At 63.1% G+C, this 54,919-nt stretch carries 55 protein-coding genes (2 of these 55 cut by a window edge); 23 read left to right on the top strand and 32 right to left on the bottom strand.

The genetic code is table 11. The features are described 5' to 3' along the window. From AB5Y94_RS19200 to AB5Y94_RS19190, 3 genes are all read right to left on the bottom strand, one after another. A protein-coding gene (locus AB5Y94_RS19200; protein ID WP_368206337.1) for an exotoxin A binding domain-containing protein crosses the window boundary here: on the bottom strand, positions 1 to 441 show its 5' end (the start). It extends 1,440 nt beyond the left edge of the window; the window shows 441 of its 1,881 coding nt (coding positions 1-441); the start codon lies at positions 439 to 441; the stop codon falls past the left edge of the window. A 344-nt stretch (positions 442 to 785) separates the two neighbouring features. Continuing rightward, the gene (locus AB5Y94_RS19195) at positions 786 to 2,006 is read right to left on the bottom strand and encodes a cyanate transporter (protein WP_368206327.1); all 1,221 of its coding nucleotides are present in this window, start codon (positions 2,004 to 2,006) and stop codon (positions 786 to 788) included. Further along, entirely contained in the window at positions 1,999 to 2,502 is a 504-nt protein-coding gene (locus tag AB5Y94_RS19190; protein WP_368206326.1) for a nucleoside deaminase, read from the bottom strand. Before AB5Y94_RS19190 ends, AB5Y94_RS19195 begins: the two co-directional genes overlap by 8 nt. 105 nt (positions 2,503 to 2,607) lie before the next feature. On the opposite strand from AB5Y94_RS19190, the gene AB5Y94_RS19185 reads away from it, so the two are divergent. After that, on the top strand, positions 2,608 to 3,456 hold the full coding sequence (locus AB5Y94_RS19185; RefSeq protein ID WP_368206325.1) for a LysR family transcriptional regulator: 849 nt from the start codon (positions 2,608 to 2,610) through the stop codon (positions 3,454 to 3,456). Positions 3,457 to 3,478: 22 nt separating this feature from the next. Here the strand turns inward: AB5Y94_RS19185 and AB5Y94_RS19180 are convergent, their stop codons facing one another. From AB5Y94_RS19180 to AB5Y94_RS19155, 6 genes are all read right to left on the bottom strand, one after another. Continuing rightward, entirely contained in the window at positions 3,479 to 4,621 is a 1,143-nt protein-coding gene (locus tag AB5Y94_RS19180) for an MFS transporter (protein WP_368206324.1), read from the bottom strand. A 166-nt stretch (positions 4,622 to 4,787) separates the two neighbouring features. Then, positions 4,788 to 5,255, bottom strand: a complete 468-nt coding sequence (locus AB5Y94_RS19175) for a GyrI-like domain-containing protein (RefSeq protein WP_323991870.1) — start codon at positions 5,253 to 5,255, stop codon at positions 4,788 to 4,790. A gap of 40 nt (positions 5,256 to 5,295) precedes the next feature. Beyond that, positions 5,296 to 5,451, bottom strand: a complete 156-nt coding sequence (gene rsmS / locus AB5Y94_RS19170; protein ID WP_005299504.1) for a pleiotropic regulatory protein RsmS — start codon at positions 5,449 to 5,451, stop codon at positions 5,296 to 5,298. A gap of 79 nt (positions 5,452 to 5,530) precedes the next feature. Next, complete coding sequence (locus tag AB5Y94_RS19165) at positions 5,531 to 6,001, bottom strand: acyl-CoA thioesterase (protein WP_017784440.1); 471 nt, start codon at positions 5,999 to 6,001, stop codon at positions 5,531 to 5,533. A 20-nt stretch (positions 6,002 to 6,021) separates the two neighbouring features. Then, positions 6,022 to 6,321 (bottom strand): hypothetical protein, encoded by a 300-nt coding sequence (locus AB5Y94_RS19160; RefSeq protein ID WP_017766007.1) that lies wholly within the window; start codon positions 6,319 to 6,321, stop codon positions 6,022 to 6,024. Next, positions 6,318 to 7,169: a DMT family transporter gene (locus AB5Y94_RS19155; protein ID WP_368206323.1), complete on the bottom strand. Its 852-nt coding sequence runs from the start codon at positions 7,167 to 7,169 to the stop codon at positions 6,318 to 6,320. Before AB5Y94_RS19155 ends, AB5Y94_RS19160 begins: the two co-directional genes overlap by 4 nt. 62 nt (positions 7,170 to 7,231) lie before the next feature. Between AB5Y94_RS19155 and AB5Y94_RS19150 the strand changes: the two genes are divergently transcribed. Then, positions 7,232 to 7,882 (top strand): tellurite resistance TerB family protein, encoded by a 651-nt coding sequence (locus tag AB5Y94_RS19150; RefSeq protein ID WP_279974400.1) that lies wholly within the window; start codon positions 7,232 to 7,234, stop codon positions 7,880 to 7,882. Positions 7,883 to 8,038: 156 nt separating this feature from the next. Next, on the top strand, positions 8,039 to 8,557 hold the full coding sequence (locus AB5Y94_RS19145; protein WP_368206322.1) for an N-acetyltransferase family protein: 519 nt from the start codon (positions 8,039 to 8,041) through the stop codon (positions 8,555 to 8,557). Between the two features lie 40 nt (positions 8,558 to 8,597). On the opposite strand, the gene AB5Y94_RS19140 is transcribed toward AB5Y94_RS19145, so the two are convergent. After that, positions 8,598 to 10,037: a PLP-dependent aminotransferase family protein gene (locus AB5Y94_RS19140; RefSeq protein WP_368206321.1), complete on the bottom strand. Its 1,440-nt coding sequence runs from the start codon at positions 10,035 to 10,037 to the stop codon at positions 8,598 to 8,600. A gap of 122 nt (positions 10,038 to 10,159) precedes the next feature. Here AB5Y94_RS19140 and AB5Y94_RS19135 point away from each other — a divergent pair, with 122 nt between their 5' ends. From AB5Y94_RS19135 to AB5Y94_RS19100, 8 genes are all read left to right on the top strand, one after another. Beyond that, complete coding sequence (locus AB5Y94_RS19135; RefSeq protein ID WP_368206320.1) at positions 10,160 to 11,731, top strand: cytochrome ubiquinol oxidase subunit I; 1,572 nt, start codon at positions 10,160 to 10,162, stop codon at positions 11,729 to 11,731. Next, positions 11,731 to 12,870, top strand: coding sequence for a cytochrome d ubiquinol oxidase subunit II (gene cydB, locus AB5Y94_RS19130; protein WP_252604399.1), 1,140 nt, complete (start codon positions 11,731 to 11,733; stop codon positions 12,868 to 12,870). Before AB5Y94_RS19135 ends, cydB begins: the two co-directional genes overlap by 1 nt. Positions 12,871 to 12,886: 16 nt before the next feature. After that, complete coding sequence (gene cydX / locus AB5Y94_RS19125) at positions 12,887 to 13,009, top strand: cytochrome bd-I oxidase subunit CydX (RefSeq protein WP_017766001.1); 123 nt, start codon at positions 12,887 to 12,889, stop codon at positions 13,007 to 13,009. Between the two features lie 78 nt (positions 13,010 to 13,087). Then, positions 13,088 to 14,047 carry an MBL fold metallo-hydrolase gene (locus AB5Y94_RS19120; protein ID WP_139430398.1) on the top strand — a complete coding sequence of 320 codons (960 nt, stop codon included), beginning with the start codon at positions 13,088 to 13,090 and terminating at the stop codon, positions 14,045 to 14,047. Next, entirely contained in the window at positions 14,040 to 14,369 is a 330-nt protein-coding gene (locus AB5Y94_RS19115) for a hypothetical protein (protein WP_216972648.1), read from the top strand. Before AB5Y94_RS19120 ends, AB5Y94_RS19115 begins: the two co-directional genes overlap by 8 nt. Next, positions 14,357 to 15,217 (top strand): DUF692 domain-containing protein, encoded by an 861-nt coding sequence (locus AB5Y94_RS19110; RefSeq protein WP_026141310.1) that lies wholly within the window; start codon positions 14,357 to 14,359, stop codon positions 15,215 to 15,217. Before AB5Y94_RS19115 ends, AB5Y94_RS19110 begins: the two co-directional genes overlap by 13 nt. Positions 15,218 to 15,260: 43 nt before the next feature. Next, positions 15,261 to 16,004, top strand: a complete 744-nt coding sequence (locus tag AB5Y94_RS19105) for a putative DNA-binding domain-containing protein (RefSeq protein WP_010634391.1) — start codon at positions 15,261 to 15,263, stop codon at positions 16,002 to 16,004. Then, positions 16,001 to 16,606: a DoxX family protein gene (locus AB5Y94_RS19100; RefSeq protein ID WP_010634390.1), complete on the top strand. Its 606-nt coding sequence runs from the start codon at positions 16,001 to 16,003 to the stop codon at positions 16,604 to 16,606. The genes AB5Y94_RS19105 and AB5Y94_RS19100 overlap by 4 nt, the downstream gene beginning before the upstream one ends. A 79-nt stretch (positions 16,607 to 16,685) precedes the next feature. Here the strand turns inward: AB5Y94_RS19100 and AB5Y94_RS19095 are convergent, their stop codons facing one another. The 7 genes from AB5Y94_RS19095 to AB5Y94_RS19065 all read right to left on the bottom strand — a co-directional run bounded on the left by AB5Y94_RS19095 (position 16,686) and on the right by AB5Y94_RS19065 (position 21,338). Continuing rightward, entirely contained in the window at positions 16,686 to 17,867 is a 1,182-nt protein-coding gene (locus AB5Y94_RS19095; RefSeq protein ID WP_368206319.1) for an MFS transporter, read from the bottom strand. 572 nt (positions 17,868 to 18,439) lie between these two features. Beyond that, on the bottom strand, positions 18,440 to 19,243 hold the full coding sequence (dkgB, locus tag AB5Y94_RS19090) for a 2,5-didehydrogluconate reductase DkgB (protein ID WP_368206318.1): 804 nt from the start codon (positions 19,241 to 19,243) through the stop codon (positions 18,440 to 18,442). 47 nt (positions 19,244 to 19,290) lie between these two features. Further along, a complete protein-coding gene (locus AB5Y94_RS19085) occupies positions 19,291 to 19,587 on the bottom strand; it encodes a putative quinol monooxygenase (protein ID WP_368206317.1) in 297 nt (98 codons plus the stop codon). A gap of 175 nt (positions 19,588 to 19,762) precedes the next feature. After that, positions 19,763 to 20,128, bottom strand: coding sequence for a VOC family protein (locus tag AB5Y94_RS19080; protein ID WP_368206316.1), 366 nt, complete (start codon positions 20,126 to 20,128; stop codon positions 19,763 to 19,765). A gap of 20 nt (positions 20,129 to 20,148) precedes the next feature. Next, the gene (locus tag AB5Y94_RS19075) at positions 20,149 to 20,535 is read right to left on the bottom strand and encodes a DUF6404 family protein (protein WP_368206315.1); all 387 of its coding nucleotides are present in this window, start codon (positions 20,533 to 20,535) and stop codon (positions 20,149 to 20,151) included. 137 nt (positions 20,536 to 20,672) lie between these two features. After that, positions 20,673 to 20,894 (bottom strand): hypothetical protein, encoded by a 222-nt coding sequence (locus AB5Y94_RS19070; protein ID WP_156559979.1) that lies wholly within the window; start codon positions 20,892 to 20,894, stop codon positions 20,673 to 20,675. A 57-nt stretch (positions 20,895 to 20,951) separates the two neighbouring features. Continuing rightward, on the bottom strand, positions 20,952 to 21,338 hold the full coding sequence (locus AB5Y94_RS19065; protein WP_368206314.1) for a DUF6404 family protein: 387 nt from the start codon (positions 21,336 to 21,338) through the stop codon (positions 20,952 to 20,954). Between the two features lie 190 nt (positions 21,339 to 21,528). Here AB5Y94_RS19065 and AB5Y94_RS19060 point away from each other — a divergent pair, with 190 nt between their 5' ends. Next, a complete protein-coding gene (locus AB5Y94_RS19060) occupies positions 21,529 to 22,431 on the top strand; it encodes a LysR substrate-binding domain-containing protein (RefSeq protein ID WP_368206313.1) in 903 nt (300 codons plus the stop codon). Positions 22,432 to 22,523: 92 nt separating this feature from the next. Here AB5Y94_RS19060 and AB5Y94_RS19055 read toward each other — a convergent pair whose 3' ends face one another. The 4 genes from AB5Y94_RS19055 to AB5Y94_RS19040 form a co-directional block, all read right to left on the bottom strand. Further along, positions 22,524 to 22,760 carry a hypothetical protein gene (locus tag AB5Y94_RS19055; protein ID WP_368206312.1) on the bottom strand — a complete coding sequence of 79 codons (237 nt, stop codon included), beginning with the start codon at positions 22,758 to 22,760 and terminating at the stop codon, positions 22,524 to 22,526. Between the two features lie 186 nt (positions 22,761 to 22,946). After that, entirely contained in the window at positions 22,947 to 24,923 is a 1,977-nt protein-coding gene (locus AB5Y94_RS19050) for a methyl-accepting chemotaxis protein (protein ID WP_368206311.1), read from the bottom strand. 197 nt (positions 24,924 to 25,120) lie between these two features. After that, positions 25,121 to 26,623, bottom strand: a complete 1,503-nt coding sequence (gene glpK / locus AB5Y94_RS19045) for a glycerol kinase GlpK (RefSeq protein ID WP_005299552.1) — start codon at positions 26,621 to 26,623, stop codon at positions 25,121 to 25,123. A gap of 54 nt (positions 26,624 to 26,677) precedes the next feature. After that, a complete protein-coding gene (locus AB5Y94_RS19040) occupies positions 26,678 to 27,526 on the bottom strand; it encodes an MIP/aquaporin family protein (protein ID WP_005299554.1) in 849 nt (282 codons plus the stop codon). 487 nt (positions 27,527 to 28,013) lie between these two features. Between AB5Y94_RS19040 and glpT the strand changes: the two genes are divergently transcribed. Beyond that, on the top strand, positions 28,014 to 29,369 hold the full coding sequence (glpT, locus tag AB5Y94_RS19035) for a glycerol-3-phosphate transporter (protein WP_005299556.1): 1,356 nt from the start codon (positions 28,014 to 28,016) through the stop codon (positions 29,367 to 29,369). Between the two features lie 101 nt (positions 29,370 to 29,470). Beyond that, positions 29,471 to 30,229 carry a DeoR/GlpR family transcriptional regulator gene (locus AB5Y94_RS19030; protein WP_005299558.1) on the top strand — a complete coding sequence of 253 codons (759 nt, stop codon included), beginning with the start codon at positions 29,471 to 29,473 and terminating at the stop codon, positions 30,227 to 30,229. A gap of 79 nt (positions 30,230 to 30,308) precedes the next feature. Here AB5Y94_RS19030 and AB5Y94_RS19025 read toward each other — a convergent pair whose 3' ends face one another. Next, a complete protein-coding gene (locus tag AB5Y94_RS19025) occupies positions 30,309 to 30,446 on the bottom strand; it encodes a hypothetical protein (protein WP_162852035.1) in 138 nt (45 codons plus the stop codon). A gap of 104 nt (positions 30,447 to 30,550) precedes the next feature. Here AB5Y94_RS19025 and glpD point away from each other — a divergent pair, with 104 nt between their 5' ends. From glpD to tyrA, 4 genes are all read left to right on the top strand, one after another. Further along, positions 30,551 to 32,038 carry a glycerol-3-phosphate dehydrogenase gene (gene glpD / locus AB5Y94_RS19020; RefSeq protein ID WP_024942196.1) on the top strand — a complete coding sequence of 496 codons (1,488 nt, stop codon included), beginning with the start codon at positions 30,551 to 30,553 and terminating at the stop codon, positions 32,036 to 32,038. 99 nt (positions 32,039 to 32,137) lie between these two features. Then, the gene (glpQ, locus tag AB5Y94_RS19015) at positions 32,138 to 33,217 is read left to right on the top strand and encodes a glycerophosphodiester phosphodiesterase (protein ID WP_017781730.1); all 1,080 of its coding nucleotides are present in this window, start codon (positions 32,138 to 32,140) and stop codon (positions 33,215 to 33,217) included. A 319-nt stretch (positions 33,218 to 33,536) separates the two neighbouring features. Next, a complete protein-coding gene (locus AB5Y94_RS19010; RefSeq protein WP_017779394.1) occupies positions 33,537 to 34,610 on the top strand; it encodes a 3-deoxy-7-phosphoheptulonate synthase in 1,074 nt (357 codons plus the stop codon). A 118-nt stretch (positions 34,611 to 34,728) separates the two neighbouring features. Beyond that, entirely contained in the window at positions 34,729 to 35,868 is a 1,140-nt protein-coding gene (gene tyrA / locus AB5Y94_RS19005) for a bifunctional chorismate mutase/prephenate dehydrogenase (RefSeq protein ID WP_206865417.1), read from the top strand. Positions 35,869 to 35,938: 70 nt separating this feature from the next. Here tyrA and hdfR read toward each other — a convergent pair whose 3' ends face one another. The 10 genes from hdfR to AB5Y94_RS18955 all read right to left on the bottom strand — a co-directional run bounded on the left by hdfR (position 35,939) and on the right by AB5Y94_RS18955 (position 49,288). Beyond that, positions 35,939 to 36,814, bottom strand: a complete 876-nt coding sequence (gene hdfR, locus AB5Y94_RS19000; protein ID WP_005299567.1) for an HTH-type transcriptional regulator HdfR — start codon at positions 36,812 to 36,814, stop codon at positions 35,939 to 35,941. Beyond that, entirely contained in the window at positions 36,814 to 37,170 is a 357-nt protein-coding gene (locus AB5Y94_RS18995; protein ID WP_010634377.1) for a DUF413 domain-containing protein, read from the bottom strand. Before AB5Y94_RS18995 ends, hdfR begins: the two co-directional genes overlap by 1 nt. Positions 37,171 to 37,472: 302 nt before the next feature. After that, the gene (eco, locus tag AB5Y94_RS18990; RefSeq protein ID WP_005299572.1) at positions 37,473 to 37,955 is read right to left on the bottom strand and encodes a serine protease inhibitor ecotin; all 483 of its coding nucleotides are present in this window, start codon (positions 37,953 to 37,955) and stop codon (positions 37,473 to 37,475) included. Between the two features lie 230 nt (positions 37,956 to 38,185). After that, positions 38,186 to 38,743 carry a DUF1566 domain-containing protein gene (locus AB5Y94_RS18985; RefSeq protein ID WP_268038444.1) on the bottom strand — a complete coding sequence of 186 codons (558 nt, stop codon included), beginning with the start codon at positions 38,741 to 38,743 and terminating at the stop codon, positions 38,186 to 38,188. Then, positions 38,740 to 40,113 carry a DUF1566 domain-containing protein gene (locus tag AB5Y94_RS18980; protein ID WP_368206310.1) on the bottom strand — a complete coding sequence of 458 codons (1,374 nt, stop codon included), beginning with the start codon at positions 40,111 to 40,113 and terminating at the stop codon, positions 38,740 to 38,742. Before AB5Y94_RS18980 ends, AB5Y94_RS18985 begins: the two co-directional genes overlap by 4 nt. A gap of 58 nt (positions 40,114 to 40,171) precedes the next feature. Further along, complete coding sequence (locus AB5Y94_RS18975) at positions 40,172 to 42,586, bottom strand: proprotein convertase P-domain-containing protein (protein WP_368206309.1); 2,415 nt, start codon at positions 42,584 to 42,586, stop codon at positions 40,172 to 40,174. 32 nt (positions 42,587 to 42,618) lie between these two features. Next, the gene (locus AB5Y94_RS18970) at positions 42,619 to 44,697 is read right to left on the bottom strand and encodes a prolyl oligopeptidase family serine peptidase (protein WP_368206308.1); all 2,079 of its coding nucleotides are present in this window, start codon (positions 44,695 to 44,697) and stop codon (positions 42,619 to 42,621) included. Then, positions 44,697 to 46,859: a TonB-dependent hemoglobin/transferrin/lactoferrin family receptor gene (locus tag AB5Y94_RS18965; protein WP_025201873.1), complete on the bottom strand. Its 2,163-nt coding sequence runs from the start codon at positions 46,857 to 46,859 to the stop codon at positions 44,697 to 44,699. The genes AB5Y94_RS18970 and AB5Y94_RS18965 overlap by 1 nt, the downstream gene beginning before the upstream one ends. Positions 46,860 to 47,166: 307 nt before the next feature. Beyond that, positions 47,167 to 49,017, bottom strand: a complete 1,851-nt coding sequence (locus tag AB5Y94_RS18960) for a DUF3413 domain-containing protein (protein ID WP_368206307.1) — start codon at positions 49,015 to 49,017, stop codon at positions 47,167 to 47,169. A 43-nt stretch (positions 49,018 to 49,060) separates the two neighbouring features. After that, positions 49,061 to 49,288, bottom strand: a complete 228-nt coding sequence (locus tag AB5Y94_RS18955; protein ID WP_005299589.1) for a YejL family protein — start codon at positions 49,286 to 49,288, stop codon at positions 49,061 to 49,063. Between the two features lie 73 nt (positions 49,289 to 49,361). Here AB5Y94_RS18955 and yejK point away from each other — a divergent pair, with 73 nt between their 5' ends. From yejK to AB5Y94_RS18930, 5 genes are all read left to right on the top strand, one after another. Further along, the gene (gene yejK, locus AB5Y94_RS18950) at positions 49,362 to 50,423 is read left to right on the top strand and encodes a nucleoid-associated protein YejK (protein WP_026139243.1); all 1,062 of its coding nucleotides are present in this window, start codon (positions 49,362 to 49,364) and stop codon (positions 50,421 to 50,423) included. A gap of 395 nt (positions 50,424 to 50,818) precedes the next feature. Then, positions 50,819 to 52,000: a maltose/maltodextrin ABC transporter substrate-binding protein MalE gene (malE, locus tag AB5Y94_RS18945; protein WP_005299593.1), complete on the top strand. Its 1,182-nt coding sequence runs from the start codon at positions 50,819 to 50,821 to the stop codon at positions 51,998 to 52,000. Positions 52,001 to 52,075: 75 nt separating this feature from the next. Further along, positions 52,076 to 53,728 carry a maltose ABC transporter permease MalF gene (gene malF / locus AB5Y94_RS18940; protein ID WP_005299595.1) on the top strand — a complete coding sequence of 551 codons (1,653 nt, stop codon included), beginning with the start codon at positions 52,076 to 52,078 and terminating at the stop codon, positions 53,726 to 53,728. Positions 53,729 to 53,740: 12 nt separating this feature from the next. Further along, positions 53,741 to 54,631 (top strand): maltose ABC transporter permease MalG, encoded by an 891-nt coding sequence (malG, locus tag AB5Y94_RS18935; protein WP_005299600.1) that lies wholly within the window; start codon positions 53,741 to 53,743, stop codon positions 54,629 to 54,631. A 70-nt stretch (positions 54,632 to 54,701) separates the two neighbouring features. Continuing rightward, positions 54,702 to 54,919 carry the 5' end (the start) of an ABC transporter ATP-binding protein gene (locus tag AB5Y94_RS18930; protein WP_368206306.1) on the top strand. Its footprint extends 919 nt past the window's final position, so 218 of the gene's 1,137 nt are visible here — the first part of the coding sequence; it begins with the start codon at positions 54,702 to 54,704; the stop codon falls past the right edge of the window.

The raw sequence follows: 54,919 nt of genomic DNA, 5'->3' as shown, positions 1-54,919 counted from the left end.
GATGCTGTAGATGGGGGAGATATGGCTCACCTCGGATCCTGCATCCAGCTCGTGAAAGAAGACCTTGATGCTGGCGGGGGCATCGTCGCCGACGGGAACCAGCCAGTGCAGCGACCAGTTGCCGCGTCCCTGGCGGGTATAGCTGTAGGTGCGTGGGCCCTTGCCCGCGGTGGCGCTGGTCAGGGTGATGGTGGTGCCATCCGTGCGCAAGGTCAGCGCATTGCCGAGGGCCAGCTTGAGGCTGTCTCCCCCTTCCTCCAATACCATGGAGTAGTGCAGTACCCCGGAATCGGCCTGTTCACCCAGCAGGCTGGCGACATCGAGCTGGCTGGCACGCACCCCCTGGGCCAGATCCAGGGTGCAGCGGGTGGCGCACTCCTGCCACAGGTTGAATGACTCGTCGGCCATGACCGGTGAGATGGCACCGCCTAGCATGGCCAAGCCACCGAGTAGAGAAGCCCATTTTGTGTTTGTCTGCATGTGATTTCCTTTGTGTGATAGCAAAGCCACTGGCGCGTGGCGCTCTCCTCCCTGATGAATACAGCCTCTTCCCTGTCAGACGAAACGAGATTAATTCTCGTCTGAGTGCCTTACCTTAATGGGCTCATATGGCAGCACAACCCTCCATATGGGAAGGTTTAATATGTTATAAATCAGATGGATATGCAGTTCTTTGCTGATGATTTGCTCAGCTGGCCCGATACCGGAAAGCGAGCAAAGGATGGGAAGGAATAGCAGGGGGGTGAGCTTGCCTCCTCATTCGGGAAAGAGGAGGCGAGCGCAGATCAGTTGATGGGGGCAGGAGCAGGAGAGGCTGTGGCCAGCTTCATGGCACGCGGGTAGCGGCGCGGATCCAGTCGCAGCACCAGCAGGCTCATCAGCACCAGGCCGGCCAGTTGCCACTGCCAGGCGGCGGCGAAGTCACCGCTCAGGTGATGCAGGCGGGCCGCCACCCAGGGGCCGGTGGCCGCCAGCATGAAGCCGAACCCCTGCATCAGGGCGCTGAGGGTGCCGGCACGGCGCGGATCCGGCAGGTGATCGAGCGCGATGACCATGATGAGGGAGAAGCTGCCGCCAAGCCCGGCGCCGCACAGCATGCACCAGAGGATGGGGGCGGCAGTCGGCGCCAGCCAGAGGCCGCCAAAGCCTACTAGTTGCATGGCGATGGCCAATCCCATCCAGGGTCGGCGGTCGAGCCGGCGGGCGGCCAGCAGCGGCAGGCCGAGGCCGCTCACGGTCTGGGCCAGCGCCAGCCAGGCCACCAGCTCGCCCCCCTGCTGGGGGCTCCAGCCCAGTGCCATGTAGGCCGGCGCCAGCCAGGCCACCACGATGCCGTAACCGCTGTTGATGATGCCAAAGCAGCTTATCAGCAGCCAGCTGCGGGGCAGGCTGATGAGGCGCTGCTCGCCGCTGCCGGATACCGCCACCGGCGCTGCGGGCAGCCGTACCCGCCAGCTGAGCCAACCCATGGCCAGCAGCACCGGCAGACTCCACAGCGCCAGCGCCTGGGACCAGTCGAGCCGGGCGGCGAGCTGCGGGGTGAGGCTGGCACCCAGCGCCCCGCCTCCCATCATGCAGGCCGAGAAGATGCCCATCACCAGCGGTACCTTCTGCGTGAACGCCTGCTTGATGAGACCGGGCAGCACCCCCTGCACCAGGGCCGAGCCCAGCCCGCAGAGGGCGGCGCTGGCGATGAGCAGGGCGCCGCTGCCTGCCTCGAAGCGCATGGCACTGCCCATGCCCAGCAGCAGCAGGGCCGCCCCCAGCAATTGGTGCGGCCCGCTGCGACTGCGCAGGGCCGGGGTGAGCAGTACGCCGCCGCCGATGAGCCAGAGCGGCAGCAGGGTCAGCCAGGCCAGGGTATCCATGCCGAGCCCGAGCGCCTCGGCAATGTCGCGGCTCAGGGGGCCGATGGCGGTGAGAAACGGCCGCAGGTTGAGCCCGATCAGGATCACCAGCACTAGCAGGGCCTGCTGCTGGCGCGTATCGATACGGGCCTCAACCATGGTCTGGTGCACCATAGAGCTCGGCGGCGGCCAGCGGGCTCGGCAGCTTGATAAGCGGCAGGGGGGGCGGCGCGAGGGGCAGGCCCAGCTTCTGGTAGGCGGCCGTGCTGTCAAAGCCGAACGGGGCCGCATCCTCGTTATCGAAGGCGTAATAGACGGCGGCGATGCCGTTCATCACCAGGGCACTCAGGCACATGGGGCAGGGGTGACCGCTGGCGTAGACGATGGCGCCCGCCAGCGGCCCGACCTGGCTGGCCTGGCGCAGGGCTTCCAGCTCGGCGTGGCGGGTGGGGTCGCCATCCTGGTGCATGCCGTTGACGGCGCTGGTCACCAGCTGGTTGCCTTGCACCAGCAGGGCGGCAAAGGGTCTGCCTCCCTGCTGGCGGTTATGGAGGGCCAGTTGCAGCGCCTGCTCCAGCCACTCCTGATGGCTGGGATTGGCGGTCAGCGACGCGATCAGGCGTGAGCCGGCGGGTTCGACAAGGGAGTGGGGCATGACGGATCCTCAAGGCAAGGGGAGGAGACCAGCCTAGCGGGGAAGCCAGTCATGGGGAAATTAAATGATAGAATGGCATGCAGTGGTTTTGTAAATGGAGTCACCATGCTGGATCCCCTCTTGCTGCGCAGCTTTGTCGCCATCGTCGACAGCGGCAGTTTTACCCGCGCCGGTGAACGGGTGCACCTCACCCAGTCCACCATCAGCCAGCAGATGCGGCGGCTCGAGCAGCAGCTCGGCTGCCCGCTGCTGGACCGCTCCGGTCGCCAGGTGGTGACCACGGCAGAGGGGGAGAAGCTGCTGGGGCTGGCCCGCAGCATCCTGGCCCTGCTGGCCCGGGCCGAGGAGCAGGTGGCCGAGGCCAGCCTGCAGCTGAGCCTGGGAGTGCCGGAGGATTTTGCTGCCGGCGCTATCGCCCCTGTGCTGGCGGCCTTTGCCCGCGATTACCCGCAGGTGCGGCTGGAGGTGCACAGCGGCCTCAGCCACGAGATCTGGCAGCGCTTCGAGGCCGGCGAGCTGGACTTGGCGCTGGTCAAACAGGCGCGGGGACAGGGGGCGCCGCGCGCCTGCTGGCGCGAGCCGCTGGCCTGGGTCGACAGCCGAGCCTGGCCCGCCAGTGAGCGGGATCCCTTGCCGCTGGTGGTGTTCCCGAGCGAAGGGCTCTATCGGCGGCAGCTGACCGAGGCACTCGACGCTCTGGGGAGGCGTTGGCGCATCGCCTACGTCAGCGCCAGCCTGGCCAGCCTGCAGGGGGCGGTGAGCGCCGGGATCGGGGTCAGCCTGCTGCCCCGGCGCCTGCTGCAGCCGGATCAGCAGGAGCTGACCCACTGGCCGGCGGTGGCGCCGGTGGAGCTGGCGCTGCACCTGGGGGCGGAGCGCGGCGAGCCACTCACGCGCCTTAGTGAGGCCCTCACCAGCCTGTGTGATCGGGTGATGGGGCCCGCTGAGCGGTGAGGGGACGCAGGCCGGGGCCTGCTTAGCGCACCCTGGTGCGCACGATCAGCAGGGTGATGAGCGCCAGGGTGAAGACGAGCGGGGCCCAGGCACCGTGATGGCTCACCAGGGTGGCGCCGGCGGCGGCTACCCCGGCCACTCCCTGCTGCAGGAAGCCGCACAGGGCCATGGCGTAGGCGCCGTGCTCGCGGCCATCGCTCACCGCCAGCGCCATGCTGTTGGGAAAGAGCACCGCCTGCCCGAAGATGATGAGGCAGTAGCAGGTCATCATGGCCACCAATCCACCGCTGCCCTGCAGGGCGCCCAGTGCCCAGAGCAGCAGCATGCCGCTGGCCGCCAGCAGTATGAGTGCGGCCCCCTGGCGCATCAGCTGGCGGCCTCCCACCCGGGCGACCCGCCGGTTGACCGTCATGGCGCCGGCGAAGTAGGCGATACCGATCAGCAACCCCAGACTGCCGAAGGTGGTGACCTCGAGGGCAAACCCCTGCTGCAGCACGAAGGGGCTCACCTCCTGCAGGGTCACCGTGATGGCAAAGCCGATGCCGCCGGCACAGGCCGGCCAGAAAAAGCCGGGGCGGCGCAGCAGGCTGGCGTAACGGGCCCACATGCCGCTGCCCGTCGCCGCCGGATTGGGCCCCTGCAGCGGCAGGCTGCTCATCAAGAGCAGCGCCAGCACACCGACCCCGGCCATCAGCACGAATCCCAGCTGCCAATGGGCATAACGGCTGATGAGGCCGCCTATCCACTGACCACCGCCGAGGGCGGTGATAAAGGCGATGGAGAGCACCGAGAGGCGGCGCGCCAGCTCATCGCCGTGCCAGTGATCCCGCACCAGGATGCGGGCGATGATGGCCGCCCCGCCGGCCGCCACCCCTTGCAGGGTGCGCAGGATCAAGAGCAGCGGCCCCTGGCTGGTGGTGGCCAGCAGCAGGCTGAGGCCGACAAACAGCAAGAGTGACAGGGCGAGGGGCAGCCGGCGGCCGTAGCGATCGGCGGCGGCGCCCCAGAACAGCACCGGCAGGGCAGCGCCGATGACGAACAACGAGATGGAGAGCTCGACCCCCTGCCTAGTCATGGCGAGATCCGTCATCACCACGGGCAGGGAGGGGAGGTAAACGGTGGTGGCCATCTGGGCCATGAAGACGATGAGGCAGGCCAGCGTCATGATGCGGGCGGAGCGACTCCAAAGACCAGCCTGGTCGAGACATTCCTAGTTATCCATAACAACTCTTGGGCAGTAGGGGAGCCATATCCTTGCACCGCCCGTGCGCCGAGTCAGCCCCTCGTCTGGGTTAAACCTGGCCGGTTTATCAGAGCAGAGCGCGGTATGTTCAGGCGATGGCCTGGCGCGGCAGCACGGCGAGCCAGAGTTCGACTTCGCCGCTGCCGGTGTCCGGGTCAAAGGCGGCGCCATAGCGCTCGAAGTCTGGCTTGTGGGCCGACTGGTAAGCGGACTGTGCCAGCCACTCCAGCGCCTGTTGCCAGGTGTGCGGCATGGTCGAGACATGCCCCCGATGCAGGAAGACGGCATAGGTCTGGGGCTCGATGCGCATCCGCCCCAGCGTCTTGGGCAGTACTTCCAGCGCGGCGACCTCCACCGCACACATGTATTCGCACTCGGTGGCGGTCACGCCGCAGATGACGCCATAGGCATGCTCACCCAGCTGGCCCGGCAGCGGGCCCAGGGCGCTGAAATCGCGCCATTGGCCGCCGAAGTCGGCGTGGGCGAAGGCATGGTGACGGCGCAGGCCGCCGAGCAGCATGGGGCGGCCGGTTTCAAAACGAACGGGATCCGTCATGACACCTCCTGTGCAAGGTGGGGTGGCAAGGCAACCTTGCTCAGCACTCCTTGCCTTCGTTGAGCTTGCGCTGATAGTCCGCGGAGACGATGGCCAGCGCCGCCAGGGCGAGGGCCGGCTCAATCCGGTTGGTCTCCAGCAGTTCGATGAGATCCACCGCGAGCTGGACCTCGGGCGGGGCAGTTTCCAATGACATGACAGACTCCGTAACGGGGAAAACGCCATTATACAGGGCCGCACCCGGATGGGGACCTGTCTGGTTGCGGGCGACCCGGCTAGAGGTGCTGGCGCATCTCCTGGTCGATCTGCTCGCGCAGGGCCATCAATTTGAGGGCGTACTGCTGCAACTGCCGATCGCTCTCGCTCTGCGGTTGCCACTGGGGCACCGGGGTCGGTTTGCCGTGCTCGTCCATGGCCACGAAGATGATGATGCAGTGGGTGGTCTTGTGACGCTCTCGCTGGGTCGGGTGGCGGCTGTAGACATCCACCGCCAGGTGCATGCTGGTGGTGCCGGTGTGGATCACCTGGGCGTGTACCTCTACCAGCTGGCCTATCTGGATGGGGCGCAAAAAGCGGATCCCCCCCACATAGACGGTCACCGCGTAGCCGCCACACCAGCCGGCGGCGCAGGCGTAACCCGCCTGATCGATCCACTTCATCACCATGCCGCCGTGCACCTTGCCGCCGAAATTCACATCGGCGGGCTCGGCCAGAAACTGCAGGGTCAGCTCGCGGGGTGGGGTCATGGGGTCTCCTTGATTGAGGGTCATTGCCGGTAGCTCTTGCGATAGGCATCAGCCTGCTGGCAGGGGGGAAGGTTGTTGAGATCGGGCCGTTTGTTGCCCTCCCGCTGGCCGAAGCTGGCGAACTCCTGCTGGCACTTGGCGGCCTTGCCGCCCGCCTTGATGCAGGCGTCGATCCGCTGTTGCTTGCCCTGTTCGACCAGCTGTTGCTGGGCCTGCTGGCAGGCGGCATCCAGCTTGGCCTGTTTGGCATCTCTGTCCTCCACTGCGGCCAGCAGGGGGAGCGAGAGGGTGCAACCGAGCAGCAATATGAGCATCTTCATGATGACTTTTCTCCTGATGGGGGGCGTCCGGCGATGACCAGGGCGATCCCCCCCAGGATGCCCAGGGTCGACAATACCAAGCGCAGCGACCAGGACTCATCCAACCAGATGAGCCCGGCCAGGGCGGCGAGCAGGGGCACCAGCAGCTGGACGCTGGCGGCCAGGGTACGGCCAAGGTGAGGCAGCACCAGATACCAGAGCGCATAGCCAAGGCCGGAGGCCAGCGCCCCCGAGGCCAGGGCATAGCCGATGGCGGCGGGGCTGGTCTGCAGTTGCCCGAACAGCAGATAGAGCAGGGCGGCCGGCAGGCTGGCGCGTAGAAAATGGCCGGTGTTGGCGGCGACCGGGTCGGCAAAGCGCGAGGCCCGCAGGGTATAGCCGGCCCAGGCGATGCCGGCCACTATCATCAGGGCCGCCCCCAGCGGATCCGGCGCACTGAGGCCGGGCAGCAGCAATACCACCAGGCCCGCCATGGCGAGCAGCAGGCCGAGCCACTGGCGGCGGGGCAGAGCCTCCCCGCGCAGCAGGGGCGGCGCCAGCATGCTGAGCTGGACGGCGGCAAACAGCAGCAGGGCGCCGGTGCCCGCGGTCAGGGTGAGGTAGGAGAACGAGAACGCCGCGCCATAGGTGATGAGGGCCAGGGCACCGCCCCAGTCCCCCTGGCGGGGGGATTTTTGGCGCACGCCGCACAGCAGCACCAGCACCAGGGCGCCGCTGGTCAGGCGCAGCAGGGTGAAGAGGGCGGGATCCATCCGCTCTTCGAACAGGGCGAGCCGGCAGAGCACCGAGTTGGCGGCGAACGCCGTCAGGGTCAGCAGGGTCAGCGACAGCAGGCGGGGCAGCGGCATCCATTCACCTTGAGTTCAGTGGGGCAGGTTCAGCATGGTTCACCATCCAACGAGGAGGTCCCATGAAACAAATGCTGGAGCAATTGATGGGAGCTGGCAAGGGCTGGCTCAACGAAGGTGGCGACAGCCGCAAGGCGCAGATGAAGGGGATGGCGCAAGGGGGCCTCGCCGCCGGTGCCATGGCCCTGCTGCTTGGCAACAAGAAGGTGCGCAAATATGGCGGCAAGGTGGCGGCGGTGGGCGGCGCGGCGGCCCTCGGCGGCCTGGCCTACAAACTCTATCAGGATTGGCAGGCACAGCAGGGCAGCCCGGCGCAGCCGACCCAGCCCCTCGATACCCTGCAGGGCAATGCGCTGGATGCCAGAGCCGCCCTCCTGGTGCGCGCCATGGTGGCGGCGGCCCGGGCCGACGGCCATATCGACAACGACGAGCGTCAGAAGATCCAGCAGTACCTGACCGAGCAGGGCCAGAGCGACGCGGCCCGCTGGATTGATGCCGAGCTGGCTCGCCCCCTGGATCCCCACGCCCTGGCGCGGGAAGTGACCGACATGGAGCTGGCGACCGAAGTCTATCTCGCCTCCCTGCTTGCCATCGACGTGGATCACTTCATGGAGCGCGGTTATCTGGACGAGCTGGCGCGCGCCCTCAAGCTCGATGAAAACCTCAAAGGCAGCATAGAGCGCCAGGTGGCCCAGCTGGATGCCCCCGCCTGACCCCCCGCTCAGTACATGGATTGTCGATAAGGCCCCGTGACGGGGCCTTGTTGTTTTCAGATGCCGGCCAAAGGCTGTTGCGGCACTTCTTGTCTGGCTTGTCTGGCTTGTCTGGCTCGGCAGCCACTATGATGGAGCCCTGATCAAAGGGAGCAGATGAGACCGTCTCATCGCCAGGACACATCATCGTCAGGACACAGAGGCAAGGAGCATTCATTGGAAATACGCAAGGCACGTGAGCAGGATATAGACGCCATCCTCGAGCTGAACCGGCAGATAGGGGAGATCCACTTCGCGCAGGCGCCGCAGGTATTCTGCCCGCCATCCCCCGAGGAGCGGGCCTTTTTGCTGGCAGCCATTGCCGCCGAAGGGCGCCTGTTTTGCGTGGCCGAGCAGGAGGGGACCGTGGCGGGCTTTCTGACCGCCCGCATCGACATCAACGAGACCATCCCGTTTCTGAGCAAGGAGCCCATCTGCCGCATCGGCACCCTGGTGGTCGATGAGGGGCACCGCTCCCGGGGGATCGGCAAGGCGCTGATCGCCCATTGCGATGAGTGGGGCAAGGCGCAGGGCGCCAGCCAGTTGCGGCTGGAGGTGATGGCATTCAACGAGCGCGCCAAGGCGCTCTACGAGAGGTTGGGGTTCAAGATGCTGTCACAGACCATGGTCAGATAAACCCGTTTCAACCGGATAATTTCGCAAGAAAAAGGCCCCGTCATGGGGCCTTTTGGTCTTTGACGGGAGTAGTGTCCAGCTGTTGGTGGATAAGTTCGGCCAACCGGGTGAGGGCCGCCTCCAACTGCTCGCTCCAGGGATGGGAGCTGTTGAGTCGTAGGCAATGGTTGTGCAGCCCCTTGCTGGAGAAGAGAGCGCCTGGCGCCAGCGAGAACCCGCTGGCCAGCGCCTGGGCGTGCAGGGCGCGACTGTCGAGGCGCGGGTCAAACTCGAGCCAGAGAAAATAGCCGCCATCGGGGGAGGAGATGTTCACTTCCCCCGGCAGCAGGCGCAGCAGGGCGGCCCGCATCTGCTGCTGGCGCTGGGCCAGGGTGTGGCGCAGCCGGCGAAAGTGGGCATCTACCCCGCCCTGGCGCAGCATCTCGGCCAGCGCCAGCTGGCTGGGCACATTGGTGGAGAGGGTCGACATCAGCTGCAGCCGCTGCACCCGCTCGGCGTGGCGACCGGCCACCACCCAGCCGACCCGAAAGCCCGGTGCCAGACACTTTGAGAAGGAGCTGCACAGCAGGCTCTCGCCCCGGATATCCCAGTATTTGATGGGCCTTGGCCGCTCACGGCCAAAATAGACCTCGGCATAGACGTCATCCTCCACCAGTGCCACCCCGCGTCGGTTGAGCAGCGCCATCAGCGCCTGCTTGTGCTCATCCGGCATGGTGTGACCGAGCGGGTGCTGAACATTGCCCATCAGCCAGCACGCCTTGATGGGGCGCTGGGCGAGGGCCTCCTCCAGCAGGACGAGGTCGATGCCCACCCCGGGGATCACCGGGATCTCCACCGCATTCAACTTGAGCCGCTCGATGGCCTGCAGGGCGCCATAGAAGGTGGGGGACTCCACCACCACCCAGTCACCGGGCTCGGTCAGCACCTGCAGACTGAGGGAGAGTGCCTCCATGGCGCCGGTGGTGATGATGATCTGCTGGGGGTCCACCGCCAGCCCCTCGCTGGCGTAACGCTGGGCGATGGCCCGGCGCAGCGCCTCGTTGCCGGGGGGCAGGTCTGCCACCGTGCTGAAGGGGTCGAGCCGGCGCATGCAGCTGGCCAGCGCCCGGCCAAGCTGGGGATGAGGGAACAGGGTGGGGTCGGCCACCGACATGCCAAGGGGCACCAGCCCCCGTGACTTGCTCGCCTGCAACACCTCGAACACCAGATCGTTGATGTCCACCGAGCCGCTGTAGTGCGCCTGCTGGGGCAGGCTGGCGGCAGGACGGGAAGGCGCCGCCTTGACGTAGTAGCCGGACTGGGGGCGGGCGAGGATCCGCCCCTGGCTCTCCAGCAGCTGATAGGCCTGCAGCACCGTCATGGGGCTCAGGCCATGGGTCTTGCAGCTCTGGCGGATGGAGGGGATGCGCTCGCCGGGTTGCCACACCCCGGCTTCAATCTGCTGTTGCAGGCGGTCGGCCAGCTGACGGTAAAGGGACATGTGATGCAGTAACTGTTATAGGTGTAATTCAATATAACTGCATCTGTTATAGGTGTCATGCTCCGTGGTGTACTTGTCTCGCACAAAACGTGCGAGGTAAATACAACAAAAGAGAGTGACGCATGATCAATCCGGATGACGTGGTCAGCCTGTCGCGCCTGCAATTTGGCGCCACGGCCATGTTCCACTTCCTGTTTGTGCCCCTCACGCTGGGGCTGTCCTGGATCCTGGTGATCGCAGAGTCGGCCTATGTGATGATCGGCAAGGTGATCTACAAGGACATCACCCGTTTCTGGGGCAAGCTGTTTGGCATCAACTTCGTGATGGGGGTGACCACAGGCATCACCCTGGAGTTCCAGTTTGGCACCAACTGGGCCTACTACTCCCAGTATGTGGGGGACATTTTCGGCACCCCGCTGGCGGTGGAGGGGTTGATGGCCTTCTTCCTCGAGTCGACCCTGGTGGGGCTCTTCTTCTTCGGCTGGGACAAGCTCTCCCGCGGTCAGCATCTGCTGGTGACCATGCTGGTGGCGCTCGGCTCCAACCTCTCCGCGCTCTGGATCCTGATCGGCAACGGCTGGATGCAGAACCCGGTGGGTGCCGAGTTCAACCTGGTGACCCAGCGCATGGAGCTGGTGGACGTGGCCGCGGTGATCTTCAACCCGGTGGCCCAGGTCAAGTTCGTGCACACGGTGGCGGCGGGCTATGTGGCCGCCTCCCTGTTCGTGATGGGGGTGAGCAGCTGGTATCTGCTGCGCCGCATGGAGGTGCGCTTCGCCCTGCGCTCCTTCGCCATCGCCTCGGGCTTTGGGCTGGCCGCCATCCTCTCGGTCATCGTGCTGGGTGACGAGTCGGGCTATCGCACCGGCGAGGTGCAGAAGGTCAAGCTGGCCGCCATCGAGGCGGAGTGGGAGACGGAGCCCGCGCCGGCTGCTTTCACCCTGTTCGGCTTCCCGGATCAGGGGGCCGAGACCACCCACGCTGCGGTCAAAATCCCCTATCTGATGGGCATCATCGCCACCCGCTCCCTCGATGAGGCGGTGACCGGCATCAAGGATCTCAAGGCCCAGCACGAAACCCGCATTCGCAGCGGCATGGTGGCCGCCGGGGCGCTCGAGCAGATCCGCGCCGGCAACGACTCGGCCGAGAACCGTGCGCTGTTCGACAAGCACGGCCAGGATCTCGGCTACGGGCTGCTGCTCACCCCCTATGCCAGCAACATCGCCAAGGCCGGTGAGGCCGAGATAGCCAGGGCAGTGGATGACTCTGTGCCACAGGTGGCGCCGCTGTTCTGGGGCTTTCGGATCATGGTCGGGTTGGGTGTCGTGATGCTCGGACTGTTCGTGGCGGGCTTCGTCCAGCTCTGCCGCAACCGGCTACTCGCTTCGCCCCGCCTGCTCAAGGTGCTGCTGTGGAGCATTCCGCTGCCCTGGATTGCCATCGAGGCGGGCTGGTTCGTAGCCGAGTTCGGTCGCCAGCCCTGGACCATCAGCGACGTGCTGCCGGTGTCGGCCTCGGTGTCGCTGCTGCAGCCGGGCCAGCTCTGGTTCAGTCTGATCTCCATCTGTTTCATTTACTCCTGCCTGCTGGTGGTGGAGCTGTTCCTGCTGCGCCGCGTGATCCGCCAGGGGCCCGCCGTGCTGCATACCGGCCGCTACAGCGGTGAACAACCCGAACTTGCGAGGATCGCCTGATGGATTATGAAACCCTGAAACTCATCTGGTGGGGGCTGGTGCTGTTCATGCTGGTCGGCTTCATCGTGATGGATGGCTTCGATCTGGGCATCGCCATGCTGCTGCCGGTGGTTTCGAAAGAAGATGAAGACCGCCGACTGGTGATCAACAGCGTGGGGCCGGTGTGGGAGGGCAACCAGGTGTGGCTCATCGCCGGCGCCGGCGCCCTGTTCGCCGCCTGGCCGCTGGTCTACGCCGCTGCCTTCTCGGCGCTCTATGTGCCGATGATAGTGCTGCTGCTTGGCCTCTTCCTGCGCCCGGTGGGGTTTGACTATCGCAGCAAGCTGGCCGATCCCCTCTGGCGCCGCTGGTGGGATCGCGCCTTGGTGGCCGGTGGTCTGGTGCCGACCCTGGTGCTCTCTGCCGCCATCGCGCTGGTGATGCAGGGCCTGCCGTTTCGCTTCGACAGCGCACTGCGCCTGCACTACGGGGCCTTCGACTTCCACTGGAGCTGGATTGCCAGCGTGGTGGCGACCGGGGTGAGCCTGTTGCTGCTGCACGGCGCCAGCTTCCTGCAAGCCAAGGTAACGGGCACCCCTGCACTGCGGGCCCGCGGCCTCGCCATCCTGCTGGCGCCGCTGGTGACCCTCTGCTATCTGCTGGCCGGCTGGCATCTGCTGGGGTTGCCGGGTTACCAGCTGACCGGCCTGACGGGCCAGCCCTTTGACCCCAATGCCGCCATCAGCCCGTTGATGAAGGGGGTGATCCCCCACGCCTGCGGCTGGCTTGGCAACTACTTTGACTACCCGCTGCTGTGGCTGGTGCCCCTCATCGGCGCCCTGGCACCGCTGGCCAGCGGCATCGCCGCCTGGCAGGAGAAGGGCCGGCTGGCCCTGCTGGCCAGCGGCCTGGCCTGCGCCGCCATGCTCTGCTCGGTGGCCATCGCCCTGTTCCCCTTCGTGCTGCCCTCGTCGCTGGATCCGGCCAGCAGCCTGACCCTGTGGGACGGCACCTCCAGCTTCAAGACCCTGACCATCATGTTCGGGATCGTGCTGGTGCTGATGCCCATCAACCTCGGCTACACCGGCTGGGTCTACCGGGTGGTGCGCGGCAAGCTGGATCGTGCTGGCATCAAGCGCGACAGCCATCAACTCTACTGACCCCAAGGGAGCCGCTATGTGGTACTTCACCTGGATTTTGGGCCTGGGTTTCGCCCTGTTGCTGGGCCTGTGCAACCTGCTCTGGCTGGAAGCACGCTGGGAAGCCGATGAACGGGATGAGCCCCGCTCTCAACCCTGATCCCCCTCGGTCGGGGAGGGCAGACACTGCCTCGCCCCGACCCCTTTCTCTTGTCATCCAACCGACAGGTAATCCGTTATGAAACAGACAATCAAAGCGGTGACGCTGGCCATCGGCTGCGCGCTCGCCACCGCGCCGGCCTGGGCCGAGCCCGTACAACTGACGCCACTGGACAAGGCATTCACCCTGCAGGTGCTCGGCAGCGGCGGCCCCATCTCCGACGATCTGCGCGCCTCCTCCAGCGAGGTGATCTGGTGGAAGGGCAAATCGCGCATCCTGATCGATGCCGGTGGCGGCGTCTATCTGCGCTTCGGCCAGGCGGGCGCCAAGCTCGAAGAGGTCGACTTCATCGGCATCACCCACTTTCACACCGACCATGTAACCGACCTGCCCGCGCTGCTCAAGGGGGCCTACTTCTTCAAGCGCAGCGATCCCCTCGATCTGGCGGGGCCGCAGGCCGGCTCGGCCTTCCCCAGCATGAGCGGCTACTTTGACGCTCTGTTCAACCCGAGCAAGGGGGCCTATGCCTACCTCGGCGGCTTCAAGGATGGCACCGATGGTCTCTTCCCCATCAATGTGCACGATGTGCCCTACCAGACGCCCCGGCCGCAACAGGTCTATCAGCAGGATGGCCTGACCATCACGGCGCTTGGCATCCCCCACGGGGACGTGCCCTGTCTGGCCTATCGCATCGAGAGCGCCGAGGGGACCATCGTCATCTCGGCGGATCAGAACGGCAGCAACCCGGCCTTTGTGCCGTTTGCCAAGGGGGCCGACATCCTGGTGATGCCGCTCGCCATCCACGAGGGCGCCGATCCCGTCTCCGCCTCGCTCCATGCCAAGCCCTCGGTGGTCGCCAGGATTGCCGCCGAAGTGAACCCCAAGCTGCTGGTGCTCAACCACTGGATGGGGGTCGGCCTCAATCACAAGAAGGAGGCGATGGCCATCGTCAAGCAGCAGTTCCACGGCCAGGTGGTGGCCGCCCGCGATCTCTCCAGTTACCCCGTTTCATCCGTCAAGGAGTCCAGCCATGAGTAACGCAAGCAGCATCAAAACCTCCTGCAAACTGAGCCTCTCCATCGCCATGACCGGCCTGATCGCGCTGACCCCCGGGCTTGCGCTGGCGGCTACCCCGAGCGAGGCGCCGGTGAAGGCGGCGCCGAGCGAACAGCACGGCGGCAAGTGTGCGGCCGGCAAGTGCGGCACCGAGAAGCGCTTCGAGAAGCAGGCCCTCGACAGTGATCCACAGGGCCGGCTGGTGCGCGCCCGCGATGGCAAGTGTGGTCTGACGGAGCAGGGGATCAACGGCGAGACCCAGCGCCAGGAGAGCAAGATAACGGAGGGGGTATGCGGCCAATAAGCGCCAGCAGTCGTGGCGTGGGGCTGCGCCAGGAGCATCTGGCCCAGCTCTGTGGGGCGCCTGCCCGCCCTGGCATCGACTTTCTCGAGCTGGCGCCGGAGAACTGGATGGCCATTGGCGGCGCCAGGCGGGAGCAACTGCAGCAGATCGCCGAGCGCTATCCGCTGGTGGCCCACGGGCTCAGCCTCTCCCTCGGCGATTGCCAGCCGCTCAATATGAGCCTGCTCGGCCAGATCCGCGCCTTTCTCGACGAGTTTGGCATCGACATCTACAGCGAGCACCTGAGCTTTTCCCGCGATGCCCGGGGTTATCTCTACGAGCTGCTGCCGGTGCCGCGCCAGTGGGAGAACCTCCCCTACCTGGCGGATCGGATCCGGCAGGTACAGGATGCGCTGGCCCGCCCGCTGGTGCTGGAGAACATCTCCTACTACCACGGCTATGAGCACGAGATGGCGGAGGAGGCGTTTCTGACCGAGCTGGTGGCGCGCAGCGGCTGCGAGCTGCTGCTCGACATCAACAACGTTTTTGTGAACAGCCGCAACCACGGCTACTGCCCCGAGCGGATGATTGCCGGGCTGCCGAGCCAGGCGATCCGCTACTTCCATATCGCCGGCCATCTGGAAGAGGCGGACGGCACCCTGCTGGATACTCATGGCCGTCCGGTCTGCGAGGAGGTGGTGGCGCTGGCCCGCTATACGGTGCAGACCCACGGCCTGCGCCCCCTGCTGCTGGAGCGGGATCACCATCTGCCCCCCTTGCCCGTGCTGGAGGCCGAGCTGGCCCGGGTCCATCAGGCCTGCTGCGAGGCGACGGCGCATCCTGCGGGACGGGAGGTGTGTCATGACTAGGCGAGAGCAGGGGGCATGGCCTGCCGCAGCGGTCCCGCCCCGGTTGTGGCAGCAGACCGAGTGGCTGGCCGGTTGCATACGAGAGTCGGCAGCCGAACTCGCCCCCCACTATGTGCGCAGTGTGCGGGCCAATGTCGAGGCGGTGCTGGAGAGTACCTTCGCGCTCACCCTGAACCACCTGACGCCGGCTGAGCGCGATGCGCTGGTGAATGGTTTCGTCGCCCACCATGGCGCGATCGAGCCCGCCTTTCACCAGATTGCCACCGAGTTGGTGCGCCATGTGCAGCTTGGCCAGGGTGAGGGTTGGCTCAACTGGCCCGGGCTGCGGCTGGCGCTGCTGGAGTATGAGTGGGCCTGCCTGTGCGTCGAGATTGACGACGCGCAGGTGCCGCGCCCGCTTGCAGGGGAAGCGGTGGAGATGGGCAGCCAGCTCTGGCTCAACCCCACCCTGCAGTTGCTGACGCTGCCCTTTGTGATCCAGCAGGGGCGGGTGGTGGCGGCCGGTCAGACTCCCGAGCTCTGCGCCCTGTTTCGCTGCCCCGCCCATCAGCTGGTCAGCCAGGCGCTGCGCGAATTCGATGTGGCCCTGCTGCAGCTGCTTGGGCAGCAGCAAGGGGTCAGTGTGGCCGGGTTGGCCGCCCAGGTGCACCACTATCGCAGCGGTTTTGATCTGCTGGGGTGGGCCCGCCATTTTCACCGGCTCGGCCTGCTGGCCACTCAACCGCCATCCATAGAACCCATATCCATTGAACGTCAGGTACCCCCTTTCCAAGGAGACATCCCATGAACAATACCCTTATCCATTGGTACGAGCGGGCCGTGGCCCAGTGCAAGCGGCTCGATTTTCTAGCCCTGCTGGCCATTCGCCTCTACCTCATCCCGGTCATCTATGTGGGGGCCCACTCCAAGGTGGTGGGGTTTGCCGGCACGGTCGCCTGGTTTGGCGCGCCAGCCTCGGAAGGGGGGCTCAACCTGCCGTTCCCGACCCTGCTCGCCTTTCTGGCGGCGGGCACCGAGGTGCTGGGCTGCATCTGCATCGCCCTTGGTCTCTTTACCCGGGTCATGGCCATTCCGACCATCTTCCTGATGAGCGTGGCGAGCGCCATGGTGCACTGGAAGCACGGCTGGGATGCCATCGCCACCGGCAGCATGGAGGCGACATTGCGCCTCAACGGCTTTATCGAGTGGCTGGCCGCCAACTTCCCCGGTCGTTACAACTACATCACCGAGCTTGGGGATCCCGTGATGCTCAACAACGGGATGGAGTTTGCCGCCACCTACTTCGTGATGCTGCTGGTACTGCTGGTGTACGGCGGCGGTCGCTACGTCAGCCTCGACTACTGGCTGGCACGCGCCGTGACAGGCAAGGCCGGGCCGCAAGCGGCATAACAAAAATAAACAGAGCGTGAAAGCGAGACGAGCGGCATCAGCCGCTCGTTTTTATTTTGCAGAACAAAGGCCTGCGGTTTCAGTACTGGGGGCAGGCCTGTGCCATCCGGGCGGCTTGCCGCTCGCTGACATGGGTGAGGCCATAGGCCAGCAGCACGATCAGCGCGCCGATCCAGGGGGTATGCATCAGGCCGAGGTGCTCCACCACCAGGCCACCGACCACGGATCCCAGCGCGATGCCGACGTTGAAGGCGGCGATATTGAGGCCGGAGGCCACATCCACCGCCCTCGGCGTGTGCTGCTCGGCCTGTTTCACCACCAGCACCTGCAGCCCGGGCACGTTGCCAAAGGCAAAGGCGCCCCACACCAGCACGGTCAGCACCGCCAGCACCGGGTGTGGCGCGGTAAAGGTGAGCACCAGCAGCACCAATGCGAGACCGGCAAACAGCAGCTTCAGCGCAGGCAGCGGGCCCATCTTGTCGGCCAGCTTGCCGCCCCAGATATTGCCGATGGCGACCGACACTCCGTACACCAGCAGAATGAGGCTCACCGCGCCGGCGCTAAAGCCGCTCACCTGCTGCAAGATGGGGGCGAGGAAGGTAAAGGCGGTGAAGGCGCCGCCGTAACCGAGCGCTGTCTTGGCGTAGACCAGCAGCAGCGGCTTTTTGGTCAGCACCGAGAGCTGCTCGCGGATGGTCGAGGCCGCCCCCTTGGGCAGGTTGCTCGGGATCAGCAACAGGCTGCCCACCATGGCGACCAGCCCCAGCAGGCTCACCACCAGAAAGGTGTCGCGCCAGCCGAAGACCTGACCAATCCAGGTGCCGAGCGGGACGCCGGTCACCAGCGCTATGGTGAGGCCGCTGAACATGATGGCGATGGCGCTCGCCGCTTTCTCCTTGGCCACAAGACCCGTGGCGATGGTGCTGCCCACCGAGAAGAAGACCCCGTGGGCCAGCCCGGTCAGGATGCGGGCCAGGATCAGGCTCTCGTAACCGGGGGCCTGCCAGGCCAGCAGGTTGCCGGCGGTAAAGAGCGCCATCAGCCCTACCAGCAGCCACTTGCGCGGCACCTTGCCAGTGAGCGCCGTGAGTACGGGGGCGCCGATGGCCACCCCAAGGGCATAGAGGCTGACCAACAGGCCCGCCGAGGGGAGCGAGACATTGAGCTGCTCGGCGATGGTGGGGATGAGCCCCACGATCACAAATTCGGTGGTGCCGATCGCAAAGGCACTTAAGGTGAGGGCAAACAACGCCAGTGGCATAACAACTCCTTGGATGGTGACTCCCGACGGGAGAGTGGCGCCAGTATGCCGAGGGCGTTTGTTGGCAAAAATGACGGCGACATCAAATTACTTTTGCCAAATCAGCAGCAATGGAATCGTGGAAGGAGGAGTGGCTGAGGCAACGCGGCAAGAGCAGGTCGTAGCGCGTGAGGTGGGGGCAGAGACAACGCGCACGGCAGCAATCCATGCATAGCGAGCCAGGACAACGAGAAAAGAGGAAAGAGTTAAGAAACAACGGGTTGAGGGAAGGCTCTGGGGGAGGACTTGGGAGGCAGTGGCGCTGTGTTGGAAACAAAAAAGCGGGAGGCATGATGCCTCCCGCTCAGGTTCTCGTCGATGTTGTCGGGTTTTCTTTGCTCCCTTCTCCCCTTGCGGGAGAAGGGTTGGGGATGAGGGGGCTATCTGGTTGAAGGCCTGATGACATAAAAAGAGGAGCTTGCCCTCACCCTGACCCTCTCCCACAGGGAGAGGGGATAGCCCGTGGCTGCAATAGGCTCGTGAGGGTTGCCGCTATCCGCCGCCTAAGCGAGAGGGCATGGCTCCACTTCCCTTTAATCCCAATCTGGCGCAAAGTCCGGGTTGGCACAGCGCTCGCCCCGCTCCAGGGTGGCGATGGCGGCCAGCTCGTCGGCAGTGAGGGTGACCTTCAGCGCAGCCAGGTTGGCGGCCAGGTTCTCCCGCTTGGTGGAGCTCGGGATCACCGTCATGCCCTGGGCCAGCAGCCAGGCCAGCGACACCTGGGCCGCCGAGACGCCGTGGCGCTGGCCAATTTCCATCAGCAGCGGCTCGGTGAGCACCTTGCCATAGGCCAGCGGCATATAGGCGGTGATGGCGATGCCGTGATCCTTGCAGAACTCCACCACCTTGCGGTTTTGCAGCAGCGGGTGGATCTCCACCTGCTGGTGGGCGATGGCGCCCGGCCCCAGGATCTCGATGGCCTGTTTGAGCTGGGCCACGGTAAAGTTGGAGACCCCGATCTCGCGGGTCAGACCCCGGGCCTTGGCCTCGGCCAGCTGCTCCAGATAGACCGTCATCGGCACCTCATCCCTGGGGGAGGGCCAGTGGATCAGCGCCAGATCCAGATAGTCGGTGCCCAGTTTTTCCAGGCTCACCTCCAGGCTCGGGATCAGCTTGCCTGGGCCGAACTCGTTGGTCCAAACCTTGGTGGTCAGATAGATATCCTGGCGGGGCACGCCGCTCTCGCTCATCAGCTGGCCCACTTCGGCCTCGTTGGCGTAGATCTGGGCGGTGTCGATATGGCGGTAGCCAAGCTCGAGCCCTTGCAGCAGGGAGTCGCGCAGGGGTTGGCCGGTCAGGCGAAAGGTTCCAAGACCCAGGTTGGGCATCTTCATCATGTTATTCCTCAAATAGGTTGCAAAAGGGCGCTCAGCGGCGCGGAAAATCAGGCGTCCAGCGGCTGATAGCGGCGAATGGTGCTGCCGGCAAACCAGGGCTCGGCCCTGGCGACAAATTCGGTAAAGTGGGGCTGGCCCTGATGAGCGTGAAGGGCGGCCTCGCTCTCCCATACCTCGTAGAGCATCCAGCCATGGGGATTATCCAAATCCTGATGCAGCTGGTAGCGCAGGCAGCCAGCCTCCTGCAAGCTGGCCGCGATCAAGGGATCCAGGGCGGCGCGAAACTGGGCGGTGAATTCGGGTTTGGCCTCAAGCTGGGCAATCACAATCACGGGGGATGACATCTGAACCTCCTCGTTAAGACGGGAGTCAGTATGCCCGCCGTCTATCGCGGGAAACAGGGGAGCAGTCGCAAAACACTATTGAGATAAGAGCAGCAATGAATAGGCCGGGGCGAGGTGGCGATGAGGAAGTCAGTGAGGTAAAAGGAGCAGGGAGCGCCGGGGCGCCCCCTTGTCATCAGGCATTGGCCGGCTCGGACCAGACCGCAAATTCATTGCCGCTGGGCTCGACAAAGTGGAAGCGGCGGCCACCGGGAAAATCGAACAGGGGGCGAACTATGATGCCCCCGGCGCCGGCTACCTTGCTCTGGGTCGCTTCAATATCGGTGCTGTAGAACACCAGCAGGGCGCCGCCTTGCGCGCTCTGGCTGCACAGATCGGCGCGATAGAAGCCGCCATCCAGCCCTTCCCCCTCGAAGGCGCAATAATCGGGGCCATAATCGGCAAATTGCCAGCCGAAAGCAGCCTGAAAGAAGGCCTTGGTGGCGGCAAGATCCCTGGCCGCAAACTCCACATAGTTCAGTTTTTCATGGGCCTTGGTCATAAGGATCTCCTTGTCGGTGATTATTTCGGTTGCCAGCGTTTTTGCGTGCGGATCGTTGAGTGGGGCAAAGCGTCCCAAGGGGTCAGCTTGAGCTGCTTGCGCCGAAACCAGAGCAAGGTCGCCATCAGCAGGCCGAGCCCTAAGCCGAACAGCAGACTCTGGCGTAGGGCGAATGCTGGTGTTACCTCATGTTGCCAGCCGAAGAACCACATCAATACCCCCCAGATAGCGCCAGTGGGCAGCCCCAGAGCAAGGACATTGACCAGAAAGCGTTCGTAGTGGGGCGGCCTGATGGTAAACCCAGCCTTTCGCAGCAGCCTGGTGATCGGCGGGTTGTAGTTGAGCGTCTGCACGCCCTTCTCTGCCAGCTCCCGGTGGGCGGCCGCCAGTCTACGTTCGAATTCCATGATGTTTTTCCTTGAGGTGTTTGGTGCCATACGATGCCTGCTTGCCGCATTCTACTGGCAAACCCCGAGTGGCATGTGAGCGTGCCGTCACGTTATCTCCTCGTCGTGGCCTGGCCATCTCAGGCAGCGGTTACCCATCACGCCAGGGCCGCCATGATGGCTGGATGAAGCCTTCTAGCGACCACCATGCCAAGTAAAATGGAGATGAAGAGAGGGAGAGGATCCCGGCTGCGTCGATAGCTGCGCCAGTTGCCATTATGGTGGCGGAACAGCCGGTAGGTGAGAACCACAAGACAAATTGCGGTTTGAATGAAGCAGTTAACTGAAAAACTGATCATGAATTTGACGAAATCGGGCAAGGTGGGGGTCCGTATCTGTAGCCTGTATTACATCTGGTGCCAATTTGCAGCGGGGTTTCAGCCTTTTCCTGCCGCGCTTTCACGGATGGGTTGGCGTGCTAGCTGTTCCCATGGGGTCAAATCAAGCTGCCTGCGCCTTTGCCAGAGCCTGATTGAGGTAACGAGGCCAAACAGACCAGCGAATAGAGCTGTGCTGAACAAGGATGATACGAAGGATCTTCCCTCTGGGTGCCAAACGAACACCCACATAATCAGACCCCAGATCGGCGCGATACTGAGGCTGGCATAAAGAAAATTGACCAGCCAGCCCGCGTAATAAGGTGGCTTGACGGTGCAGCCGAGTTTGCGCAGCAGCTTGAACCCCCATGGGTTGTAGTCGGATTCCTTGATGCCTTGGTCAGCCAGAGTCTGATGGGCGATGGTCAGTCGTTCTTCAAATGTCATTGATGTGTCTCATATCAATGTGGCGTCATATGATGCCTTTTTTGCGGCATTCTACGGATTAAGCAGGTTGAGGGATAGCGCGCATATCTGGTTTTTCTCCCTGAAATGCCGGCACGGCTGCCAGAGCGCCCTTGCCAACCCAAGGACATTACGCCTATAAAGGCCCATTACTCTTGTCTGGATTGCAGCAATGAAGACCCATTCTGATGAACTGACCCTGTTTGTAGCTGTGGTGGAGGCGGGCAGCTTTCGCCAGGCGGCGGAGAACCTCGGCATGGATAATTCGGTGGTGAGCCGCGGCATCAAGCGGCTGGAAGAGAAGCTCGCCACCGTGCTGCTCAATCGCACCACTAGGCGGGTCAGCCTGACCGAGGAGGGGGGCTGGTTCTATCAGCGGGCGGTGAAGATCCTGACCGAGATGAGCGAGGCGGAGGGGCTGCTGCTGATGCGCCGCGAGCAGCCGGAGGGGGTATTGCGGGTCGATGCCGCCACTCCTTTCATCCTGCACCGGCTGGTGCCCATCATCGGCGAGTTTCGCCGCCGTTATCCCGCCATCGAGCTGCAACTGCACAGCTCCGAGGGCTTTATCAACCTGATGGAGCGGCGGGTGGACATGGCCATTCGCATCGGCGAGCTGACCGACTCCTCCCTGCGGGCGCTGCCGCTGGGCCGCTCGCGGCTGCGGCTGCTGGCGTCCCCCGACTATTTGCGCGAGCGCGGCACCCCGCGCCAGCCGGCAGATCTGCTGAGCGGGCACGAGCTGCTCGGCTTTTTGCACCCCGATCACCTCAACCACTGGCCGCTTCTGAGCCAGGAGCAGGGGGATCGCTTTCCCATCACCCCGACCCTGCGGGCCAGCAGCGGTGAAACCCTGCGCCAGCTGGCGCTGCGGGGGCAGGGGATCGTCTGTCTGTCGGATTTCATGACCGGGCCGGATCGGACGAGCGGGGCCCTGGTGGAGGTGCTGGCCCGCAGCAACAGCGGCGCCTCGCGCCCCATCAATGCGGTCTTCTACTCCGATGCCCAGCGCGACATCCGGCTGCGGGTCTGGCTCGATTTCCTCAAGGAGCAGTTGGGAAGCCATGCCCTGTGATCCCGCTGCCGTCTGAAGGGGGCAGGGGCCGCACCGGATAAGCAGACGGCCGCCTCAAGGGGCGGCCGTCTACCTGGGAAGGTGGGGTGGGCTTAGCGGGGCAATCTGCCCCATACCCTGCTGAGCAGGGCGCCACCGATGGCAGGTGGCACGGCCAGCAGCAGCGTCCCATACCAGGGGAGCTCAGCCAGGGTGGTGGCCAGGACGATGCTGGTGAGCACCAGCAACTGGGCAACCATCATCAGCAAGGTGCCTTCACGGGGGGTCAGCGCCGCCTTGTGGGTGACACAGGTTTGGGCGGCGGGGGAGTGAGTGGTGGTCGGCTTCATGGCGATGTTCCTGGGTTGCGTCTGATATGACTCAACGATGACTAGCAATGGCCGTTCCAAATATTTTCGTGTTACTTATCAATTGGTTGTGTATGTGCGTGCCATTCCCGTTTCGGGAGTGATGCAAAATCGTTCGCAAAATGAAAACGCCACCCCAGGGTGGCGTCTTGTCTGACCGACGGCGGCTCAGCCGATCCGGTATTGGCGGATCTGCTCGTCTATCGCCTTGGCCAGTTCGAACAGCTCGCGACTGGCGGCATTGCTCTCCTCTGCATGTTCCCGTTGGTGCTCGGCCACCATGGCCAGCTCGTCCAGCGCCGCTCTGGCTTGCCCCATCTGCTGATCCTGCGCCTGGGCCAGCGCGCTGATCTCGTTTATCTCGAGGGCGGTCTGCTTGATCTGGCGGCTGGCATCCATCAACACCGCCCTGGCCTGATGCATGCGGTCATGGCTCTCTTCACTCAGGGTGCGGGAGTCAGCCATGGAGCCGCTGGCCTGGCGAGTGCCCTCCTGCAGGCGCAGGATGAGATCCTGCACATCCTTGGTGGCGGTCTGGGTGCGCACCGCCAGCTGGCGCACCTCGTCGGCCACCACGGCAAAGCCGCGCCCCATCTCGCCCGCCCGCGCCGCCTCGATGGCGGCGTTGAGCGCCAGCAGGTTGGTCTGGTTCGAGACGTCACGGATGAGGTTCATGATCTGGGTGATGTTGTTGCTGTCCTTGACCACCTCTTCGAGCAAGGCAGAGGAGCTGCCGATGCTGCTGCGCAGGGTATCGAGCTGCTGGGCGCTCTGACTGACGTCCCGCTCGATGGCGAGCATGTGATCGGCGATGCGGTGGGTCACCTCGTTGACCCCCTCAGAGCGACCGGCGATCTGCTCGGCATTGTCGCCGATGAGGGCGACCACGTTGCTCAGCTCCTGGATGCTCTGGGCCTGCTGGCAGGCCTCTCCTGCCAGGGCCTGCGCCTGATGCAGGGATTGGGAGGACTGGGCCGAGAGGGCGCTGCCTGACTGCTGGAAGCGGGAGAAACTCTGGTTCAGGCTCTGGATCAAGCGGTTGAAGCTCTGCGCCATCTGGCCCAGCTCCGACTGATCCGAGAAGTCGAGGCGGGTCGCCAGATCCCGATCGGCGGTGATGTGGTGCATGCCGTCGGCGGCCTGGCGAATGGGGCGGCTGATGGAGTGGGCGAGCCAGGCGGAGGCCAGCATGGCGAGCCCGCCGATAGCCAGCGACACCATGATGATGAGCCGGCGGGATTCGCTGCGTCCCTCCTCCAGTTCGGCGTCATTGATCTCGCCTATCAGCAGGCGATTGAGTGCCGGAATGTAGCGCACAGCGATCAGATAGGTCTCTTTCCCAAGTGTGAGGGCCTGGACCGCGACCTGTTCTCTGGCTGCCGGGATCAGCGCCCTGACGGTGTCGAGGAAGGCGCTCTGATGGTGGGCAGCCTCTTTGAGCTCCTGCTCTGGGTGGATCTCGATATGACCCTCCATGTCGGCCAGATAGACCTGCCCGCTCTTGCCTATCCGGTAGCTGCTGATGAGTTTGCGCAGTGCGCTCATGTCGATGGAGGTACCGGCCACCGCCAGAGTCTTGCCCCCTGCCGTGACGGCGGTATTGATATAGAGGGAGGCGCGCTTGTCAAAGTCGGAGATGTCGAGGTTCAGCTCGTAGGGCTTGCCCCGTTTCAGAAAGCCGTAAAACCACTCGTCTTTGGGATCCGATGCGCTCAGTCTCTTCTGGGCCGTGGTGCCGTTGCTGAAGTTGAGCAGGGTGGCGCTTTGGCGCGGGGCGATAAACACATTGCCCCCGATGCGTTGCTGCAGTGTCAGAAAGTAGCGCTCCATGATCGGCCACTGCTCGGCGGGCATCTCCTGGCTCAGCCAGTCGATGACAAAGCTGTTGCCGGCCAGTGCCTCGGCTTCGGTCAGGTGCTGGGTCAGTTCGGCGGTCAGCTGGTTGGCGATGCGCTCCACGCTGCTTGGCAGCTCATAGCGTTCCACCCGCTGCTGTGCCTGGTCGTGGGAGATCTGTTCCAGGATCAGGGTGATGCAGCTGATGGCAATGATCATCAGGATGGCTACTCCGATCAGGATCCGGCTGCGGATCCCGAGCCCCGACCAGAGTGATTGCAATCTAACAAGGTGTATCGCCCGCTCCATAACGCTCTCCTGTATTAAATAAGGTCTCATATGCGACCCAAGAGATGATTATAGATAGATAACTCAATTGAGAATGGCTGACATGAAATCGTCATCAAGGCAGGGGCGGCTGGCAGGGGACCGGCAGGCCATAAAACAAGAGGCCGACATTGCTGTCGGCCCCTTCAGTTTTTATTTCAAGGATATCGGTTGCCCGATCACTCCTCTTCGGCCCAGCGGCGTGAACGCTCGACCGCCTTCTTCCAGCCGTTGTAGCGCTTGGCGCGATCATCGCGGTCCATCTGCGGGATGAACTCGCGGTCCACGCTGAACTTGTCTTCCAGCTCTTCCGAGCTCTTCCAGAAGCCGACGGCCAGACCAGCCAGGAAGGCGGCACCCATGGCGGTGGTCTCGATCCGGGTCGGACGCACCACAGGGGTGTGCATCATGTCGGCCTGGAACTGCATCAGGAAGTCGTTGGCTACCGCGCCACCGTCCACCTTGAGGGCCGCCAGCTTGATGCCGGAGTCCTGCTGCATGGCGTCCAGCACATCGCGGCTCTGATAGGCGATGGATTCCAGCGCGGCACGGATGATGTGGTTGCGGTTGGCGCCGCGGGTCAGGCCGACCATGGTGCCGCGAGCATACGGATCCCAGTAGGGGGCGCCCAGACCGACGAAGGCCGGTACCAGGTAGACGCCGTTGGTGTCGCCCACCTTGGAGGCGAAGTAGTCGGTGTCGCGGGCATCGTGAATGATCTTGAGCTCGTCACGCAGCCACTGGATGGTGGCGCCGCCCATAAACACTGCACCTTCCAGCGCGTAGTTCACTTCCCCTTTCGGGCCGATGGCGACGGTGGTCAGCAGGCCGTTGCTGGAGCGAACCGGTTCGGTGCCGGTGTTCATCAGCATGAAGCAGCCGGTGCCGTAGGTGTTCTTGGCCATCCCTTTCTCGAAGCAGAGCTGGCCGAACAGGGCAGACTGCTGGTCACCGGCGATACCGGCGATGGGGATGCGGGAGCCGCCGCCACGGGTGGTGTAGCCATACACCTCGGAGGAGGGTTTCACTTCCGGCAGCATGGAGGCAGGGATGCCCAGCTCGTCCAGCATGCGCTGATCCCACTTCAGGTCGCGGATGTTGTAGAGCATGGTACGGGAGGCGTTGGTCGGGTCGGTGACGTGCACTTCACCGTTGGTCATCTTCCACACCAGCCAGGTGTCGATGGTGCCGAACAGCAGCTCACCGTTCATGGCCTTCTCGCGGGCCCCTTCGACGTTGTCGAGGATCCACTTCACCTTGGTGCCGGAGAAGTAGGCATCCAGCACCAGACCGGTGTTTTCGCGAACGTACTCTTCCAGGCCGCGTGCTTTGAGCTCTTCACAGATGGCCGCGGTACGGCGGCACTGCCAGACGATGGCGTTGTAGATGGGTTTGCCGGTGGCCTTTTCCCAGACGACGGTGGTTTCACGCTGGTTGGTGATGCCGATGGCGGCGATCTCTTCGCTGCGCAGGCCAGTCTTGGCCAGCACTTCGGTGAACACGGAGGACTGGGTCGCCCAGATCTCCATCGGGTCGTGCTCCACCCAGCCCGCTTTCGGGTAGTGCTGGGTGAATTCGCGCTGGGAGGTACCGACTATGTTGGCGTCCTGGTCAAACACGATGGCACGGGAAGAGGTGGTACCCTGGTCCAGAGCGACGACATATTTCTTTTCAGCAGACATGATGTTCTCCACGTTTTTATTTTCCACGTTTTTACACGTTGGGGAGGGCCACTCTTAGGCGGCGGCCTCTTCTTTGGCGGTTTGGGCAGCTTGCTCGGTGGCGGCAACACGGTTGCCCGGCACACAGGGAGCCAACACTTTCACATAGAGGGCGGTACCAATCTGGGCGCCGACGATGGGGCCGAGGATGGGAACCCAGAAGTAGGGGTTGTCACGACCACCGGTCAGGGCCACGTCACCCCAGCCGGCCAGGAAGGCGAACAGTTTGGGGCCGAAGTCACGAGCCGGGTTCATGGCAAAACCGGTTAACGGGCCAAGGGAGGCGCCGATCACCGCGATCAGGATACCGATCAGCAGGGCGGCGGCGAAGCCTTTGGGGGCGCCGTTGTTGTTGTCACCCAGTGCCATGATGCCCAGCATCAGCACGGCGGTGATCACCAGCTCGACGGTGAAGGCCTGCATGTTGGAGAGCAGGGCATTCGGGTAGGTAGAGAAGATGCCGGCGGTGCCGAGGCTCTCGACGCTGCCACGCACCACGTTGTGGGTCACTTCCCACTGGCTGAAAAGGTTACCATAGAGGAAGTAGACCAGCGCCGCGAAGCAGAAGGCGCCAGCCACCTGGGCGATGATGTAGGGCACCACCTTGCGCTTGTCGAAACCGCAGAAGGTCATCAGGGCCAGGGTGACCGCAGGGTTGAGGTGGGCACCTGAGATGCCGCCGGTCACATAGATGGCGATGGCGACGCCCAGACCCCAGGTAATGGAGATTTCCCATTGCCCGAAGTTGGCACCGGCCAGCACCAGTGCGGCCACGCAACCGACGCCGAAGAAGATCAGCAGGCCGGTTCCGATAAACTCGGCGATGCACTCGCCAAGCAGGGTATTGGGTCTTTGTATGCTCATACCGTTATTCCTTATATCCACCCAGAGTAGGTTTGATGTTCCGTTTTGTTGTTTTTCATTCCCATTGTTGCGCCCGAAAACGTTTCTTCTTGTTTTTTGAGCTGACGCAAACGTTATGCTCGTTTGCGCTCGTTCTCGGACGAGAGAGAAAATAAACCGAAATCGACCATTCACCACTCCCTCCCCGCAGGAAATGTGGACAAGATCCCACTCATTGCTAAGAAAATGTGACGGAAAGCAAGTTGATACCGTGGTTATACCACTTAGTGGGTAGCCATAAGCCTTGCTACACAAGGGATTGCGGCTGATGAGTGATTACTCATCTGACACTTTCTTTTGTAATAAAACTGCAATATTTCCGACTACATCACAGATTAAATGTTCACATATGAGCACAATAGGCTCGCTTTCGAATCGGGACTCCTCTGATTGGTCAGCATGGACAGGGCACCCTCAACCGCCCACAACAACAATAAGGAAGCAGAACATGCTTAGTCTCTTCAGGCCTGCACCACACATAGACAGGCTCCCGGCCGACAAGGTCGACCCCTTCTACAAACGCATGCGTTGGCAGGTGTTCTTCGGGATCTTCTTCGGTTATGCCGGTTACTACCTGGTACGGAAAAACTTCAGTCTGGCGATGCCTTATCTCATCGAGCAGGGCTTCTCCCGCGGTGATCTGGGCCTGGCCCTGTCCGGCGTCTCCATCGCCTACGGTCTCTCCAAGTTCCTGATGGGGAACGTGTCGGACCGCTCCAACGCCCGTTACTTCCTCTCCGCCGGTCTGCTGCTGTCGGCCGGTATCATGTTCATGATGGGGACCATGCACTGGGCCACCTCCAGCATCGCCATCATGTTCGTGCTGCTGTTCCTGAACGGCTGGGCACAGGGCATGGGCTGGCCGCCCTGCGGTCGCACCATGGTGCACTGGTGGTCGCAAAAAGAGCGGGGCGAAATCGTCTCGGTCTGGAACGTGGCCCACAACGTGGGTGGCGGCATGATAGGCCCGCTGTTCATTCTGGGGATGGGCTGGTTCAATGACTGGCGCAGTGCCTTCTACGTGCCGGCCGCCGCTGCTGCCGCCATCGCGGTGATCGCCTTCTTCGTGATGCGCGATACCCCGCAATCCGTGGGCCTGCCGCCCATCGAAGAGTTCAAGAACGACTATCCGAAGGATTACAACGAGAGCCACGAGCAGGAGTTTTCCGCCAAGGAAATCTTCATGAAGTACGTGTTGCACAACAAGCTGCTGTGGTACATCGCGATCGCCAACGCCTTCGTCTACCTCATTCGCTACGGTGTGCTGGACTGGGCGCCCACCTACCTGAAAGAGGCCAAGGACTTCAGCGTCGACAAGTCCTCCTGGGCGTACTTCCTCTATGAGTGGGCCGGTATTCCGGGCACCCTGCTGTGCGGCTGGATCTCCGACAAGATGTTCCAGGGCCGCCGCGCCCCGGCCGGTATCCTGTTCATGGTGCTGGTGACCATTTCCGTGCTGGTTTACTGGTTCAACCCGGCCGGCAACCCGACCATCGACATGATGGCCCTGGTCGCCATCGGCTTCCTCATCTACGGCCCCGTCATGCTGATCGGCCTCTATGCCCTGGAGCTGGCGCCGAAGAAGGCGGCCGGTACCGCGGCGGGCTTCACCGGTCTGTTCGGTTACCTGGGTGGCGCGGTTGCGGCCAACGCCATGCTGGGTTACACCGTTGACCACTTCGGCTGGGACGGCGGCTTCATGGTGCTGACTGCCTCCTGCTTGCTCTCCATCGTGCTGCTGGCGATGACCCTCAAGCACGAGAACGAGTCGATTGCCGCCAAGGCTGCTGTTCATAAGGCATAAAACGTGATCCTGCCCTTATCGATTGGAAAAGGGATCAGGTAAACTGCCCAAGGCCCCGCATCTGCCGGGGCCTTTTTTCGTCTCATCATCGGAGTTCAAGCGTGAAGCAAACCCAACGACATCTGGAGATCCTGGACGTCCTGACGCGGCAGGGCTTTGTCTCGACCGAGGATCTGGTGACCCATTTTGACGTCAGCCCCCAGACCATTCGCCGGGATCTCAACGATCTTGCCGAGCAGAACAAGATCCGGCGCCACCATGGCGGGGCCTCCCTGCATTCGAGTACCGTCAACACCGCCTACAGCGCCCGCAAGGTGATGCAGCTCAAGGAGAAAGAGCGCATCGCCCGGGAAGTGGCCGCCAACATCCCCGACGGCTCGTCGCTGTTCATCGACATCGGCACCACCACCGAAGCCATCGCCCGCGCCCTGCTCGATCACCGCGAGCTGCGCGTGGTCACCAACAACCTCAACGTGGCCAGCATCCTCACCGCCAAGGATGACTTCACCGTCATCATCGCCGGCGGCGAAATTCGCAACCGGGACGGCGGCATCGTGGGGGAGGCGACCCGCGACTTCATCGGCCAGTTTCGGATGGACTACGGCGTCATCGGCATCTCTGGCATCGACAGCGACGGCTCACTGCTCGATTTTGACTACCATGAGGTGAAGATCGCCCAGGCCATCATCGCCCACTCCCGCCAGGTGTTCCTGGCCGCCGACCACACCAAGTTCGGCCGCAACGCCATGGTCAACCTCGGCAACCTCAGCCAGATCCACGCCCTGTTCACCGATCAGGAGCCGCCGGAGAAGCTGATGCGGCTGATGTCCCAGCATCAGATCGAGTGTCACATCTGCTGAGTCGCCGTTAATCCGCTCCAGCATCAGGCCGCCATCGGGCGGCCGCTTCGTTTTCAGCTTTCCGCCTTTCTGCTCGCCTTCATCCCACTGCCGATGCCGCGCTGATCACCCCAAAAAGCGCGAACTCGCTCACAGCCTTGCCCCCGTTTTCCCCATGCCCTGCCGCTTTATCACCGACCGGCAGCATTTTTAGCATTGCCAAAACAATCGCGATCACATTTTCTCCATAAAATGTTCGTTTATCATTTTTTCATGCTCTAATATGAGCGAAATCAAACATTGCGACGGTTTCGCAAGATCAAAATAAGAAAGTAGGTGAACATGAGCGAACATTATGATCTGGTCGTCGTCGGCGGCGGCATCAACGGCGTCGGCATCGCGGCCGATGCGGCGGGGCGTGGGCTGAAGGTTGCGCTGTTTGAAGCGCAGGATCTCGCCTCTGCCACCTCTTCCAACTCCAGCAAGCTGATCCACGGCGGCCTGCGCTATCTCGAACACTACGAATTCCGGCTGGTGAAAGAGGCGCTGGCGGAGCGGGAAGTGCTGCTCGGCATGGCCCCTCACATCGCTCGCCCCATGCGTTTTCGCCTGCCCCATCGCCCGCACCTGCGTCCGGCCTGGATGATCCGCGCCGGCCTCTTCCTCTATGACAACCTGGCCAAGCGCGACAAGCTCAAAGGCAGCTGCGGCGTGCGCTTCCTGCCGCAGGACGGTCTCACCGCCGGCATCAGCAAGGGGTTCGAGTACTCGGACGCCTGGGTCGACGACGCCCGCCTGGTGGTGCTCAACGCCATGATGGCGCGCGACAAGGGCGCCGACGTGCAGACCCGCACCCGCTGCGTCAAGGCGGTGCGCGGCTCCAAACACTGGACCCTGACTCTGGAGCGGGAAGGGGGCGAGCAGTTCAACGTCACCTGCCGTGGTCTGGTCAATGCGGCCGGCCCCTGGGTCAAGACCTTCTATGACGAGAGCCTGCACGAGAAATCCCCGCGCGGCATTCGCCTCATCAAGGGCAGCCACATGATAGTGCCGCGCATCCACGAGCGCGAAGAGGCCTATATCCTGCAAAACGAGGACAACCGCATCGTCTTCGTCATCCCTTATCAGCAGGACTACTCGCTGATTGGCACCACTGACGTGGAGCACAAAGGCAGCCCGCGCGAAGCCAAGATCAGCGACGCCGAGATCAACTACCTGTGCAAGGTGGTCAACGCCCACTTCACCCGCCAGATCGCCCCCAAAGACGTGATCTGGACCTACGCCGGGGTGCGCCCGCTGTGCGATGACGAATCCGACTCGCCGCAGGCGGTGACCCGCGACTACACGCTGGAGCTCAGTGGCGAATCCGATGGCGCGCCGCTGTTGTCGGTGTTCGGCGGCAAGCTCACCACCTACCGCAAGCTGGCTCAGGCTGCCTGCAACAAGCTCAAACCCTGGTTCAGCCAGATGGGGGATGACTGGACCGCCAACAGCCGGTTGCCCGGTGGCGAGTTCGACTGCTCGGTGCGCGAACTGGCGCGCGCCTTTGCGCTGGAGTTCGACTGGCTCGATGATCGCAGCGCCCTGCGCATTGCCGAGGCCTATGGCGCCCATGCCCGCCTCTGGCTCAAGGAGCCCCGTGGTCAGCATTTTGGTGCCGGTCTGTACGAAGCCGAGGTGCGCTACCTTATCGAGCGGGAATGGGCCTGCACCCTGGAAGACATCCTGTGGCGCCGCAGCAAGCTGGGGCTGCGCCTCTCCGACGCCGAGCAGCAACAACTGGCTGCCTGGCTCAGCGAACACCATCACGCCCTGCCAAAAGCGAGCTGATCCCCTGCGGGCGGCCTCGGCCGCCCGCCGTAAAACTGCAATAAACCTCTGTTATAACAATAACCTACATCCCATAAACAATAACAAAGAGCACCGCGCATGAAAAAACATACTCGCTCCCTGATTGCCCTTGGTCTGGGGGCTGCCCTGGCATTGCCCGCGCTGGCCGCCGATGAAGGCAAAATCGTGATCGCTCATCGGGGCGCCTCCGGCTACCTGCCCGAGCACACCCTGGAGTCCAAGGCATTGGCCTACGGCATGGGGGCCGACTATCTGGAGCAGGATCTGGTGATGACCAAGGATGACCAGCTGGTGGTGATGCACGATCACTTCCTCGATGGCATCACGGACGTGGCCGAGCGCTTCCCCGGCCGGGCTCGCCCGGATGGTCGCTACTATGTGGTGGATTTCACCCTGGACGAGGTGCGCTCCCTGCGCATGACCGAGCCGTTCCAGCTGGTGGACGGCAAGCAGGTGCCCGTCTATCCGGCCCGCTTCCCGCTGTGGAAGTCCAGCTTCAAGATCCACACCTTCCAGGAAGAGATCGAGATGATCCAGGGGCTCAACAAGAGCACCGGCAAGAACATCGGCATCTACCCGGAGATCAAGGCCCCCTGGCTGTTCCGCCATGAAGGCAAGGACATCTCCAAGGCGGTGCTCAAGGTGCTGAAGGAGTACGGCTACACCAGCAAGAACGACAAGGTCTATCTGCAGTGTTTCGATACCAACGAGCTCAAGCGCATCAACAGCGAGCTGATGCCCGCCATGGGGATGGACTTGAAGCTGGTGCAGCTGATGGCCGAGACCGACTGGAACGAGACCATGGTCTACGATGCCAAGGGCAAGGCGACCCCCTACAACTATGACTGGATGTTCAAGCCGGGCGCCATGAAGGAGATCGCCGCTTACGCCGAGGGGATCGGCCCCTGGAAGCCGATGATAGTGCCGGAGCCAGGTACTCTGGGCAAGCCGACCTTCACCGGCATGGTGAAAGAGGCCCATGCGGCCGGCCTCAAGGTGCATCCCTATACTTTCCGTCAGGATGAGGGCCAGATCCCGGCCTACGCGAAAGACTTCACCGATCTCCTGAACATCTTCCTCTATCAGGCCGATGTGGATGGCGTGTTCAGCGACTTCCCCGACAAGGCGGTCGAGGTGATCAAGGCGCACGGCAAATAATAAAAGAAGAGCAACACGGGAATGCAAGCGGGGCCAGGTGCCCCGCTTTTTTATGTCTGCTGGCAAGGGAAACCAGTAAGGATGTAATTATATGTTTACGATTTTGGTGTTTTGAGCACATGGCGAGCACTACTTTCTGGCCGAAAGGGTCTTTTTTGTGGTCATTTATCCATCTGTCAGCGAATAAGTCCGCTAGTTTCACTTGATTGTTTGTTTTTAATTGGTAAGGTGGGGGCGGTTGCGTAACAAAGTGCTGACTTGTGTAAACAAAACTGAACGGTCGGCGCAGTTGGCTTGAAACAGTAGAGAGAATGAGAAAATGCAAAGAGACCCCCTCAACAACATCCATATCCAGTCCGAACAAGTGATGATCACGCCTGCCCAGCTCAAGGAGAAACTGCCCATCTCCGATCGCGCGCTGGCATTCGTGCAAGGGGCCCGCAATACCATCGCCGACATCATCCACCGTCGTGATCACCGTCTGCTGGTGATCTGTGGTCCCTGCTCCATCCACGACATGGACGCCGCCAAAGAGTACGCAACCAGACTCAAAGCGCTGCATGACGCCTATCAGGACACTCTCTACATTGTCATGCGGGTCTACTTTGAGAAGCCACGCACCACGGTCGGCTGGAAGGGCTTCATCAACGACCCGAACCTGGATGGCACCTTCGACGTGGAGCTGGGGCTGCACCGGGCCCGCGAGCTGCTCTGCTGGCTGGCCGAGCTGGAGCTGCCGCTGGCCACCGAGGCGCTCGACCCCATCAGCCCGCAATACCTGGCGGAGCTCTTCTCCTGGTCGGCTATCGGTGCCCGCACCACGGAATCCCAGACCCACAGGGAGATGGCGTCCGGTCTCTCCATGCCGGTTGGCTTCAAGAACGGCACCGACGGCAACCTGGGCACCGCCATCAATGCGCTGCAGGCGGCCTCCAGCCCTCATGCCTTCATGGGGATCAACCAGCAAGGCCAGGTCGCACTGCTGCAGACCCAGGGCAACCCGGATGGTCACGTGATCCTGCGCGGCGGCAAGCACCCGAACTACGATTCGGTCAATGTGTCGCTGGCGGAAGAGGCGCTGGAAAAAGCGGGCCTGCTGCCCGGCCTGGTGGTGGATTGCAGCCACGGCAACTCCAGCAAGGATCACCGCCTGCAGCCCAAGGTGGCTGACAACGTGATCCATCAGATTGAGGAGGGCAACCGCTCCATCATAGGGGTGATGCTCGAATCCAACCTGTTCGAGGGCAACCAGTCCAGCGAGCAGCCCAAGTGCGAGATGCGCTACGGCGTCTCCATCACCGATGCCTGCATCGACTGGGAGACCACGGACGCGCTGCTGGCCCGTTGCCACAGCCAGCTGGCGGCGCCACTTTTGGCCAGAACCAAGGCATAAGCCGTGGTATCTTGTCATCATTGACTGAACAATCGAGGTGTCACCGGCCGAGGCGGTGGCACCTCGTTGCCTCTTGAATCACAGGGCGTCGCTGCGGGCGGCGCCGCAGGGACCGGATATGGCTGAAGAGTTGAATGCCCTAAGGGACAAAATCGACGCGGTGGACAAGCAGCTGATTGATCTGCTGGCTGCCCGTCTCGCCCTGGTGGGGGAAGTGGGGGAAGTGAAGAGCCGGCACGGCCTGCCCATCTATGCACCGGATCGGGAGGCGAGCATGCTGGCCCGTCGCCGCGCCGAGGCCGAGGCTCTGGGAGTGCCGGGGGATCTCATCGAAGACGTGCTGCGCCGGGTGATGCGCGAGTCCTATATCCTGGAGTCCGCCAGCGACAAGGAGCACCACTTCAAGTGCATGAAGCCTGACCTTGGCAAGGTGGTGATCATAGGTGGTCAGGGGCAGCTCGGCCGCCTGTTCGGCAACCTGTTCAGCCTCTCGGGCTACCGGGTCGAGACCCTGGGTCAGGCCGACTGGCCGCGCGCCGACGAGATCCTGCAGGGCGCCGGGTTGGTGATGGTGGCGGTGCCCATCGACGTCACCTGCCAGGTGATCGACCGGCTCGGCAACCTGCCGGCGGACTGTCTGCTGGTGGATGTGACCAGCGTCAAGGGCGAACCGCTCGAGCATATGCTGGCGGTGCACAAGGGGCCGGTGCTGGGCCTGCACCCCATGTTCGGGCCGGACGTGGCGAGCCTCGCCAAGCAGGTGATCGTCTGCTGTCAGGGGCGCGACAACGATGCCAGCCAGTGGCTGCTGGAGCAGATGACCATCTGGGGCGCGCGTTTGCAGCAGGTGGAGGCCAGGGCCCACGACGAGGCGATGACCTTTATCCAGGCGCTGCGCCACTTTGCCACTTTCGCCTATGGCTGGCATCTTTCCCGCGAGCAGGCCAACCTCGACCGGCTGCTTGCCTTAAGCTCCCCCATCTACCGGCTGGAGCTGGCCATGGTGGGACGGCTGTTCGCCCAGGATCCGCACCTCTACGCCGACATCATACTGTCGTCGCCGCAGAATCTGGCGATGATCCGCCGCTACTACCAGAACTTCGGCGAGGCGCTGGGGCTGCTGGAGCGGGGAGACAGGGAGGGCTTCATCGAGGCCTTCAGCCAGGTTTCGGGCTTCTTTGGCGAGCGGGCGGACGAGTTCCTGCGCGAGAGTCGCACCCTGTTGGCCCAGGCCAACGATCGTCGTCATCACGGCTGACGATGACCAAAAGCAAAAGGGGCCGACAGGCCCCTTTTGCTTTTGCATGCCAGCGCGCGTTGCGCTGCCTCTATTCCGGCTGTGGCAAGCGCAGATCGGCGCCATCCCAGCCCAGCGGCAGGGTCAGCAGCTGATCGATCAGCTCCCGGCGATCGGACTTTTCCAGATAGGCGAGGTAGAGCGGACGGCTCAAGGCCTGGGCGCCTTCCACCAGGTGCAGGCGCCCCTGCTCCAGGAAGGGGCTTACCATGCGCCTTGGCAGGTAGGCCGCACCACCGTTGGCCAGCACGAACTGCAGCGCCATGTTGGCGGAGCTCGAGTGCAGCACCGGGGTCTTTTGCAGGCTCTGCAGCCGGCTGGGCTGTGGCTCAAAGCTGGTGCCCCAATCCAGATGAATGTGCGGCATCTGCATCAGGCTGTCGGCGTTGGCCGCGCCATCCCGGCTCACCAGCTCGAACACCAGCTCACCGATGGGGTGCAGGGCAATCTCGTCGATCTTGGTCGGCTCGGAGAGCAGGGCGAGATCGAGGGAGCGCTCCAGCAGCTGGCGGCACAGGTGCTCGCGGGAGGCGGTCTCGAGCCGCACCGCAAGACCGGGGGCCAGGGCATAGACATGGTTGAGCCAGTCGTTGAAGTCGAGCTCCCAGAACACCGCGGGGGCGCCGATGGCGAGCTGCTGGCTGAAACCGGGGGAGAGGGCCACATCCTGCTTGGCGCGGCCAAGGGTATGCAAGATGGCGTCTGCGTAGGGCAGCAGACGCTCACCGGAGGCGGTCAGGCGGATGTTGTTGCGATGGCGGGCAAACAGACTGACCCCGAGCTGCTGTTCGAGCTGGCGGATCCGAAAGCTCACCGCCGACTGGGTCAGGTAGAGATTTTCAGCAGCCCGGCCGAAGTGCCGGGTCTTGCTGACCTCGATAAAGGTCCGAAGCAGTTCGGTATCCATTAATCGATGGACTCGTCGCTACCGCTGCCACCCTCAAAACCGCCGCCACTCGCTTCCTCGTTGGCACCGCCAGCGACGGTGCACAGACGGTGCACGCGCTTGGGACCGATCACCTTCAGATACTTGAACCACACCTTGGCGTGGGGGTTGTTGCCGGCGGCGCCGGACTTGACCTGCTCGATGAAGGCGCTTTCCACGTCATCGCGCGCGGCCAGGTTGCCCTGATAGAGCGCCAGCATGGCGGTACCGTATTTTTCCAGACTGTCCGCTTCGGCCACAGTGAATTCGCCACTGCGACGCAGGCCACGGGGAAAATGTTTGAAGTCGTTGAAACGCTTGTCTGATTCGAAGCTCATAGTGCTCTTTTTCTGGTTAGTTTGACCTTTGCGGGCAAGTATCATCAGGCCGTCGCAGAGTGCAAAATCAATTTTTTCACTATATTGATAAATCTCTTTCATCGAAAGTGATTTGCCGCGGATCCATGGGCCCGGGTCGGCTGAAAAGGGCAAAAAAGTGAGAAAAAAAGCGGAGTTATGTCAGGTTCTGTAAAGGTTGGCGGGGTGGGAAACAGCACAATTTGTTACAAATAAAGCGCCATTCGGCGCTCTATTTGATGTCATTTATGAACCAAAGCGGGAGGTTTGGTCTCGGTAGAGACTCACTCGATCATGGCTGGCTGAGCCAGGGTATCGGCACGCCACAGACGGTAGCGCACTTCATACTCCTGCGGTACGTAGAGCACGAACGGCAGCTTGGAGTTGTAGTTCACAAAGAAGCCCTGACCGTAGATCTGGACGAAGGTCTCTTTCTTCTGGCCATCCGGGCAGGCCATCAGGGTGCTGATGGGATCGGACACCTTGCCGAGCATCAGGTAGTTGTAGCCCCAGCCTTTGACGCTGTGCTGTTCCAGGTTGCCGGCAAAGCGCGGCACATTGCAATCGACCATCATTTTCTTGCCGACCTGCAGCTCGACCATCATGTCGGCTTCGTTCTCGACTTCCGGCAGGCGGATCACCACACGTTCCTGGTTCACTTCGGCGGCCGGGAACATGCTGATATCAAATTTTTTCGGTTCGGCGGCGAAGGCATGGCCGCCCAGCAACAAGGCGCCCAGCAGGCTAAAACGCAATACGGTTTTCATCTGTACCTCATGGGGTTGGTTCAACGCCGCTAGACTAACCGCTCTGCCCGTTTCATGCCAGCGATCTGCTACGTAAAAACTGCGTAAAATGATGCAGATCCGGCACACAATGACGTCTTCTGGCTATTTTCTGACAGGGTGCAGATCCGCCGAACGACAGGCCGGGCCGCAAACGCGGGTGGCCAGCCGGGATCCTGTGTTCATCGGGATCCCCTGGCCACCCGACTTCATCAGCGCACCAGCAGCACCTGCTTGGCCCAGGCGCCGGGGGCTCGCATGCCGACGGCGCCGCTGGTGATATCCAGGTAGGCGACCCCCTTGCTGGCTGGCACCGGGGTGGAGGACCAGAGGTAGACGTAACCGTCGTTCACCTCTTTGCCGTCACCGGCCATGGCGCGGGGGAAGATGGTTTCGTTGAGCGCCGGTTTGTAGCAGGCGGACTCCAGCACGCTGGCCAGCTCCTTGATGGTGGGCAGGCGCCAGCCGCCGTGGCCGCCGAAGTTGTACAGCGCATGGCTCGGTTCGGTGCGGATCCGCTCGGCGGTCAGCAGGGCCTGCTGCCAGTAAAGCCGGGTCGGCTCGCCTTGGCAGCTCTGGTTGCGCCAGGTCTGGCCGAGCTGGCAGCGCATCCAGGTCAGGCCGGTGGAGCGATCCGTGACGGTGCCGTTGTCGCGATCGATGAAGCGGGCGGTGGGGCTGGTTCTGGGCATGTTGTCATCACAGATGGCGGTGGCCAGGGCGAGGGGACTGCCAAGGGTCAGCAGCAGGGTCAACATCAAGCGGTTCATCGGGTTACCTCCGCCACCAGTCGCAGTTGCAGACCGTTGGCATCATCGCTGTTTTGAACTGTGGTTGCGTAGTCGGTGCCGGCGTCATCGCCAAGGAAGATGTGGGCGATGGCGCTGATGGGGGCGCTCTCCAGCCGGCGCGAAGGGGTCAAGGTCTGGCTCCAGTAGTAGCCGCTGAAATCCTTGCTGGTGGTGCCGACATCGGGGAAGTAGCGCACGTCCATGCTCACCGGCTGGTCGTCCTGGCGGGAGAGGGAGCCGTAGTGCTGCAGGCTCATCAGCTCGCGCGAGTGGGGCATGCGCCAGTGAGTGATGCCGCACAGCTGCTGGGCGTTGAGCCACTGGCGGTACTGCTCCGTGGTGCAGATGGCCTCGCCATCCGGGCAGGCGTAGTCCAGCTCCTGCTGGGTGGGGTGATAGTCGTCAAGCTCCCAGGCGAAGGTGCGGTGCAGATCGCGCGGGCTGGCGGGATCATCGAGCTTCTTCTCCCAGACCAGACCGGTGTTGAGATCTTCCACACACTCCCAGACGGGGGCGTCATCGGCCAGCGGCTGCCCCTTGCCGTCGAGCTTGCGATAGCGCAGCGGCGCCTTGTTGAGGCTGGCCTCCTGCCCCGGGTGGTCGGCGGGTTCCTGGGTGAGCAGGTAGTCGACCCCGTCCGTGTAGGTGGTGACGCCACTGCCGGTGATCAGTGGATGGGAGTGCTGTTGCAGCAGCCGGGCGCGGACGTCTGCCTGCTGGCTGGCCAGCTCGCCGTGCAGGGCAAAGTGGCCAGCCAGCTCGGGCAGCAGGCTGCCGATGGCAGGCCACACCAGCATATGCAGGGTGGCGGTGGAGAAGCCCTCCTGGGCCTTCAGATCGGTCTCGACGACCGCCTGCAGCAGCTGGCCCAGCGCCAGGTTGAAGTCGCTCAGCCGGGAGAGGGCGGCCAGATCCTGACCCGGTTGCAGCGGCGCCAGCGCACTCAACAGCTCGCCGAGGGCTTGCCTCGGGGGCTGCCCCTCGGCGATGCGGTATTGCAGCAGGGTGCTGAGCGGGCTGGGGGTCAGGTGCTGATCATCGAGCCGGGCGGCGGGATGCAGCAGCACGGGGGCGGCCGGGTTGCTTGGCAAGAACAGCAAGGTGCTGGTCAACAGGGCCGGGGCGCTGCCGCTCAGCCGGTGAGTACCGGCCGCGCCGCTGACACTGGGCTCCCCTGCATCACAAGATGCATTCTGGTTGAGGTTGACGCACAGGGTGCCGGCTTCGGGCAGGGTCACGGTCAGGCTGTAGTCGGGGACCGCCAGCGGCGCCTCGTCCGAGCCGCCACCGCCACAGGCGGTGAGCAGGGGGGCCAGCAGGCAGGCCAGGCGGGAGTAATGTGGTGTCATCTCTAGTCCTTGGGGAGGGGGCCTTGGCCCCCTCTTCTTATATATGGATGGGGTGGATTCAGGTGCGCTGGCGCAGGCGGCGCCAGAGGGCCAGCGGCAGCAACCAGAGCAGGTTGGCTGCCCCGCCGCCGCTGCCGTCATCCACCTGGAAGTGGATGATGCCGTCATCGGGTGGAGTGACCGGCTTGCTGCACTGGGCGCCGGTGCGCTGGCTGATGCTCCAGCCGTTGATGCGGCCCCGATTGCCGGGCTTGCTGTCCACTATCTCCAGGGTCCAGCGACCGGCCAGCGGCTCGCCTTCCAGTGCGCTGAAGGGCTGCAGGGGCAGCAGCTCGGTGGGGAAGACCCCCTTGAGGCGTGGCTGCGGGCTGTAGCCCTTGTCCCAGATCTGGATGCGGGTGCCGGAGGGGGAGTTGAGCCAGATTTCCAGCTCATCGAGCGCCGGGTGTTGCAGATCCAGGTTCAGCTGCAGCCGATCGCTCACCCTGGCCTCGCTGCTTTCAAGCAGCAGGCTGGTTTCACTGAGACCACGCACCTCGTCGCTCATGGCATCGCTCAAGGTCAGCGGCTGGCCGCTGGCACGGCTGACGATGGGGGCGCCGATGGGCAGGGTCAGCGACTGCTGCCACTGGCGCTCGGTCGGGCTGGTGCCGCTCATGGTCAGGCTCACCGGCAGCGCCACCTCGTCGCCACAGGCGAGCGGGCTCTGGGCCAGCAGGCGCAGGGTGGTGGTCATGCTGGCACCCGCCGCGAGGGTCGCCGGTTGCCAGCTGTAAGGATCGGCCTGCAGCCCGCTTGGCAGCTGGAGGGCCAGCTCGTTCAGGGTCACCGGCGCCTTGCCCTGGTTGGTGAGGGTCAGCTGCACCGACTGGCGCTGCCCCAGCTCGATGACGCTACCATCACCCAGGCCCACATTGACTGGTGCCTGCAGCAGGCCGTGCTGGCGAAACGCCTGCTCCAGCAGCCTGGCATAGGGGCGGGCCGGGTAGAGGCGGGCGGCGGTATCCACAGTGATGCGGGCCAGCTGCGGCATGCGGATGGCCGGACCGAGACCGAAGTGGGACTCGATGATCAGGCGATCAAACTCGTCCCGCGCCCCTTCGCCCTGCTCGGCGACTGCGGCCAGCAGCGCCTGGAACAGCGGGGTGCCCCACAGCTGGTCGCCATTGCTGCCGTTGATGGTGCGGTGGGCCGGGTAGTTGTAATCCGGGTGGTAGCGGGCGCGCAGATCGTCCAGCTGACGCGGGGTGCGGTCGGTGAAGCGAGCATCCCAGTTGAACACCATGGCGGGCTCGAACTGGCGGCCGGCTTCGCTGCGCTGGCGGTGGCTGGCGGCCAGGTAGTCGCTGAAGCCCTCACCGATGGCGCCCCAGTCCGCCTCGTCCCCCAGATCCGGCACTATGTGATGCTGCACCGCGTGGCCGAACTCGTGCCAGATCACCATGGGGTCCTCGGCATCGGGCACGCCGCTGCGACCCAGCTCCAGCCGGCGCTCGAACGGATCGTAGAGGGAGTTGTCCTGATAGCCGGCCTCGGTGTCGATGTCGAGCGCCCCCGGGATGAGATCGACAAAGCCGAGGCGCTTGAGGTGGCGCTGGGCCAGATCCAGGTGGTAGTAGGCGTTGATGTCGGCAAAGCCGCGATCATCGCGGGTCAGGCGAAACCCCTGCGGGCTGTCGGCGCTGAAGGGGGCGGTATTCGGCTCCATCGCATCCACCACCCTAGCGTGGGGGCCGCTCAGCAGATAGCGTCCGCCCGCCAGGGTGACCGGCAACGGCACCCTGTCCTGATAGGCGGCGTCCGCCAGTTGCAGGGCTTCGTGCCAGACCAGACCGGCGTCGCGCAGCTGGGTGCGGGGATCTGGATCGAATACCCGAGCCTCCAGCAGGGTGTCGCCGGCGTCGGCAACGCGGCTGGCCTGGGTGGTGGCCGCATCCATCCAGCGGCCGAGTTCGCGGCTGCCGTCACAGCTGGCGAACAGCTGCACCTGGCTGGCCTTGGCGTTGCCCGCCTGATGCTCGCGTATCCGCTGGCGCAGGGCCGGCACCAGGGTGTCGCCGTCGCGCCAGTACCAGGCCTCGACCGGACCAAGGGTGTCGATCTCGCTGCCGCCATCGCGCAGCTGTTCCAGCAGGGGATCCAGATTGCCGGCGGCGTCGCAGCCGGGTTCGCGGCTATCCAGCGGCCGGCTGTTGTGATAGATGCGCCAGGGCTTGCCTGTTTGATCGACGCTGACGGCGGCCTGAATGGTGGCCACCGGCAGACCGTTGACCAGCTGGCGGAAGCTGTAGTGATGGCCGAGTAGACTGGCCCGCTCGTAGTCGGGGGCCAGGCTCACACCCAGGCGCTGTTCTAGCCAGAGCTTTGGCGTGGTGGTCAGCGGTTGTTCATCGACAAACTGCAGCTCGGCCGCCAGCAGTGGCTGGGAGAGCAGGGTTGCCGCCAGCCAGAGGGCCAGGGAAGAGGGTTTCATGGTTTACTCCAACACAAAAATGAGAAAAGGGATCACCGGCGGACGCCCCCCAGGGTGAGCAGGAAGGCGTACTCGCGGGCCGCCTGCTGGCGCGCGTTGGCCGGGCTGATGCGGTGGCCGCCGTCGAGGGCCGTGCTGAGCAGATAGGGACCCGGCCCCGTGCTGTGTTCCCGCAGGCGGGCCACCCACTTGAGCGGCTCCCAGTAGGGCACCTGACTGTCGTGCAGCCCGGCCGTCACATAGACGGGGGGATAGGGGGCCACATGCAGGTTGTCGTAAGGGCTCAGGCGGCGCATGGCGGCGTAATCGGCGGCAATGGCCGGGTTGCCCCACTCGGCGTACTCCTGGCGGGTGAGCGGCAGTTCGGGATCGCTCATGGTGCCGATGAGATCGACGAAGGGCACCTGCAGCACGGCCCCGGCGAAGCGGGTCGGTGCCTGGTTGAGGGCCGCCGCCACCAGCAGGCCGCCGGCGCTGCCGCCCATGGCAAACAGCCGGGCGGGGTCGATGGCGGGATCCCGGGCCAGCGCCTCGGCCACAGTCAGGAAGTCGTCCACGCTCTGCTGTTTGTGGCGACCGCGTCCCGCCAGATACCACTCATCCCCCAGCATGCCGCCGCCGCGCACGTGGGCGATGGCGTAGACGAAGCCGCGATCCAGCAGGCTCAGCACCTGCGGCTGGTAGTAGGGGCGCATGGGGGTACCGTAGGCGCCATAGCCGTAGAGCATCAGCGCCTTGGGAGTGTGGATGTCCTTGCGCCACACCAGGGAGACCGGCACCTTGACGCCATCCTTGCCCACCACCCAGCGGCGCTCGCTCTGGTAGGGGGAGGGACGCTGCGCCTGCGCGTCGGCTTGCCACTGGCCGCTGGCCAGATTGAGCCAGCGTTGGTGCGGCGGCTCGGCCATGCCCTGGCGGCGGATCAGGATCTGCCCGCTGGCGGGGTCGTGGGCGCCCTGGATCCAGGCCGTGCCGGCCCCCTCGGTCAGCAGCAGGCGATGGCTGAGCCGGCCGCGGCCATCCAGCACGTCGAGCCAGTCATCCCCTTTGTGGCGATACTGCAGCACCGTGTAGTCGGCAAACAGGCGCCACTTCTCGAGGCTCCTCTGCTCGCCGGACCAGAGCGGTTGCCACTCTCCCTTGGCCACCTGGCTCAGGTCGGCCACCTGATAGAGGCCGAGGGCACCGTCCCGGTTGCTCTTGAGCAGCACCCGCTCCCCCTGGGTATCCAGGTAATACTCGAGGCCGGCCTGACGGGCCTTGAGCAGAGCAGGTCTGCCCTCGTCCAGCAGGTACTGCTCGGCGCTGTCGTGGTTGTTGCTTTGCAGCAGCAGGTGGCGCCGATCCGTGGTGCGATAGAGGCTGAGCAGCCAGGCGGGATCCGCCTCCTGGTGGATCTGCTGATCCTTGCCATCGCGCCAGGCCCACAGCTGCCAGGGGCGCAGGGTGCGAGGTTCGTTGGCGATGGTGTAGAGGGTCTTGCCGTCCAGGCTCCAGAGCAGATCGCTGGCCCGGTGCGCCAGGGTGGCCAAGGGCTGGCCGTCGGCCAAGTTGAGCAGGGTAATGCGGTAGTCCCTATCGCCCTGCAGATCTTCGGCCAGGGCCAGCCAGCGCCCGTTCGGGTGCAGGGCCCAGCTGGCGAGCTCGTAGTAGCCGCTGGCCGGCTGACGGGCCGCCAGCCGTTGCCGGGGCTCAGCCTGCTCGCTATCTCGCTGCCACAGGCTGCCGTCGACTTCCATCCGCCACTGGCTGCCCGCCTCGCTCAACCACTCTTGCGGCATGGGTTCACCGCGCGCTTGTGCCTGCCACTCGGCCTGCAGAGCCTGTTCCAAGGGCCGCTGAGCGGCGAGCTGCTGCTCGGTCCAGCGGTTCTGCTCGCCCAGCAGGGCCAGCAGGGCGGGATCCTGGCGGCTGTCATCGCGCCAGCCGCCGTAGGGATCGAGCCGGGCCCGCTCCCCCGGCATCGGCAGCGGGCGGTGAGGAATAAGCGGGGCCACGAGCGGCGCCGACGCGGCGACGGCCTGACTCGGAGTGCCGGCTGGTGCAATGGCGACAGGCTGGGCAGCCGCCGGAGTGGCCAGCAGGCTGGCCAGCATCAGGAGTGCGTGCATCAGAGCCCCACGAAGGTGTAGCGCAGGCTGGCGCTCAGGGAGCGGCCTGTCTGGGTGTAGAGGCCCGCATCCGTGCCTGCTTCCAGCCCGGCGACATCCTGATAGCGGGTGTAGCGGGTGTCGAGCAGGTTGTCGAGCTTGAGGTTGGCCTTGAGGGCGTCGGTGATCTGCCAGTCGGCGGTCAGGGCGAAGCTGAGCCAGCCGGCGGTTTTCAGACACTCGCCCTGCTGCTGGGTCAGGCTGTTGCCACAGGTGGGCACCCGGCTCATGGCGGCGGCGTAGTCGGCTTGCAGCCCCAGGCTCCAGTCGTTGGCCTGATAGCTGAGGCGGGTGTTGCCCTCGAGCGGAGTGAGGTTGCGCGGCGATTCGCCCTGGCTGGTCTTGCCGTCGACCCAGCCCAGCTTGGTGGCCAGCTCCCATTGCGGGGTCAGCCAGTAGCTGGCGGCGACTTCGGCACCCCAGGTCTCGGACTTGGCGACGTTGCGATATTGACGCAGCATGACCCCGTCCCGCAGGCGGAAGCCCACCTGACGCCAGTCGACGAAGTTGTAGTAGCGGTTGTAGAAGAGGGCGGGCTTGATGCTCCACTCATCCCCTTCGCCGCTCACCCCCCACTCGAAGCTGTGGCTGGTTTCCTCTTTCAGGTCCGGGTTGGCGATGATCTCGAACGGCGGCAGGGCAAAGTAGTGGGGGATGTTGCCGTACACCTTGTCGTAGGAGGGGGCGCTGAAACCGTTGGCGTAGCTCAGCCAGCTGCGCCACTGCTCGTTGAAGCGGTAGCTGGTGGCCAGACTCGGCGAGAGGTGCCAGCTGTGGTTGCTCTCGCCCCGGCCATCCTGCGGGCTCAGCCACTGCTGATCCATGCGCAGGGTCGGGGTGAACTGCCATTGGCCCAGGGTCGCCACGTCCCCCAGCCAGATGCCGGCCCGATCGGTGCGGGCGCTGCTGAAGGGGGCGGACTGGGTGGGTTGGGGAATGCCGGCTTCCAGCATCAGCTTCTCCACCGGTCGCTCGTGCCGGGTGCGCGCCAGCTCGATGCCGTAGCTCAGCTTGTGTTCGACGGCGCCGGTGACCAGGTCGCGGCGGATATCCAGCTCGCTGCCGAGCAAGTGTTCGGTGAAGGTGGCCAGCTCCCGCTCGCTGCGATAGCGGGGGTAGCCGCTCAGCTCGTCATTTTGCAGCAGGCTGCGCTTGTTGGCGGTGTTCTTGGCGTAGTTGCCGTGCAGGTTCCAGGTAAAGCGGTCGGCCAGCGGGTGGCCCAGATCCTGCGCCTCCCAGCTCAGCTTGCCGCCCTGGGAGCGCTGGCTGCCGTTTTCACGATACTGGCGCACCTGCCACTTGCCGTCGGGCTGGGGAATTTCGCGCGGCCCCTGATCCCGCTTGGCGTTGTCCTCGAAGTAGTCGATCTCGAGGCGCAGCAGATGGTGCTGATTGAGGGTCAGGCTGGAGCTGGTGGAGGCGCTGAGGCCATCGAGATCCGCCGGGATGCGGCTCTGGTCGTAGTTGGCAGTCTCGTGCCCCTGCCAGCCGGAGAGGCGCAGCAGGTGGGCGCTCTCGCCCCAGCGGGCGGCGCCGGTGGCGCTCAGTTTCTGTTTGTCGCTGCTGCCGTCGTGCAGCACCTTGCTGCTGAGGTAGGCATCCTGCCCCTGCAGGTAATCTTCCGGCTGCTTGGTGGTGATGACCACGGTGCCGCCGATGGCGTCCGAGCCGTGCAGGGCGGAACCGGCCCCCTTGGCCACCTCGATCTGCTTGACGTCATCGAGATCGAAGCTGAAGCGGCCCACCTTGTCGTTGAGATCGTCGGCACCGAAGCCGTCGCTGACCCGGACCCCATCCTTGACGATCAGCACCCGGTTGCCACCGATGCCGCGGATGCTGATGTTTTGCGGCCGGCCCGCCGAGCCGGTCACCGAGACGCCGGGTTCGTTCTTGAACACGTCGGTGAGCTCGGTGGCTATCTGGCGCTCCAGATCCTCTTCGGTGATGACGGTGATGGAGCCCGAGATGTCGGAGAGTTTCTGCTCGACCCGCTGACCCTTGACGATTATGGTCTCGCGCGCCTTGGGCGGGGTGGTACCGGAGGTGTCTATCCCTGCGGGATCGCCGGCGGCCAGCGCTGTACCGGACAGCAGCATGGGCCAGTAGTGAAGTAGTGTTTTCATTTTGAGAATAATTATTATTTAAGCCTGAAGGCCGCGGATTATTGCAGAGAGGTCCAATCAGATCAACGATTGATAATCATTATCATTTTGTTTTTATGATCCTGATCAGGTTGCATTTTATGATGAAGACATCAGTAGCAAAGTGGGCCAACGTTTACGCCTGCAGGACGCAGGGCAGGCAGACGGGGGGATGAAATGGGGGAGGGTGGCAAGGTGTTGGCTGAGGATTTGGCAGCTCATGCCAAGGTTATGTCGGCAATAAAAAACCCGCTCGAGGAGCGGGTTTTCAACGGATACAGGACGGGGCTCAGGGGGCGCGGTAGAAGCGGTTCAGCTCGTTCATCACCTGGATCATGACCCCCATGTCCGGGGTGCCGTGCTTGATGGGACGGTAGCTGTTGCGCTCCAGCAGCTCGAAGTCACCCTGCTTGTTGAAGTGGGTGATGGTGTTGCCCTGATAGATGGCAAAGTCGCGCTGATCCCCCGCCAGCAGCCAGTTGCGCGGGCTGTTGTCGAACAGGTTGCGACCTATGCTGTAGTCCCGCGGCGGGTTGCGCACCCCCAGCATCCCCTGCATCAGGGTCGGCACCAGATCCAGGTGGCTGCTCACCGGGCTCGTCGGCAGGGTCTCGTTGCCAGGCCAGGCCAGCACGAAGGGCACCTGCACCTGATAGGCTGAGTAGTTGGTGCCATAGCCCCAGCTGTTGCTCTGGGTATCGTTGAACTCCTGGCCGTGGTTGGCGGTGACCACGACGATGGTCTGCTCGCCAATGCCCTGCTGCTGCAACTGGGTCAGCATCTGCTCCAGCAGCTGATCGGTGTAGAAGACCGAGTTCTTGTAGCGGTTTTCCAGCTTTTGCAGGTTTTCGGCCTGATAGGCGGTGGCCGGGTTGAACTTGGTGAGCTCCGGCTGGAAGGGGCCCTTGATGCCGGCCGGCAGCTGGTAGTCGCCCGGGCTCGACAGATAGACCAGCGAGAACCAGGGGCGGTCAGGGGAGCGCTTGGCGAGCCACTGCTGCCAGTCGCCGACAAGCTGGGTATCGTCGGTCTGCTCGGAGACGAACACCTGCTTGCGCAGGCCGGAGAGGATGCTCTGGCGATACTGCTGGGCATCTTCCAGCGCGCCGAACAGGCCGAACTGGTAGTCCTGGCGCAGCATCTCGTCAAACAGCACCGGCGGGGTCTTGTCGTTGCGAATGTCGTCGTAGTAGTGGCCAGGCAGGCCGTAGAACAGGCTGAACATCCCCATGGCGTCATCGTTGCCGCCACTCATGTGGTTGGCAAAGTTGAGGTGCTGATCCGCATAGCGCTGCAGATTGGGCATGTTGATGTTGTTGAGCATGTCGGCCCGTAGGGAGTCGACCACCACGATCAGCAGGTTCTTGTGGGTCAGCGGGGCGTTGACGCTGAGCGGGCGCAGCGGGTAGCGCAGCCGGCTCACACTGTCGCCATCCTGGGACTCGGCCTTCTTCTCGTACTGATCCAGATCCAGCCAGCCGTGCTTGGCGAGGAAGCTCTTGGCGGTCATCGGGTAGGAGAGCGGGAAGTTGGCGCGCTGCATGGTGATGGGCTGATACAGGGTGGCATCGGCCCAGCTGTTGACCACGTGGGTCAGGATGAAACAGACCAGCAGGGCCAGCCCCACCTGATTGCCGTACTGGCGGCGCTTGCGCTTGTTGATCTTGCGCCAGACATAGGCCGACAGCAGCAGCTGCACCAGGAAGATGGTGGGCACCGCCACGAAGATGATGCTCCAGATCGAGCCCTCCTCGGTCTGGGCCTGATCCAGCAGCAGCTGCCACACCTGACCGTTGAGGTGGAACTTGAACAGCTGAAACACCTGGGTGTCGATAAGCAGCAGCACCAGCGCCAGGGTGGCGATGATGGCGGAGATGAAGCGCAATGGTTTCTCCCTGGGCAGCACGAAGCTCAGGGGGAAGATCGTCAACAGGTAGGTGACAAAGCTCAGAAACGAGAAGTGACCGATCCAACTGATGATGAGATAGGTCACGCCGAGCGTGGTCGACGGCCAGCTGATCGCCCCCAGATAACGGGTGGCGATCAGCATGGCCAGAATGATGTTGAAGAAGGAGAACCAATGCCCCCAGGTGATCAGGCGAGAGACATTATCACGATAGGGGTTGCCGGTTTCGACCATAGTGATCCATCTGCTTGAAAAACATCAAAGAATGCGAAGAGACTCAATGAGCGTCGTGGCGATGATCGACCGAGGCGGTGAGCGCCTGGATGAATTTCTCGGTGATCGCCTGACGCTGGGCCGGGGCCATGCCATTGATGATGTTGGTGGTCAGGTTGCCGAGCACCATCAGACTGAGGTCCACCGGCGCCTTGTGCTTCTCCAGGGCGGTGATCAGGTCGTTCATCAGGGCGTCAAACTGCTCGTTATTGTACTTTGATACGATGGGCATAATCTTGGGTTCATCTCGGTTCAAAGCGCCTTATAATACTTCACCCTTTCGGCTAACACTATGGCTTTGTGACATGAGTCTCGATATCGACAAGATCATTCTTCACTCCCTGCGCCAGGGCGGCGATGGTCAACCTCACGCCGACACCCGCAGCCAGCTTCTGCCTGCCGATGAGGCAGTACAGGGGCTGATGGCGGAGCTGCACCGCATTTACAACGGCAAGGGGGGCAAGGGCTTTGGCTTCTTCGCCGACCCCGAGGCCGCCGTCGCCGAGCTGGCAGAGGGGGAAGAGGCCTCCAAACAACCCTCTCCCCTGTTTCGCATCGCGCTGGAAAAGCTGCTGGACGAGCAGCTCGAATTCGTGCCCTTCTCGGTGGAGATGACCCAGCTGCTGGTCAAGCAGCTGGTGGAGCACGCCCTCGACGAGCAGGGCGTACTGCTGTTTGCCAAGTACAACTACGTGGGTGTGGATTATCTGATGATCGCCCTGCTGGAGGGCAAGGAGAGCGTCACCGTCAGCGAGGCGCTGGAACTGCGCCACATCCAGTATCTGGATATCGGCAAATTGAACCTGGTGGCCCGCATCGATCTCACCGAATGGAAAACCCAGGCTGATTCGCGCCGTTACATCACCTTCAGCAAGGGCCGGGTCGGTCGCAAGCTGGGGGATTTCTTCATGGATCTGCTGGGTGCCCGTGAGGGGATGGATGCCAAGATCCAGAACAAGGGGCTGCTGCAGGCGGTGGATGACTATTGCGACAGCCGCCAGCTCGAACCGGCCGAGCGCAACGACTACAAGAAACAGGTCTTCAAATATTGCACCGAGCAGGCCAGCGCCGGTGAAGAGATCGAGATCAGGGAGCTGTCGGCGGAGCTCTCGTCAAAAGAGGCAGGGGAGGGCGACCTCGATTTTTACAGCTTCATCGGTCAGGAGTATGAGCTGGAAGAGCGCTTCCCGGCGGACCGCTCCACCCTGCGCGGGCTGACCAAGTTCGTCGGCTCCGGTGGCGGGCTGACGTTGAGCTTCGAGCAGAAGCTGCTCAACAGCCGGATTTTCTACGATCCCCAGACCGATACCCTGACCATCAAGGGGGTGCCGCCCAACCTCAAGGATCAGCTGTTACGCCAGTCGTAATGTGATCTGCTTTCCACTTTTGGCAAAAAGACACCGCAGCCTGCTGCGGTGTCTTTTTATTTAACGGGGTAGGTGGCAGCGAAACCAACTCGGTGATTTGTTAACAAATTAAACAGAATAATCCCTGTGAAAGGGTTTTCAATGAGGTGAAAACCCTTTCATTCATGTTTATTTATTTCTCTTTGGTAATTTAATTTCTTAATTTGGCGATAAATATGCCAATAAATGGCGTTAACCCCCTGAAATAAGAAAATGTTTTCAGAACTTTCCGGAAGAAAATACGTAATTGCGTTTCAAAAATGCGAGTTGCGTCATGTGAGGCGGTAACGGCTTGGGATAATATTCATCTCGCACACAATGCTCTTGCAGCGCGGAACTAATACAAGGAAAGGCTCATGAAAAAGAAATTGCTGTCATCCCTGATCGGTCTGGCTACTCTGGGTGTGGCTTGCTCTGCCACTGCCGCCATTGACGAAGGCCAACTGACCATCTGGATCAACGGTGACAAGGGATACAATGGTCTGGCCGAAGTAGGTAAGAAATTTGAAGCCGAAACCGGCATCAAGGTGACGGTTGCTCACCCTGATCAGGTGGAAGTGAAATTCCAGCAAGCCGCTGCCACCGGCAACGGCCCGGACATCTTCTTCTGGGCTCACGACCGTTACGGTGAGTGGGTCAAGGCCGGTCTGCTGGTCCCCGTGACCCCGAATGCCGCCACCAAAGCCAAGTTTGAACAGTTCGCCTGGGATGCCATGACCGTCGATGGCAAGACCTACGGTTATCCGGTTGCCGTCGAAGCCGTCAGCCTGATCTACAACAAAGATCTGCTGCCGGAGCCGCCGAAGACCTTCGAAGAGATCGCCAAGATTGACGAGACCCTGAAGAAGAGCGGCAAGCGCGCCATCATGTGGGCCTATGACACCCCCTACTTCAGCTACCCGCTGGTGGCTGCCAACGGTGGCTACGCCTTCAAGAAGACCGCTACCGGTTATGACGTGAAAGATACCGGCGTGAACAACGCGGGTGCCAAGGCCGGTGTCGGCTACATCTCCGAGATGATCAAGTCCGGTCATCTGGAAAAAGGCATCGACTACGGTGTGATGGACGCCAAGTTCAACAAGGGCGAAGTGGCCATGATGATCAACGGTCCCTGGGCCTGGAGCAACCTGGACAAGAGCGGCATCAAGTACGGCGTTGCCTCCCTGCCGACCCTGAAGGGTAAACCGGCCAAGGCCTTCGTCGGCGTGCTGGGTGCCACCATCAACGCCGCCAGCCCGAACAAGGATCTGGCCATCGAGTTCCTGGAAAACTACCTGCTGACCGATGCCGGTCTGGCTCCGGTCAACGCCGACAAGCCGCTGGGCGCCGTGGCGCTGAAGTCCTTCCAGAAGACCCTGGAAGCGGATCCGCACATCAAGGCCACCATGGTGAACGCCCAGAATGGCGAGCCGATGCCGTCCGTGCCTGAAATGAGCCGTTTCTGGTCCTCCTTCGAAACTGCCCTCAAGAACGTGACCTCCGGCCGTCAGAGCGTTGACGAAGCCCTGGATACCGCTGCCAAGCGTATCGTTCAGTAAGCACGCACTACCCGGGAGGCCGCAACGGCCTCCCACTCTCTCAAATCTCTCTTGGCGTTATAAAGGTTAATTGGCATGGAAGTAGTACCTTCTATCGAATCCTATGCCGGTCCGAAGGATAAGCACACCTGGCTTAAGTGGACCATTGCTGCCCTGGTAGCCATCCTCAACGGTTATGCAGCCGTGATGATGTACGCCAGCGGTGAGTGGGTATTCGCTCTGCTTGATCTGGTGGTGGTCTCCGTCGGTCTGTATGTCTTCATGAACAAGAAGACCTATGCCCACCGCTATATCTTCCCCGGTGTGGCTGGCATGGTTGTTTTTATCATCTTCCCTCTTGCCTACACGATCGGCATCGCCTTCACCAACTATTCGGGATCCAACCTGCTCTCCATCGAGCAGGCGCGGGATTACCATCTGAAAAAAACCTATAAGGTGGCGGGCGGTGAATTCGATTTCACCCTCCTGGGTGGTGAGAACAATCAGTTTCAGCTGCTGCTGAAACAGGACGACCAATCCTTTATCAGTCAACCCGTTACCCTGATGAACAACAAGGCCCGTGAACTGGCTGTCCGCGAGGGCAGGGTTCATGACAAGGTACAAGTTGTTCAGCTGCAACCCCTGGCCGGTGAGGCCGTGGATCAGGTGGCGCCCATCCGGGCCATCGTCGACCACCGCACCCACCTGAGCGCCCTCGATCTGGTGCTGCCAGATGGCGGAACCCACCTGACCCTGAGCAGCCTGCGCAAGTTCGCCGCCCAGAAACAGCAGTACACCCGTCTGCTGGACGGTGCCGTGCTCAAGTCCGGGGTGGTGATCAAAGACAGCAATCTGCTGCGTGACAACCAGAGCGGCGAGCTGATGCTGCCCAACGGCGACACCGGCTTCTATCAATATATCGATGAGCAGGGCCAATTCGTCGGCAAGAGCGTGGCACCCGGTTTCGTGGTGAGCGTGGGCTGGAAGAACTTCGCCCGCATCGTCACCGACCCGGGTATCCAGGCGCCGTTCCTGCAGATCTTCGTCTGGACCGTGATCTTCTCCGCCTGTTCGGTGGGCTTCACCCTGGCCATCGGCATGGTGCTGGCCTGTCTGGTGCAGTGGGAGTCTCTCAAGGGGCGCGGTTTCTACCGGGTCATGTTGATCCTGCCCTATGCCATCCCGGCGTTCATCTCCATCCTGGTGTTCAAGGGTTTGTTCAACCAGAACTTCGGCGAGATCAACCTGTTCCTGGAAGCGGCGTTCGGCATCAAGCCTGACTGGTATACCAACCCCTTCCTGGCCAAGGTGATGATCCTCATCGTCAACACCTGGCTTGGCTACCCCTACATGATGATCCTCTGCATGGGCCTGCTCAAAGCCATTCCGGAAGATCTCTATGAGGCGTCCGCCATGGACGGTGCCGGTCCGGTGCAGAACTTCTTCAAGATCACAGTACCGCTCCTGATGAAGCCGCTGACGCCCCTGTTGATTGCCTCGTTCGCGTTCAACTTCAACAACTTTGTGCTTATCCAGTTGTTGACCAACGGCGCGCCGGACATCATTGGCGCCAGCACCCCGGCCGGGACCACCGACCTGCTGGTGAGCTACACCTACCGGATCGCGTTCCAGGGCTCGGGTGGTCAGGACTACGGTCTGGCCAGTGCCATCGCCACCGCCATCTTCCTCATCGTGGGTGCGCTGGCCTTGCTCAACCTGAAATTGTCCAAAGCCGACAAGCAACTGTAAGGAGGCTTCAACATGGCAATCGTACAACCCAAATCAGTCAAATACCGGGTGTGGGCAACCCACCTGGTGATGTGGGGCTTCCTGGCACTGATCATCTTCCCGCTGATCATGGTCATCGCCATCTCGTTTAGAAACGGCAACTTCGCGGTAGGGGAGATCATCCCCTCCAACCCAACCCTGGATCACTGGAAGCTGGCGCTGGGCATGTCCATCACCAACGCCGACGGCAGCATCACGCCGCCGCCATTCCCGGTGCTGACCTGGTTGTGGAACTCCATCAAGATCGCGGGCATCACCGCCCTGATGATAGTGGTGCTCTCCACCACCTGTGCCTACGCCTTCGCCCGCCTGCGGTTCCGTGGCAAGTCCACCATCCTGCAGGGCATGCTGATTTTTCAGATGTTCCCGGCGGTGCTGGCACTGGTGGCCATCTATGCGCTGTTCAACAAGATTGGTGACTACATCCCCTGGCTGGGTCTCAACACCCACGGCGGCCTGATCCTGGCCTACATGGGGGGCATCGCCCTGCACGTCTGGACCATCAAGGGCTACTTCGAGACCATCGACTCCTCCCTGGAAGAGGCGGCGGCCATCGACGGTGCCACTCCGTGGCAGGCATTCCGGTTGATCCTGCTGCCGCTGTCGGTGCCCATCCTGGCGGTGGTGTTCATCCTGGCCTTCATCGGTTCCATCACCGAGGTGCCCATGGCCTCCATCCTGCTGCAGGATGTGAACAACCTGACCCTGGCGGTCGGGGCCCAGCAGTACCTCTATCCGCAGAACTACCTGTGGGGTGACTTCGCCGCGGCCGCCGTGCTGTCGGGCTTCCCCATCACGGTCGTCTTCCTGCTCGCCCAGCGCTGGCTGGTGGGTGGTCTCACTGCCGGCGGCGTGAAAGGTTAACGGTTCATGGCCGGGGGAGCCGACTCCCCCCGCCATCACGATTTGCAAAGATTCAAGAGCGGAGCTCGACATGGCTGAAGTAGTACTCAACAACGTTCGCAAAAATTACGACCCGGTTGTCCACAAGGACACCCTGCGCAATATCAACCTGGCCATCAAGGAAGGGGAGTTCATCGTCTTCGTCGGTCCGTCCGGTTGCGGCAAGTCCACCCTGCTGCGGATGATCGCCGGTCTGGAAGACATCACCAGCGGCGAGCTGACCATCGGCGGGCGCTACATGAACGACGT

This window comes from Aeromonas sp. s5, assembly GCF_040907865.1.
Lineage (GTDB): Bacteria > Pseudomonadota > Gammaproteobacteria > Enterobacterales > Aeromonadaceae > Aeromonas > Aeromonas dhakensis.
This window is presented reverse-complemented; position numbering and strand designations above follow the sequence as displayed.

What these genes read in the sequence shown, in the direction of transcription:
- AB5Y94_RS19195 (WP_368206327.1), bottom strand. Translation starts at nt 2,006, where the DNA reads ATGGTTGAGGCCCGTATCGATACGCGCCAGCAGCAGGCCCTGCTAGTG.
- AB5Y94_RS19190 (WP_368206326.1), bottom strand. Translation starts at nt 2,502, where the DNA reads ATGCCCCACTCCCTTGTCGAACCCGCCGGCTCACGCCTGATCGCGTCG.
- AB5Y94_RS19185 (WP_368206325.1), top strand. Translation starts at nt 2,608, where the DNA reads ATGCTGGATCCCCTCTTGCTGCGCAGCTTTGTCGCCATCGTCGACAGC.
- AB5Y94_RS19180 (WP_368206324.1), bottom strand. Translation starts at nt 4,621, where the DNA reads ATGACGCTGGCCTGCCTCATCGTCTTCATGGCCCAGATGGCCACCACC.
- AB5Y94_RS19175 (WP_323991870.1), bottom strand. Translation starts at nt 5,255, where the DNA reads ATGACGGATCCCGTTCGTTTTGAAACCGGCCGCCCCATGCTGCTCGGC.
- rsmS (WP_005299504.1), bottom strand. Translation starts at nt 5,451, where the DNA reads ATGTCATTGGAAACTGCCCCGCCCGAGGTCCAGCTCGCGGTGGATCTC.
- AB5Y94_RS19165 (WP_017784440.1), bottom strand. Translation starts at nt 6,001, where the DNA reads ATGACCCCACCCCGCGAGCTGACCCTGCAGTTTCTGGCCGAGCCCGCC.
- AB5Y94_RS19160 (WP_017766007.1), bottom strand. Translation starts at nt 6,321, where the DNA reads ATGAAGATGCTCATATTGCTGCTCGGTTGCACCCTCTCGCTCCCCCTG.
- AB5Y94_RS19155 (WP_368206323.1), bottom strand. Translation starts at nt 7,169, where the DNA reads ATGCCGCTGCCCCGCCTGCTGTCGCTGACCCTGCTGACCCTGACGGCG.
- AB5Y94_RS19150 (WP_279974400.1), top strand. Translation starts at nt 7,232, where the DNA reads ATGAAACAAATGCTGGAGCAATTGATGGGAGCTGGCAAGGGCTGGCTC.
- AB5Y94_RS19145 (WP_368206322.1), top strand. Translation starts at nt 8,039, where the DNA reads ATGAGACCGTCTCATCGCCAGGACACATCATCGTCAGGACACAGAGGC.
- AB5Y94_RS19140 (WP_368206321.1), bottom strand. Translation starts at nt 10,037, where the DNA reads ATGTCCCTTTACCGTCAGCTGGCCGACCGCCTGCAACAGCAGATTGAA.
- AB5Y94_RS19135 (WP_368206320.1), top strand. Translation starts at nt 10,160, where the DNA reads ATGATCAATCCGGATGACGTGGTCAGCCTGTCGCGCCTGCAATTTGGC.
- cydB (WP_252604399.1), top strand. Translation starts at nt 11,731, where the DNA reads ATGGATTATGAAACCCTGAAACTCATCTGGTGGGGGCTGGTGCTGTTC.
- cydX (WP_017766001.1), top strand. Translation starts at nt 12,887, where the DNA reads ATGTGGTACTTCACCTGGATTTTGGGCCTGGGTTTCGCCCTGTTGCTG.
- AB5Y94_RS19120 (WP_139430398.1), top strand. Translation starts at nt 13,088, where the DNA reads ATGAAACAGACAATCAAAGCGGTGACGCTGGCCATCGGCTGCGCGCTC.
- AB5Y94_RS19115 (WP_216972648.1), top strand. Translation starts at nt 14,040, where the DNA reads ATGAGTAACGCAAGCAGCATCAAAACCTCCTGCAAACTGAGCCTCTCC.
- AB5Y94_RS19110 (WP_026141310.1), top strand. Translation starts at nt 14,357, where the DNA reads ATGCGGCCAATAAGCGCCAGCAGTCGTGGCGTGGGGCTGCGCCAGGAG.
- AB5Y94_RS19100 (WP_010634390.1), top strand. Translation starts at nt 16,001, where the DNA reads ATGAACAATACCCTTATCCATTGGTACGAGCGGGCCGTGGCCCAGTGC.
- AB5Y94_RS19095 (WP_368206319.1), bottom strand. Translation starts at nt 17,867, where the DNA reads ATGCCACTGGCGTTGTTTGCCCTCACCTTAAGTGCCTTTGCGATCGGC.
- dkgB (WP_368206318.1), bottom strand. Translation starts at nt 19,243, where the DNA reads ATGATGAAGATGCCCAACCTGGGTCTTGGAACCTTTCGCCTGACCGGC.
- AB5Y94_RS19085 (WP_368206317.1), bottom strand. Translation starts at nt 19,587, where the DNA reads ATGTCATCCCCCGTGATTGTGATTGCCCAGCTTGAGGCCAAACCCGAA.
- AB5Y94_RS19080 (WP_368206316.1), bottom strand. Translation starts at nt 20,128, where the DNA reads ATGACCAAGGCCCATGAAAAACTGAACTATGTGGAGTTTGCGGCCAGG.
- AB5Y94_RS19075 (WP_368206315.1), bottom strand. Translation starts at nt 20,535, where the DNA reads ATGGAATTCGAACGTAGACTGGCGGCCGCCCACCGGGAGCTGGCAGAG.
- AB5Y94_RS19065 (WP_368206314.1), bottom strand. Translation starts at nt 21,338, where the DNA reads ATGACATTTGAAGAACGACTGACCATCGCCCATCAGACTCTGGCTGAC.
- AB5Y94_RS19060 (WP_368206313.1), top strand. Translation starts at nt 21,529, where the DNA reads ATGAAGACCCATTCTGATGAACTGACCCTGTTTGTAGCTGTGGTGGAG.
- AB5Y94_RS19055 (WP_368206312.1), bottom strand. Translation starts at nt 22,760, where the DNA reads ATGAAGCCGACCACCACTCACTCCCCCGCCGCCCAAACCTGTGTCACC.
- AB5Y94_RS19050 (WP_368206311.1), bottom strand. Translation starts at nt 24,923, where the DNA reads ATGGAGCGGGCGATACACCTTGTTAGATTGCAATCACTCTGGTCGGGG.
- glpK (WP_005299552.1), bottom strand. Translation starts at nt 26,623, where the DNA reads ATGTCTGCTGAAAAGAAATATGTCGTCGCTCTGGACCAGGGTACCACC.
- AB5Y94_RS19040 (WP_005299554.1), bottom strand. Translation starts at nt 27,526, where the DNA reads ATGAGCATACAAAGACCCAATACCCTGCTTGGCGAGTGCATCGCCGAG.
- glpT (WP_005299556.1), top strand. Translation starts at nt 28,014, where the DNA reads ATGCTTAGTCTCTTCAGGCCTGCACCACACATAGACAGGCTCCCGGCC.
- glpD (WP_024942196.1), top strand. Translation starts at nt 30,551, where the DNA reads ATGAGCGAACATTATGATCTGGTCGTCGTCGGCGGCGGCATCAACGGC.
- glpQ (WP_017781730.1), top strand. Translation starts at nt 32,138, where the DNA reads ATGAAAAAACATACTCGCTCCCTGATTGCCCTTGGTCTGGGGGCTGCC.
- AB5Y94_RS19010 (WP_017779394.1), top strand. Translation starts at nt 33,537, where the DNA reads ATGCAAAGAGACCCCCTCAACAACATCCATATCCAGTCCGAACAAGTG.
- tyrA (WP_206865417.1), top strand. Translation starts at nt 34,729, where the DNA reads ATGGCTGAAGAGTTGAATGCCCTAAGGGACAAAATCGACGCGGTGGAC.
- hdfR (WP_005299567.1), bottom strand. Translation starts at nt 36,814, where the DNA reads ATGGATACCGAACTGCTTCGGACCTTTATCGAGGTCAGCAAGACCCGG.
- AB5Y94_RS18995 (WP_010634377.1), bottom strand. Translation starts at nt 37,170, where the DNA reads ATGAGCTTCGAATCAGACAAGCGTTTCAACGACTTCAAACATTTTCCC.
- eco (WP_005299572.1), bottom strand. Translation starts at nt 37,955, where the DNA reads ATGAAAACCGTATTGCGTTTTAGCCTGCTGGGCGCCTTGTTGCTGGGC.
- AB5Y94_RS18985 (WP_268038444.1), bottom strand. Translation starts at nt 38,743, where the DNA reads ATGAACCGCTTGATGTTGACCCTGCTGCTGACCCTTGGCAGTCCCCTC.
- AB5Y94_RS18980 (WP_368206310.1), bottom strand. Translation starts at nt 40,113, where the DNA reads ATGACACCACATTACTCCCGCCTGGCCTGCCTGCTGGCCCCCCTGCTC.
- AB5Y94_RS18975 (WP_368206309.1), bottom strand. Translation starts at nt 42,586, where the DNA reads ATGAAACCCTCTTCCCTGGCCCTCTGGCTGGCGGCAACCCTGCTCTCC.
- AB5Y94_RS18970 (WP_368206308.1), bottom strand. Translation starts at nt 44,697, where the DNA reads ATGCACGCACTCCTGATGCTGGCCAGCCTGCTGGCCACTCCGGCGGCT.
- AB5Y94_RS18965 (WP_025201873.1), bottom strand. Translation starts at nt 46,859, where the DNA reads ATGAAAACACTACTTCACTACTGGCCCATGCTGCTGTCCGGTACAGCG.
- AB5Y94_RS18960 (WP_368206307.1), bottom strand. Translation starts at nt 49,017, where the DNA reads ATGGTCGAAACCGGCAACCCCTATCGTGATAATGTCTCTCGCCTGATC.
- AB5Y94_RS18955 (WP_005299589.1), bottom strand. Translation starts at nt 49,288, where the DNA reads ATGCCCATCGTATCAAAGTACAATAACGAGCAGTTTGACGCCCTGATG.
- yejK (WP_026139243.1), top strand. Translation starts at nt 49,362, where the DNA reads ATGAGTCTCGATATCGACAAGATCATTCTTCACTCCCTGCGCCAGGGC.
- malE (WP_005299593.1), top strand. Translation starts at nt 50,819, where the DNA reads ATGAAAAAGAAATTGCTGTCATCCCTGATCGGTCTGGCTACTCTGGGT.
- malF (WP_005299595.1), top strand. Translation starts at nt 52,076, where the DNA reads ATGGAAGTAGTACCTTCTATCGAATCCTATGCCGGTCCGAAGGATAAG.
- malG (WP_005299600.1), top strand. Translation starts at nt 53,741, where the DNA reads ATGGCAATCGTACAACCCAAATCAGTCAAATACCGGGTGTGGGCAACC.